The organism is Pseudomonas sp. FP2335 (assembly GCF_030687535.1).
In the GTDB taxonomy this organism is placed as follows: Bacteria; Pseudomonadota; Gammaproteobacteria; order Pseudomonadales; family Pseudomonadaceae; genus Aquipseudomonas.
This window is the reverse complement of sequence record NZ_CP117437.1, coordinates 2,137,554-2,194,192: the sequence shown is the minus strand read 5'-3', so window position 1 is coordinate 2,194,192 and position 56,639 is coordinate 2,137,554. Positions and strand designations below refer to the sequence as shown.

Genomic DNA, 56,639 nt, shown 5'->3' with positions numbered 1-56,639 from the left:
CACGCTGACCGTGACGCTGCCCGCCAATGAGTTCGCGCCCGGCCAGTCAATCCTGGTGCGCAGCTCCGGCCTGCAGGCGCCGCCCAACGGCAGCGTGGTGCACCTCACCACCGTGGGCTTGGCCCATGTCCTGAAAAAAACCGCGTCCCTCAGTCCCAGCTAAGTTTCGTGCCGTACCTTCTCCCCTGCGCCAACCACCGCGCAGTCAAGGAGAGGTCAGCCCGATGAATGCCACAGCAACCCGTTGGCTGAACAAAGTACCCGAGGTGACGCTGTCCTTCTGGGTGATCAAGATCCTGTCCACCACCGTGGGCGAAACCGGCGCGGATTAAGCTACCGTTGCCAGCCATGCGCGTACGTATCATCATCCACGCCGCAAATGGTTACCCCCCCCGTATTCCCCCTCATTGTTGAACCGCTTAGCCATTGAAGCTGTTGTCTTGCGTTATTGCAGAGCAGCACCACAAGGACACGCACATGCTCGGACGCAAACAGCCAGATGCCAAGCTGGCTGGCCCCACAAGCCCCACGCCCATCAGCGCCGGAGCCGCATTCCACCTGACGGTGAGCTTCATGCTCGCGGTGATCCTTGCGTTCCTGGCCGTGGAAGGCTGGCGCACCTGGCGGGACTACCATGCAGCGTTCGCCTCGGCACGCGACTCCGTCACCAACCTCGCGCGGGCCACTGCGCAGCATGCCGAGGATGCCATCCGCCAGGTGGATGTGTTGACCGCTGCGCTCAGTGAACGGGTGGAAGGCGACGGGTTGCACAATATCGATGTGCCGCGCATCCACAATTTGCTGGTGCAGCAGGCCAAGCTGATGCCGCAATTGCATGGCTTGTTTATCTACGGCCCGGAGGGTGACTGGATCGCGACGGACAAGGAGGTCCTGCCCGAGCCTGCGAACAATGCCGACCGTGATTACTTCCAATATCACCGTACCCACACCGATCCCAATGTGCGCATCGGCGCGGTGGTAAACAGCAAGTCCACGGGGGATTTGATCATCCCGGTTTCGCGTCGGTTGAATAACCCTGACGGCTCATTCGCGGGGGTATTGCTGGGGACGATCAAGGTCAGTTATTTCGTCGATTACTACGGCGATTTCAAAATCGATGACAAGGGCGCGCTGGTGCTGGCCTTGCGTGACGGGACCATCCTGGTGCGACGCCCGTTCATCGCCGCCGTGGTGGGCAAGAGCCTGACCGCGAGCGAGATTTTCAAGCGTTACCTGCCGATGTCCAACGAGGGTGTCGCCGAGGCCAGGGCGGTGGTCGACGACACTGAGCGCTTGTATGGCTACAGGGCCCTTGCCGCATATCCGTTGGTGGTTGAAGCGGGGCTTTCCCGCGAGTCCATCATCGCGCCGTGGCGGTGGGATCTGTTCAAGACCGGCTTTGTGCTGTTCTTCCTGATTGGCGCGTTCACCGTGTTCGGGCGGGTGGTGTTGAACCAACTGCGCCGGCGCATGGTAATGGAGGGCGAGCTGCGCCTGGCCCATCAGTCCATGCGCGACATGGCCTTGACCGACAGCCTGACCGGGCTGGGCAACCGTCGACGCCTGGACAGCGCGCTGCTGGACGAGATTCGCCAGGCCATCCGGCAGCGCTCGACGCTCTCGTTGATCATGCTCGATGTCGATTACTTCAAGCGCTACAACGATACCTATGGCCACGCGGCAGGCGACGATTGTCTGAGTGCAGTGGCTACCGCAATCTTGCAAGCGGTCAAGCGACCCGGGGACCTGGCGGTCAGGTATGGCGGGGAAGAATTTGCCGTGCTGCTGCCGAACACCGATAACCCTGGCGCCGCGACCGTCGCCCGCGACATCCTCGAGGCCATTCGCGCAATGGGCATCGAGCACAGCGCCCACCCACTCGGCCATGTCACGGCCAGCGCCGGGATCGCCAGCGTTCAGCCCACCGGGCAACACGTCACGCCGGCCAGCCTGATCACGGCGGCGGACAAGATGCTTTACGCGGCCAAGCAGAACGGCCGCGACCGCTGCTGCAGTGCTTCGGATGAGGAGGGGCAGCCGGTTTAGTGCGTTAGCACTCGCGGCGCACCGTGCCTGTTATCCTACGCATCAGGATTCCAAGCCAGAGTGTTTTCAAGGACGTAAATGACTGCGCAAAACACCGTGCGCTATTGGCACGCCGTCGAGTTGCTGCAACCCCAGGCCGCACCCAAGCTGAAAAAGCGCGACAGCGACTACCAGCCGTATTTCCAGGATGTGCCCTCCAACGCCCAGATCCTGCCGTGGATGCCAGCCAACGCGCTGAGCCGGCAACGGCTGCCGCCCAAACGCACCTGGAGCCACACCCTCTACGCCCACCTTTACGACAACCTGGATGTGGCTCGCCAACTGGAGCGGCTATTCGGTGCTGACCAGGGCTACAAGGAGCCGCAACGGCGCACTTCGGCGCTGTTCGCATTGAAGTTCAATGACCGAGGCATGATGCTGGCCGACAGCCTGGTGCTATCGAGCGAGGCCTGGTTCGTCGGCTGCGCCATCCACCGCAAGGATTGGACCCGCGGTTTCGACGAAGCCCAGCAATCCCTTCGCGAACAGGCCAGCCGTTTGCTCGGCGGCGTGGTCCTGGCCGCGGACCTGGAGCGCCTGACCACCTGCGTACGCCAAGCCTTGGGCCTCGATGCATTTTTCGGGGATAAACCACGTACCCACCGCTTTCGCTCGGCGCCAATCAACCCGGAAAAACCCGAACAGGAAGACGATCCGCTCAACAGTTTCCTGCTCAGCGACCTGGCCGACGTCGCCGACGCCCTGGCGCGCGGCGAAAACAGCCAACCACTCGCCCGCTATCTGAGCCAGCATGACGCCAGCCAACGACTGCATCTGGATCAGCCCGGCGCGGACCTGGCGCTGATCGACCGCTTGGCCCCGTCACGTTATGCCGCCGGCTGCTGGCCGGCCGAGCGCCATCTGGGCCTGGTGCACTCCCAGCAACTGGCGGTCAACAGCCTGCTGCAAAACCTGAGCAGCGACAGCGGCGTGATGGGCGTCAATGGCCCGCCAGGCACCGGAAAGACCACCTTGTTGCGCGACTTGATCGCCGCCGTGGTGACCCAGCGCGCCGATGTCCTGGCCTCGCTGGGCAAGGCATCGGACGCCTTCGTCAAGAATGGCCGGGAATCAGCCAATGATGGCGGTCGGGAGCGCTTCGCTTACGTGCTGGACCCGCGCTTGTTCGGCTTCGAAATGGTGGTGGCCTCGTCCAACAATGGCGCTGTCGAGAACGTTACCCTCGAACTGCCTCAGCGCGACAAAGTCGACCCTTCCTGGCTGCCCGACGCCGAGTACTTCAGCGAACTGGGCGAGCTGATCAGCGGCAAGCCGGCCTGGGGCTTGATCTCGGCAGCGCTGGGCAGCAAATCCAAACGTTCACAGTTCGTCGACCGTTTTTTCTATGGCAACGGCGGGTCCACGCCCGACACCCCCAGCCCAGAGGACGTACCACCGCCCAAGGGTATGCGCGAGTGGTTGAGTGAACAGGCACAGCAGATGAAGCTGCTCACATCCGCCGACAAGGCCAGCCACTGGCGTGCGGCCGTCAAACAGTACCAGGACGCCAAAGACGCAGAGCGCTCATTGCGCGCTCAAGCAGACGACATTCTGGAGCGAATCCAAGGCGTTATCAGTGCGAAGGCGCGCGTCAAACAACAGGAACATGAGCGCCAGGCACGACTGGCTCAACGGCGTAGCCTCGATGGCGAACACGCCGCGCTGGAATCACAGCAGCTCCCCCCCACCCGCGAACACTTGCAACGTGCCCTCCTGGCGCTCGAAGCGCACCTGGCAAAAAAACCCGGGCTGCTCGTCAACCTGCTCAGCCTATGGGGGGCACACCGTACCTGGACCGCCCACCAACGCGTGCTCGTTGGCACCCATATGCTGGCGAAGGATGCCTTCGACAGCGTGCAACGCCAGCTGGAACGACTGCGCCTGCAACTTGGCCAGCTCAATCAGCAGTTGGCGGCCGACGAACAGGCCATTGACGAAGCCATACGCCACGCCTCCTTGCAGATAGACAAGGCCCGCAGCGTTGCACAGGCGGGTCAAGCCGAGCATCTGCTGACCTGGCTGGAGCAAGGCCAACTGGGCAGGGGCACACACATCGAGCTGCGCGAACCCTGGATTCTCGAAGGATGGCGTCAAGCACGGGCAAACGTCTTCATCGAAGCGCTGAAGCTACACCGCACATTCTTGCAGATTGAAGCCTCACGCCTGGGCTATAACCTGAGCTTCATCACCAGCCTGCTGACCGGCGGCCGTTACCGTGGTGTATCCCAGGCCGTGATACGGTCGGCTTGGGCTTCGCTGTTCATGGTGGTGCCGGTCCTCAGCAGTACCTTCGCGTCGTTCGCGCGCTCGTTCGGCAGCCTGGGTTGCAGTGAGATTGGCTGGCTGCTGGTGGATGAAGCCGGCCAAGCAACCCCGCAGGCCGCGGTCGGCGCCCTGTGGCGCGCACGGCGGGCGGTACTGGTCGGCGATCCGCTGCAATTGGAACCTATCGTCACCGTCTCCGACGCGGTGCTCGAACATATGCGCACCCGCTATCACGTCGACGCGCATTGGCTGCCTAACCGACAGTCCGCACAGACCCTGGCCGACCACGCCACACCCTGGGGCCGAATGGCCGGCCCTCAGGGCCAGAAATGCTGGGTCGGCCTGCCACTGGTGGTACACCGTCGTTGCGATCGTCCGATGTTCGACCTGGCGAACCGTATTGCCTACGACGGCGCCATGGTCTACGGCACCATTGCCCCGTCTGCGGCCAAGGAAACCCCCGCTCGCCTGCTCACCGGGTGGGTGCATGCCAGCGGCCCGTCTTCAGGCAACTGGGTCGATAACGAAGGCCACGCCCTGGATCGCCTGCTCAGCGTGCTCGAGGCCGACGGCGTGCCGCCCGGCAGCATTGCAGTCATCACCCCTTTCCAGGATGTCCGTAATCAACTCAAGGACCGCGATCTCGGCAAGCGTGTGCACGGCACCATTCACACCATGCAAGGCAAGGAAGCTGCGGTGGTCATCCTGGTACTGGGCGGTAACAGTGAAAACGGCGGCGCACGCAATTGGGCCGTCTCACAACCCAACCTGCTCAACGTTGCCGTGACCCGAGCCAAGCGCCGCCTGTATGTGGTTGGCGACCGCAGCGACTGGCAACAGCGCAATCTGTTCTGTGACGTCATGGAGTTGTTACCTGCCCTTCACCCGGTGACTGCCGACACGGGCGCATAAAAGGCGAAAAGCGTTTTACAAACGTCACAATGGCTCTTCGTTTCGCAGTTGTTGGCGCATGTCATCACAGGCTTTCGACCAATCCGTAAGCCATTGCGGCATGCCTGGCGAATCCTCTGGCAACCCCAATTCGCGGCAGAAGGCAGAAGGTGAAATGGTGCCTTCTGCCGAGCGAAACAGACCGCGCATCACGACAACGGCAACCACGCGTTTGCGACTGATAAATCGATGCTCGAGGTAGCTCCACTTCGCGTCCCAGCCAAGCATCCTCGTATGGATTTCGAAAGACTCGAAAAGCTTCAGTTCACGGCGAAACTTACCCCAGGTGTCTCCAACGATAGGCAACGCCTTGGCACGCAACGCGACCCGAAATGCACCGCTGCGCAGCACATAGTCCATTCGGGCCACATCGGCCAGCGTGAAGTATCGACCGTTGGTAACGTGGCGATTGAAGTCCAGATCCAGAGGCCAGACCCGCAGGCGGGTTACGGTGGTTGCCAACCCATCGACAGGTCTACGCCAAGGTCTACGAAAAAGCAGGAATAAAAGCCGAAACCAGAGATTCATATGCGCCCGGATGTCTGAATGAGCAAAAAACTTTAGAGCAATGCGAGGCACTCAGATATGTCCGAAACTGACTGTTTTCATCCAAGGCGCACAATTGGGTTTGCACGGGTCAGAAGTACATCTACCGTGCCGGCCGGTTAGACAGTGGTCAAACAAGGCTGCTGGAAACGTTCATTGCCGCACCACAGCCGCACCGCTTCCACCGTGGCGCCCGCGCTGAGGGTGGGCAGCAGCCCCGCCAACGCCTGCGCAACCGCCTCGCGCTGCGCACCGAAAGCGTGGCGGGCGGCGGACAGTCTTGCATCGTTGAGTACGGCCTGCTGGTAAACCCCCATCAGGTCGCGCGCGGCACCTGTTCCTCGGCAAGCGCGGGAGTGCCGACGTACAACATCCAGCCAAACGCACAGCAAATCCTTGTGCAGACGCCCATGACACTCCACTTCCATTAGCCAGACACTTCAAACCGGCCCGGATTGTAGAGCGTCGATTGTGACGATTTAGAATCCGCTCGGTTGCGCCGGATCAAGCAGTGTGCGCCCCTGCTGCCCCGGCACACCGGCCGCACGTCCCGAAGTTCCCCCCTGCACCTGGAAGTAAGCGCCCTCTTCAAACAGCCAGATCCACTAGGCCGATTGCAACAGGTCAGGCCCGAAGAACGTCGCGCCGCCATTGACTTTCAGCACCGCTGGCGTGTGCGGATTGGCGGCAAGCACGTCCAAAATGCGCCCGGCAACGATCTGAATGCCGCTTCAGCCCCCCCAAAAACAGCCGGCACCGAACGTCGCCTGCTCAACAATCACGTCTTGGCGAAAATCAGTCATGCGCTGACCACCGCTTCGTTTGGCAGCAGATGCGCATGCAACTGCGCAATATGTTCAGGCCCGATACCGCAGCATCCACCGACAATACTGGCACCCGCCGCTACCCAGGTTCTGGACCAGTGCAGGTAGGATTCAGGGCCCAGGTCGCGGCGAATCTCCAGCAGCGTGCTGTTGGCCTTTGCCTCTGTGCTGACAGGCGGAAACGCGTTTGCGTAAACCCCCAGCTCGATGCTTTGATCGAGGCGCAGAAGGACATCCCCGGCCACCGCCAGCGCCGCTGCCATGACTTCCGGCTGGCTGCAATTGAACAGCACCGCCCTAGCCCCCAATTCGACCGCTACGTGTACCGCCTGGGCGACTGACTCCGAGGAACGCAATCGCGGTGGCTCGCCGGCTTCATCAAGCAGCGTGAACGACAGCCAAAGCGGTTTCGATTCTGCGCCAAGCGCCTCGACGACTGCCCGGACTTCAGCGATGGAACTCTGGGTTTCCGCCAGCCACACATCAACGTGCGCCTGCAATCCGGCGATGAGCTCGCGATGGATCACGACCGAACGTTGATGATCAAACAAGTCAGGTCGATAAGACCCTAGCGCCGGCGGCAACGATCCGGCCACCATGACCGGTTCGGTGCTGCCGGCCGCCGCCTGACGAGCCAGGCGTCCGGCCCGCTCGGCCAGCGCACGGCCCTGCTCGGCAAAGCGCTCATCACCGATGTGAAACGGCACCACCGCGTAGCTGTTAGTGGTGATGATTCGCGCACCGGCCTCAATAAATGCCTGATGAGCCTGCAGCACATAGTCAGGCGCCTCGATCAACGCGAGGGCCGACCATTCCGGCTGGCGAAACGGTGCCCCGATACGCTGCAATTCGCGGCCCATGCCACCATCGAGCAAACGCAAGGACGCCTGGCTCATTGGATCGCGCTCACTTTCGGCGCCGAGGCGGCGAGCCATTGATCAACCGTGGCACTGTTCGCCTGTACCCACGCCTTGGCCGCGACGTCCGCTGGCTGTTTTTCCTTTTCGATCTTCAGGATCAGCTCATTGAGTTGCGCAGGTTCGATCGCGACATTACGCAGGAACTCGGCAATTTTCGGTGCGCGTTTCTGCAAGGCAGCGGACGCCAGGATATGTACCTTGGCATCCGGGAAGGCGCAGGTGATCTGACTCTTGTTCAGCCAGTCCGGGTCGACGGTCGGACTGATGAATTTCCAGCAACCATCAGCCTTGTAAAGCGGGTCATCTTTTTTGTTGTCCTGGGCGTAACCGTCGAATGCCGGCTCTTCCAGGCGACGCAGGTCAAAGGCCGAAAAGATCCAGTCCGGGGTGTAGGCATAGAACACCACGCCACGTTGCGCCTTGTAAGCCGAGGCGAGTTTGGCGTAGGTCACCGAGGCTTCGGTGGACACCGACTCGAATTTATCGGCAAACCCGTAATCCTTGGCCTTGATCTGGCCGATGTAAGTCGACTCCCAGCCCGCCGGCCCCACCAGCAACTCAGCCTTACCGCCGCCCAGTGGCTCAAAGAGCTTGGCCACTTCAGGTTTTTTCAGGTCGTAGATGGATTTGACCCCGTACTTGTCCTGCAAATAACCGGGAATGTAAAACCCTTGTTCGCCCGCATACGGATGAGTGTTCGGCACCAAGGACCGGGTGCCGCCCGTGACGTATTTAGCCCAGGCTGCCGACTGGTTAGGCAGCCAGATATCGGTCAGTACGTCGACCGAACCGTCGCCTTTGGCGGCTGCGCTGAACAACACCGCGACATCCCCGGCCAGATACGACACATCGCCATCCAGTCGGCTTTTGATTACCTCACCAAGGATGTGTTGAATGGCGATAGCCCCCGTCCAGTTCTGCTCGCCAATGACAATTTTGTCCTTGGCGAAGACGGTGGCCGGGAGAATCAAGGATGCCAGCAATGCGGCCGCACCGAAGGTACGCGACAGATGTGTCTTCACGATAAATCTCTCAGTTAGTTGTGCCGGTGGTCTTGCTTGCGCAAGCTCGATTGAATGATTCGGTCAGGGATCAGTGCACACAGGACGATCGCCACGCCGGCGAGCACGCCTTCGCCGCCCTTGATGTTGCGCAGCGCCGTCATCACGTCATAACCCAGGCCGCCGGCGCCGATCAGGGCAGCGACCACCACCATCGACAAGCTCATGACGATGGTCTGGTTGATCCCCAATAACAGCGAGCGGCGAGCCAAGGGCAGTTGCACCTTGATCAGGGTCTGCCAAGGACTGGCACCGTGTGCCACCGCCGCTTCGACAGCATCCTTCGCAACTTCCTGGATACCCAGCGACGTCAGACGAATCATCGGCGCCAGGGCGAAAATCACGGTCGCGATCACGGCGGGGGTCTTGCCGACAGAAAAGAACGCCACGGCAGGAATCAGGTACACAAACGTCGGCAGGGTCTGCATGACGTCCAGCAGGGGCGTAATCACCCGCCGTAAAAGCGGACGCTTCGCCAGCAGGATGCCGGTGGGTACGCCAATGACCAGGGCAATCAGTACCGAAGAACCGACCAGCGCCAGCGTGGCAATGGTTCGCTCCCAAAAGCCAAACAGGCCGATGTACAACAAGGCTGCGCTGCTGGTCAGTGCCAGCGGCAAGCCAGCTGAACGCCACGCCAGAAACACCAGCGCCAGTGCCGAAACCGGCCATGGCAACCAACCTAGGAGGTTTTCAATGCCTTCGATGACGGTGCGAACGGCAACGATCACGCCGACGAATGCACCCTCGAACGTCACCTGCGACCAGCCAATGAATTCATCAATGCTCTGTGCCGCCAGCAGCAAGGCCTGGCGATTGGCCGGGAACTGCAGCAACACACCAGTGGCGTCAGGTGTGACGACGCGCCAGATCACCAGTGCCTGACTGACCACCAGCACAGCCAAAGGCAGCCCCCAACCCGATACGTTGCGCAGCACAGGCTGGCGGCTCAACGAGAGCGCTGTGAAACGACTGGCCGCGAACACCATCACCGCCGCCAGAATCGCCAGCCATGATGAACTGGCAATGCCCTGGGCCAGTGCCGCTAGCGCTGCGAGTTCAACGGCGAAGCCGAGCCAAAACAAACCGCCCTTGCCTCGCGCAGCAAGCGCAGCAGGTCCCAGCAACAATGCCTGCCACCCGCGCAAGCCGGGCTGGACGTGCGGCCCACGAGGAGCGGTTTCGGGGGGCTGAAGGCCAACGCTGTCGACGCTGTGAAGGGGTGTATGGGTTGAATTGAAGTCCCGGAAAAAGTCCGCAACTTCGGCGTCAACCGGATGCTCGAGCAACTGTTTGGGCGTGCCCAATTGCACCAGCCGTCCTCGGCGCAGCACTGCGATGCGGTCAGCAAGGCGTATGGCTTCGGCCGGGTCATGGGTGACCAGCAATGTGCTGATACCGCGCTCACGCACCAGTGCCAGGAAATGACTTTGCAGATCGCGTCGAATGGTCGGATCCAGCGCACTGAACGGCTCGTCCATCAGTAGAATGTCGGGATCAGTCACCAATGCGCGTGCCAGGCCAACCCGTTGCTGCATGCCACCGGACAACTCATGGGGATAATGTTCGCCCCACCCCTCCAGACCTACCGCCTGCAACTGCAGAATAGCCGCAGCATGACGAATCGACTCGGGTTCACCACGCAATTCGAGGGGCAGCGCGACGTTGTCCAGCACCGTACGATGGGGCAACAGGCCAAAATGCTGGAACACCATCCCGATGCGGCGCGATCTCAAGTCGCGCAAAGCTTTGTGGCTCAAACCGCTGATGGTCTGCCCTTCGATCAAGACATCGCCACTCGAGGGCTCAATCAAGCGATTGATATGCCGCAGCAGCGTGGATTTCCCGCTTCCTGATGTGCCCATCAGGCACAGAACTTCACCGCGCCGCACCTTCAAACTGACATTGCTGACGGCCGGCAGCACTGACGAACCTTTGCGCAGATAGGCTTTGGTGACGTCTCGCAACTCAAGCACAACGTCGGCCTCATTGGCGTGATCGCTGGAGGGTTGCGCACGCTGTTGAGATGAGTCGATCCGGGCAGTTGCCAAAGAGGTTTGAATAAGTGTCACAGGAGCTCCGGGCAAGCGACCCCTGGATGCGGGCAACGCGCTCGCCCCAGAGTAGAAAATTGGCTGAGCCTCAGGCCATGATCCGAACACCGTGTCCTGAAGCAAAAAAAGCGCCGCGCAGGGAGCGCAACGCTTTCCACAGACATAAAGCTAATCGATCTTAAAAAGAACAAATAAATATCTTTTTGGAATTAACTTAAGCCTTCTCGCGCCGGCTATCTGCGTCTGATTATTAAAATAACAATAACTAAAAGGTATCAATAAGTACAAAATATGAATTTATAGTTATAAACGTGTCGGAGACCGCCTTTCTCGAGCATTGGGCTTTCGAAGGCGTGGCCGTGTTGTCGGCGAGCCGGAGCAAACGCCTGGTCAGCGCCAACGGTGCATTTATCAGCTGCGCACTTTATCAACTGAAGCCAGCTCAACCGGACGAACCTGGACGCTGATCAAGTTTTTTCATCAGCCTCTGGAACGCCGCCAGCACCTGTGCAGGCCGCTCCAACATCAATTGATGACCACACCGCTCCAACACCTCAAAGCTACCCGTTGGCAGCTGTCGGGCGAGCGCTTCACCCCCACTGGAGGGCGTCAGCCCGTCGCTGTCTCCCGCTAACACATAAGTCGGCAACGTCAGTCGGGCCAGGGCATCGGCGTCGGGCCATTGGGCGTTTTGCAGTAGAGACTTGAACACATACAGACGATTGCGACGGGTCAGGTTTTCCTCGTAGGCCACCAGCCGGGGATCGGCTGCGCAGTGCCACGCACGCTGACGAAAGCCCTTGGCCAGCAACGGCCGCAGCAGCTCCAACACCCAGGCAGGCAGAGACATCAGACCACCACGGCTCAACGGGCGATGCAGTTGTGTGCCTAGCAACAGGGCGCCATCCATGGTCACCTGCGGCAACCTGCGTGGAAGCTCCAGCAAGGCACTCAACCCCAGTCCGGTACCAAAGGAATGTGCAACCAGGATATTCCGACGTGCAGCGTAGCGGCTCAGTATTTCCAGCTGATCTGCCACCAGTTCCGACCAGGCATAGGCCTGCGGCTGGCGCGGCTTTTCACTATCGCCGTGCCCCAACAGGTCCCACGCCACCAGGCTGTATCCCTGATCGGACAACGACTGCCATAACTCGCGCCATTGATCCTTGTGGCCACCACCACCATGCCCGAAGAACAAGACTGTATCTGCCTGATGCGTGCCTGGTTGATAAGCGATGCTCAGGTACCGTCCTGGACGGATTTCCACCCGCTCGCCCCGCACCAGAGGTAAATCAGAAAATGCGTGTAAATCAGTCATGAGTGGGACAAGCCTCTTTGAATTCAAGGTTTTGAGGAGTGACTGTCGAAGGGAGGACGGTTCTGGAGAAGCCACGCAATAAGGTCTGGGTATAAGCGTGTTGCGGATGGACCAGTAGCGTTGCCGCTTCCCCCTGCTCCACCACATGCCCGCCCTGCATCACGGCAATGCGATCACACAGTCTGGCGGCCACTCGCAAATCGTGGGTGATGAACACAATGCTCAGCTTGAGCCGACGTTGCAGGTCTTCAAGCAACTCGAGAATCTGTACCTGGATCAGCGCATCCAGAGCGGAAACGCATTCGTCCGCGATGAGTATTTTCGGCTCCACAGCCAAGGCACGGGCGATACCGATACGTTGGCGCTGGCCACCGGAGAACTCATGGGGATAGCGCTCGAACGCCGTGGCGGGTAGCCCAACCAACGCCAAAAATGAGCGCGTGCGCCGCTCGGCCTCGGCCTTTGAGTGCCCCTGTTCAGCAATTCACCCAGGTGCTGCTGCCGGCGGCGTTGCCGAGTATCGCCACCGGCGTGCTGCACGCGCTGGCATTCGCCTGGGTCACCGCGATAGGCAGTGAATTGTTCCTGTCCTCCGGGGCGGGCCTGGGCAATCTGATGATGAACGCAGAGGCCGGCTCGCGCATGGAAGTGATCGTGCTCAGCGTGCTGTGCATCGGCTTGCTCGGCTACCTGATGACCCTGTTATTCACCCTGCTGAGCCGCCACCTGTTGCGCTGGCGCAACCTCCGTTGAAAGGCCCTGATATGAACGCAATCGCTTCCCCGCTATACCTGCAAACCGGTGCGCTGCAGATTCGCGGCCTGAACAAGACATACCAGATCGAAGGCCGTTCACTGCCGGTGTTGCACGACATCCAGCTCGACGTGCGCCCTGGCGAGTTTGTCAGCATTGTCGGCGCCAGCGGCTGCGGAAAATCCACTTTGCTGCGACTGATTGTCGGCCTGGAAGCCGAATACGGAGGCGATATTTTGCTGGACGGCAAGCGTATCGCCGCCACCAGCCTGGAACGCGGCATCGTGTTCCAGGACCATCGCCTGTTCCCCTGGATGACCGTCAGCCAGAACATCGCCCTGGCCCTGAAAAACCACAAGCTGGCCCAGGTGGAGAAAGACCGTCAGGTAGCTGAACACATCACGCTGGTGAACCTTGAAGGATTTGAAAATGCCTACCCCCATCAGCTCTCCGGCGGCATGGCGCAGCGCGCCGCGATCGCCAGGGCGCTGATCAACAAGCCAAAGGTGTTGCTACTGGATGAACCGCTGGGCGCCCTCGATGCCTTGACCCGCGTGCACCTGCAACGCGAGCTGCAACGCATCTGGGTACAGCAGCGTTGCACGGTGATTATGGTCACCCACGATATTGAAGAGGCGTTATACCTGGGAGATCGAGTGATCGTGATGGACGCACATCCGGGCCGAATCAAGCATGAAATTCGGGTAGACCTGCCCCATCCGAGGGACCGGACATCATCAGTGCTACAGGGGTACAAGGAGCAGTTGCTGGAAGAATTGGTAGGGCATTGAACCTGCCGCTTACCGGGCAACTGGAGCAGGCCACCACCCGCTACCTGGCGTTTCATCATGGCGATTGCGGTGTGCGGGATCATCGGCGGGCCGCTGTCGACTTCGATCATGGCGCACTTCGCCGGTGACTTTCGCAGCCGTGGCAAGAACGTTGGGGTGATGCACGCTTGCGGTCACGACGCGCATATGGCGATGGCGCTAGAGGTTGCCGAGGTGTTGGGGGCCCATCGCGAGCAACTGCCAGACACGCTCAAGCTGATCTTCCAACCGGCCGAAGAAGGGCCGCCGCTCGGCGAACAAGGCGGTGCGCAATGGATGATCAAGGACGGCGCGCTGCAAAGACCGCCAGAGGCATGCGACCTTTCCGTGGACCGGCATCGACCCTGTACCCGTCGTGCCTGCAATCGGTCTGCTGATCGCGGATTAGTCCACAACGATGGGTGAGCGTCCTAATCAAGCTCACCCACCTGCATCAACGCATCGGCAGTCGCCTGAATATGCTCACGCATCCACACCTTGCCCAGCCAATCCCCCGGAATACCCTGCACACCATAATACGCACCGGCAACCTGCCCAGCGATTGCCGCCGTAGTGTCCGCATCATCCCCCAAATTCGCAGCCATCAACACAGCCTCAGCGAAGGTACTTGTCTGGTGAAAACACCAGAGTGCCGCTTCCAGCGAAGCGACTGCATAGCCAGAGCCCACAATGTCTGCGCGAGACTTTTCACGGTAGGTCCCTTCAGCGATTGCAATCACGTTTGGCTCGATCAAGCCGGAACTTTCTACCTGCAGCAGCTGCTCTTTTGCCTCGCCATTTAGCGCATTGGCAATCACCATCGAAAGTACCAGACAGCACTCCACCGCTTCCTGAGCGGCGTGTGTCGTACGGGAACTGTCGGCCGCAAAGGTGTGGATTCGATGGGTATCTGGGAAGTAAAACAGCACGATGGGGGCCAGACGCATCATTGAACCGTTGCCGGCCGAGTAGCGATCCGTGGATCCGGCAAAGGGATCGCCATTTCTTTGAAAGTCAGCCAATGCCTGGCGCACCGTCAGGCCGATATCGAAGCATTCGCCGGTAGAGCTCCAGTAACCCGACGTCCACCATTTCAGATAGCGTTCCATCTGATCTACGGGGTCGAAACCGTCTTTCTGCAACATGCTTTCCGCCAAGCAGAGCGCCATGGATGTGTCGTCGGTCCACTGCCCAGGCTGAAGATTAAAAGGCCCTCCGCCCGTCATGTTCGTGACCGGTGTAAAGGACCCGCGCGGCATAAACTCGACAGTTGTTCCCACAGCATCGCCACAGGCCAGGCCAAGTAGGCAGCCACGAAAACGATCCGATAGAGAGATAGGCATTTGTGATGAACTCATAGACAGATTCAGGTCACGCCACTATTCCAGTTCCGCCCCGCTCGGTCTGTAGGTCACGACTGGCTGAGTTGTGCGATGCGCGTAATCGCTGCGGCGCCATTGAGAAGTGGCTATCGCCACTACATTGACTTGACCGAAACCACTTCGGCAAAGCGGAACTTTTTTCTGGCTGCCTTGGTAGCTTCTTACTCGACAACGAGGGAGCTGAGGGTATCTGCCTCATGCACTATTTCGAGCATTTTACCTTCAAACTCATTCCCAACTCGTAGCGTCACTCTGAGCCTGGGCGTGAAGCCTTTTGATACCTTGTTTTTCTTCACCGCTTTTACTGGCGGCGTAACCGCCACTTCCGCGACGGTTTCCTGCATTAGGGAGGGATTTCACCGGCTGGATTATTGCGCTTGCGCATCTTGAGTTGGATGCTGTTTGACCACCTTGCGCGCTTCGTCGCGATATGCACGTGCTTGTTTCAGGCTGACTGCAAGGTAGCAGCCAAAAGACATTTTTACTTGCTGACCCGCTCAGTAAAAACGGAACAACCATCGTTTTTTGCCGTCGACAGGCACCATGAAGCACAGGCCGTCAAAGTTGCCAAGGGTGTAGGTTTTATCTGTAGGCTGGGCGTGCCGGATGGCCATATCTGATAGAGGCATGGTGAGCTCCTGTTAGAGAGCCAGCACCCGATGCTCGTCTGGCGACCTGAGAGGATCCAGCAACAATACGAATTTGAGCCTTTCCGAAAAAACCACTCAAAAAGGTACTGGATTACCCTGGTTTTCCGCAGAAACGAAAAAAGACGCCGAAGCGTCTATTTCGCTGACCTCCAGAATCCAGTGGATGTCTGTAGATCTATATTTGGAGCGGGAAACGAGACTCGAACTCGCGACCCCGACCTTGGCAAGGTCGTGCTCTACCAACTGAGCTATTCCCGCTTGGTGATGCGCATTCTATAGAATTCTTGAAGCCCGTCAACCTCTTGATTCAAAAAAGTTTTATTTCTTTTCAACGGTGGTGCGCAGATGAGGCCAGGCAGCGCGTAAATACTGGAGCATGGACCACAACGTCAGGCCCGCCGCGATCAGCAGCAGCGCGTAGCCAGTCAGCACCCAGAAGGAGAAGTCCGATGGGTTGGCCAGCAGGATGACCAGCGCGAGCATCTGCGCGGCGGTTTTCCACTTGCCCATGTTGGACACCGCGACGTGGGCGCGGGCGCCGATTTCGGCCATCCATTCGCGCAGGGCCGAGACGACGATCTCGCGGCCGATGATCACGGCGGCCGGCAGGGTCAGCCACAGGTTGCCATGTTCCTGCACCAGCAAGACCAGCGCCACCGCCACCATCAGTTTGTCGGCCACCGGATCGAGGAAGGCACCGAATGGCGTGCTTTGCTCCAGGCGGCGCGCCAGGTAGCCGTCGAGCCAGTCGGTGGCGGCCGCAAAGGCGAATACCGAACTGGATGCGGCATAGCTCCATTCGTACGGCAAATAGAACAACAGAATGAAAATCGGAATAAGCAGGACGCGTAGAACGGTAATCAGATTAGGGATATTCATCGGCACAACTGGCTACGAGGTGGAAAGGCATTCTATTCGCTATGCAGATTCGCATAAATCAACTCAGCGAGCTTTTTACTGATACCGGGAGCTTTGGCTATTTCGTCAATGCTGGCACGGGATAGCTCCTGCAAGCCACCAAAATGTTTAAGCAAGTCGCGACGTCGCGTCGGGCCGACCCCCGCCACCCCTTCCAGGGTTGAGGTTCGTCGGGTTTTACCACGGCGGGCACGGTGCCCGGTGATGGCGAAACGGTGGGCTTCGTCGCGGATTTGCTGGATCAGGTGCAACGCAGGTGAGTCGCCCTTCAAAGTGAACTCATGGGCGGCATCATTCAAGTACAACGTTTCGAAACCGGCCTTGCGTGTGGCGCCCTTGGCCACGCCGAGCAGGATCAGGTCAGGCACCGCCAACTCGTTGAGCACGTCACGGGCCATGGACAACTGGCCCTTGCCACCGTCCACCAGCAGGATGTCCGGCAGCTTGCCCTCGCCGTCCTTCAATTTGCTGAAGCGTCGCGTCAGGGCCTGGTGCATGGCGGCGTAGTCATCACCGGCGGTGACGCCTTCGATGTTGTAGCGCCGGTAGTCGGACTTGATCGGCCCTTCCGGCCCGAACACCACGCAGGACGCCACGGTGGCCTCGCCGCTGGAGTGGCTGATGTCGTAGCACTCCAGGCGCTGTGGTGGTTCGTCCAGGTTGAGGACTTCGGCCAGCGCATCGAAACGTGCGGCGACGTGCTGTCGATTGGCCAGGCGCGCGCCCAGGGCCTGTTCGGCATTGGTCACCGCCAACTGCTGCCAGCGCGCGCGGGTACCGCGTACACGGTGGCTGATGTCGAGCTCACGGCCGCGCAGCTCGTGGATCGCCTCGATCAGTGTCGGGAAGTCTTCGTGCACCACGTTGACGATCAGCTCGGACGGCAAGTCGCGTTCGGGGCTACTGACGTAATACTGGCCAAGGAACGCGGCCATGACTTCGGCCACTTCCTCATCGATACCGGTCTGCGGGAAGAAATTCTTGCTGCCCAGCACACGCCCACCGCGCACGCTGATCAGGTGCACACAGGCGCCACCGGGGTTGACGAAGGCAGCGATCACGTCGACGTCACCAGTGCCGCCTTCCATGCTTTGCTGGTCCTGCACGCGACGCAGCAGGGAGATCTGGTCACGCAACTCGGCGGCGCGCTCAAAATCCAGGGTGCTGGCGGCCTGCTCCATCGCGGCGGACAGCTCGTCGGTGAGCGCATTGCTGCGTCCTTCAAGGAACATCACCGAATGGCGTACATCTTCGGCGTACTCGGCCGGCTCCACCAAACCCACGCAAGGCGCCTTGCAGCGCTTGATCTGGTATTGCAGGCACGGCCGGGTGCGGTTCTTGTAGAAGCTGTCTTCGCACTGGCGCACAAAAAAGGTCTTTTGCAGCAAGCTCAGGCTTTCACGAATCGCCCCGGCGCTGGGGTACGGCCCGAAATACTTGCCCTTCTGCTTCTTCGCACCGCGGTGAATGCTCAGGCGTGGGAAGTTGCCGTCGGACAAAAACACGTAGGGGTAGGATTTGTCGTCACGCAGCAGGATGTTGTAGGGCGGCCGCCATTCCTTGATCAGCGTCTGCTCAAGCAACAGCGCTTCGGTTTCATTGGCGGTGATGGTGGTTTCGACCTGGGCGATGCGTGCGACCAACGCTGCTGTCTTGGGCGCAAGGCCGCTCTTGCGAAAATAGCTCGCCAGACGGTTCTTCAGGTTCTTGGCTTTACCGACGTAAAGCAGGCGCGCCTCGCTGTCGAACATGCGGTACACGCCGGGGCGGCCACTGCAGGTTGAGAGAAAGGCACTCGGATCGAACGGCGTGGTCATGTCAGGCGCTGGCGTCCACCATGCCGTGGCGCACTGCGAGCAGGGTCAGTTCAACATCACTGCTGATGGCGAGCTTCTCGAAAATGCGATAGCGGTAGGTGTTGACGGTCTTGGGCGACAGGCACAGCTTGTCGGAAATCGTCTGCACCTTCTGGCAACCGACGATCATCAAGGCGATCTGGATTTCCCGCTCAGACAGCGCATCGAACGGCGAATCGCTGACCGGCTGGAAGGATTTGATCGCCAACTGCTGGGCAATCTGCGGGCTGATGTAACGCTGGCCGGCAAACACCAGGCGAATGGCTTGCACCATCTCGGCCAGGCCGGCGCCCTTGGTCAGGTAACCCGCCGCCCCCGCCTGTAGCAAACGGGTCGGAAACGGATCTTCCTCACACACCGTCACCACCACGACCTTGATGTCCGGATGGCTGCGCAACAATTTGGTCGTGGCGCCAAGACCGCCGATGCCAGGCATCTTGACGTCCATCAACACCACATCGGGTTTCAACTCCCGAGCCTTGATCAGGGACTCTTCCCCGGACTCGGCCTGGCCGACTACTTGCAGGCCATCGATGTCAGCCAGCATTCGTGTAATGCCTGTACGAACGAGATCATGGTCATCGACTACTAGCACCCTAATCAAGCAGACACCTCGCGATATGGTCTTATAGGTTGCTGAACACCTTAGCAAAAAACCAAGGCGCAGACCTAGCTACACGCGTCATATATATAGAGTTTGGGTACACGGCAGTCGTCCGCCAAACAGCGAACGCCCGGGTTTGCGGGGGAAAGGCTCAGGAATCCCGGTGCTGCGGCTTGGCCTTGCCATTCAGCGAGGCTGAATGCTCAGCCAGGGTCGACGTCAGGCGGCGGATTGCATCCTGGTCTTCCTTGAGCATCGAGCGGTAATCGACCAACACTTTCTCTTCAACTTGACTCAATTGGTCCAATTGAATCGGCGTGGGACTGCCTGTCAACACGAACAAAATATCCACACCTCGCTCGGCAACCCTGGAGAGGTAGTCGGCTTTGGGCGCCCGCCCGCCACTTTCATACTTGCCTTGTGCGTTAGCTTCAACGCCTCCTATCTCACCAAAAACTTTTTGCGACAGGCCAAGTCGCTCTCTTTCTTGCCTCAAACGCGAACCGATTCCACTCATTTGGATGTATGATCCTATTTTGCACACCTCAAGAGGTGACACATCATCTCTTTATTAAACAAACTTGAACGGTTTTGAACTATGCCCGGAATCCGTACTGCTGCACAAGCCAAGGCCTGGCTAGAACATCAAGGAAAGTCAGTGCAAGCGTTCGCCCGAGAACATGGCGTTGATCCGGCAACCACCTATCAAGTGCTCGCTGGGCGCAAAAAGGGACGACGTGGAGAAGCCCACAAGGTAGCGGTCCTTCTGGGCATGAAAGAAGGGATCATCCTTTCTGAGGCTGATGGCCAAAACAACGATCAGGAAATCGTCTCCTGAAGCCAGTATGCGCTTATTAGGATTCAGTGCAGGGTTAGCTTGATCGACAGGTGCGCTCCATGCGCCAAAAGCAGTCTTCCTCACCGACGATACTCAGCCCCATGCGCTGATACAGCCCTCTTGCCGGGTTGGTCTTGAACACAGTCAAACGCAACAAACCCTGCCTGCATGCCTTGAGAGCCATCTGCTCCAGCACCCAACTCCCTGCACCCTGCCGGCGACAATCTTCGAGCAAATGCAGTTCGCGGATATACAGTGCCCGGCTGTCTCGGCTCAGGCTGATAAAACCCAGGACACTGTCGTCACGGCAGATCAGCCAGTTTTCCCGGCCGGCCCAAGCCGTATCAAACCCCTCGTTGGACCACAGCAAACCGTACTGCGTGTAATAGCGCCCCATGGCCTCATGGGTCAGCGTTCGTGCGAACGGCAGGTCGCGGTCTGTGGCTGCGCGCAGGTGGAATGCCATTTACACGACCACCACTTGGCCAGCCCACTCCCCGCCCTCACGCCGGGCAAGCACCAGCGCGTCACCGACGCCCGGCGCAGCAGCAAGCAAACGACCACCAGCGGCCCAGATCGCACTGCGACCGGCACACACATAGCCACCGGACGGGCCGCCATGATTGGCCATCAACACCAGCAAGCCATGTTTGGCGGCATAACCTTGCAACAACGTGCTGTCAGTTGCGTAGCCTGCTTCGCTGATCAATACACTGGCGGCGTAAACCGTCGCACCCGCTTCAGCGGCAGTATGCGGATGACTGGCGTGGGAGAAGTCTGCACAAACTGCCAACGCAATCCGGTCGTCCGCCCACTCCAAAACCGCACCGCCCTGCCCCGCAATAAACGCGGCTTCTTCGCCTGGGTGCAGATGCTGTTTGGTGTACACCGCCAGGGAACCGTCCGCCCCCAGTACCAATGCGCCGATCATCACCCCCGCTTCAGGTGCCAAGCGGATTGGCATCCCCACCACGGCGGTCAATCGCAGCTCCCGCGCCATCTCACGCAACGGCGTGAGCAACCTGTCCTCTGGTGTTATCGCCAGCTCGGCAGCCAAACACGGCTCATAGCCAGTCAACGACAACTCCGGAAACACCAACAGCTGCACGGCGTGCTCCGCCGCCACACGCATAAAGGTCAGGTGCCGCTGCAGATTGGCCCGCACGTCGCCCGCGATAGAGAGGGATTGAGCAGCAGCAAGGGTTAAGGCAGTCACGGTCGCGTCCCGGCAATCATTGTCAAAGTATGACAAGCATATCTCGACCGATAGCCGTGGGTAGCCCCGCGCCATAGAAATTACTGATTGAATCCTCCTGCATGCCTCGAGTAAGCTCCCCCCATCATTTGGAGACACACCATGTTGCAACTCACCCACACTCAGGTTTGCCTTGCTGCCAGCGCCCCGCGCCTGGTGTCGGCTACCCGCGTGAACGGTTCGAGCGCACCTGTCAGCTTTTATTTTGGGTATTGGTTTAGCCACTGACGCGCCTGATACCTGAAATCGGCGCCCACTACTCAAGGGGTCGCCTACCAGAGAAATCTAACCCCCGGTCGGCTCCCCGACCGGGGGTTTTGTTTTTCAGGCCCTTATAAATTCAGCAAGAACACTTAAAGGACACACGACATGAACTACGCCACCTATTACCGCTACGACACTTCCACTGCATGGCGATTTAGCAAGCTCCGTTCGGGACAGCCTGCCGCCTCCGATCGGTCACCTATTGGTGGCAAGCCAACACACGTAGCCGATACGGCCAATTGTCGAACACCCCAGTAGGGCCAAGCGTGCGGGAATAACCCGCCGCTTGCCCAGGAAGCCTTGAATATGAACTCTGCCACCGCCGCTTTGCCTGTCACCGATCTTTCCAGCGCCAATGAAGCCCTGACCCTGCGCCTGCCCAGCTCCCTTGAGCTCAAGCATCAGTTGCCCCTCAGTCCGTTCCTCAACGAACAAGTCCACAACCATCGCCAAGCCGTGCGCGCCATCCTCAATGGCGAAGACTCACGCTTGCTGGTGATTGTCGGCCCGTGCTCGATCCACGACCCCGAATCGGCCATGGAATACGCTCGCAACCTGAAGAAACTGGCCTTGGATGTCAGCGACCAGATGCTGCTGGTGATCCGTGCCTACGTCGAAAAACCGCGCACCACCATCGGCTGGAAAGGCCTGGCCTACGACCCGCATCTGGATGGCAGCGATGACATGGCCGCCGGCCTCACCCTGTCCCGCCAGCTGATGCGCGAAATGTTGCGCCTGGGCCTGCCGATTGCCACCGAACTGCTGCAACCCATGGCCGCCGGCTACTTTGATGACCTGCTCAGTTGGGTCGCGATTGGTGCGCGCACCACCGAATCGCAGATTCACCGTGAAATGGCCAGCGGCCTGGGCATGCCCGTGGGCTTCAAGAACGGCACCGACGGCGGCGTCGCGATTGCCTGTGATGCGATGCGCTCGGCGTCCCACCCGCACCGCCATTTCGGCGTCGACAGCCAGGGCCACCCGGCGATCATCCAGACCCCTGGCAACCCCGATACCCATCTGGTGCTGCGCGGCGGTCACCGTGGGCCGAACTACGATGTGCAAAGCGTCGCGCAGGTGAAGCACGACCTGGCCAAGTCCAAGGTGGCGGCGCGGATCATGGTCGATTGCAGCCACGCCAACAGCGGCAAAGACCCGCTACGCCAGCCGGCGGTGTTCAATGAGGTGCTGGAACAACGCCTGCAGGGCGATACCTCGCTGGTGGGCATGATGCTCGAAAGCCATCTGTTCGAAGGCTGCCAGCCGCTGAGCGCGTCGATGAAGTACGGCGTATCGGTGACCGATGGTTGCCTGGGTTGGGACGGCACCGAGCAACTGTTGCGCAGTGCGGCCGAGCGTTTGCGCATGCAAAACAGAACCGACTGAGAGATGACGGCCAACCGATGGGAGGGCGCCCCCTCCCACGGTCGGATTCGTGACCTGCGGTAAAGACTCCTTTTCAGATTCGACGGTTTTTCCGAAGGCGTGAGCAGCAGATACTCGACGCTACTGTTCACCCCCTTCAGGAGTTACTGATGTCTGTCCCTACCCAAACCGTTCCGGCCTTCGGCCTTGGCACCTTCCGCCTGCAAGGCAAGGTGGTGATCGACTCCGTGAGCACCTGCCTGGAGCTGGGCTACCGCGTGATCGACACCGCGCAGATCTACGAAAACGAAGCCGACGTCGGCCAGGCGATTGCCGACAGCGGTATCCCGCGTGATGAACTGTTCATCACCAGCAAGATCTGGATTGCCAATTTCGCTGAAGGCCAACTGATCCCAAGCCTGCGCGAAAGCCTGCGCAAACTGCAGACCGACCACCTGGACCTGACCCTGATCCACTGGCCGTCGCCGGAAGACCAAGTACCCGTCGCCGAATTCATGGGCCAGTTGCTGGAGGCCAAGCGCCTGGGGCTGACGCGCCATATCGGCATTTCCAACTTCACTGTCGACCTGATGAAACAGGCGATTGCCGCGGTCGGCGCCGAACACATCGCCACCAACCAGATCGAGCTGCACCCCTACCTGCAAAACCGCAAAGTGGTGGATTTCGCCAGCGCCAACGGCATTCAGATCACTTCGTACATGACCCTGGCCTATGGCGAAGTACTGAAAGACCCGGTCATCCAACAGATCGCCGAACGCCATCAAGCCACGGCAGCCCAAGTCACCCTGGCCTGGGCCATGCAGTTGGGTTACGCGGTGATCCCGTCGTCAACCAAGCGCGCCAACCTGGAAAGCAACCTCAAGGCCTTGGAGCTGACCTTGAGCGCCGCCGACATGGCACAGATTGCCGGCCTGGAGCGTGGCCATCGCTTGACCAGCCCCAAGGGTATCGCGCCGAAATGGGATTAAACCCCGGGCGCCGGCGTACGGGATAATTCCCGCAGCCACGGCAACACGCGCAAGCCACGGGCCGCCGTCGGGGGGTCGATGATGTCCATGAAGTGTTCAAGGTTGACGTGGTCCGGCACCCCCGGCAAACGCACGAGCACCGCTGGGGCGATACCAGCAGGTTGGCGAAGGTCCAGGTGGTCGTAGACCAGCACATGACGTACCTGAGGCTGCGGCCCGCTGGCCTGGGCCGCGAGCCCCGCGTTGATGATCAGCACATCAAACGGCTTCGCCGGGATGGCAGTGAGGATCTGGACTTCATCGAAGGTCTGCACCGGCACTATCCGGTGATACCCCAGTTGGTTGAGCATTTTTTCGATGTGCAGCCGCTGCAGGTGCTGTTCATCGGCAATCAGGATGGTTAGTGCTTTGTTCGGCATGGCAAACCCCTGGGCAGGCAGCGCTCGTCAGTGAGCGCCGCCCATTTTCCAGACATCTTCCGAAGACAAAATCAGGCTTGTTCCCCCTTCGCGTAGGAGTTCTCCCAAACCCACCGAACGGTACTCAAGGTTGATTGCAATAAACGCTCAATCTCTGCTGCAGATCAGCGCAAGCGTCACTCACCGCGTCAACCGCCGCCCCAAGGGCCGTCTTGTCCTTGGCTTCACACACCGCCTCCAGCGTTTCACAACAGCTGATCAGCGCCTGCGCCTTGACCATGCGCGCTCCGCCCTTGGCCCGATGCGCAACGTCGTGCAACCTGGCAAAGTCGGCCTCTTGTCGCAGCGTCGGCAATAACGCGCGATCCGCTTCCAGGCTGTCGAGCAGCGGCGTCAACAATTCCTTGAGAGCGCCGCGATCATTTTCCGTCAACGCGATCAGCGCGCTCAAGTCATACGCCTCGACGGCATTCGCCGCAGCGACGCTCGCCACCCGCGAGGCCAACGCCGCTCGCAAGTCATCCAGCCCGGTGGGTTTGAACAGGCAGCCATCCATTCCCGCTTGCCGGCAGCGCTCGGTTTCTTCCGGCTGCGCATTGGCCGTAAACCCCAGGAGTAAACACGGCACCAGCCCCCGTGCCTGCTCTTGAGCACGAATATCCTGCGCCAGCTGGTAGCCGTTCTTGAGCGGCATATTGCAATCGGTGATGACACCATCAAATCCCCCCGACTGCCAAAGCGCCAGCCCCTGAACACCGTCTTCGGCGGCGGTGATTCGGTGCCCCAGGAAGCTCAACTGTCGCGCCAACAACAAGCGGTTGGCCGGATAGTCATCCACTACCAGGATGTTCAATGCCCGGGCGGGTGGAGTGTGTGCAACCGCTGCTCCCGTCTCGAGCGCTGACGCCGCTGCCAGGTCCAGTTGCATTCGCACATCAATCCGCGTGCCCTGCCCCAGCACACTGCTCAACTGCAACTGCCCCCCCAGCATTTCGCACAAGTTGCGGCTGATCACCAAACCCAGGCCGGAACCGCTGCGCACCGACTGCTCGTTGTTGCTGCCCTGGATAAACGGGTTGAATAGCCGCTGCTGATCTTCAGCGCTGATGCCGATCCCGGTGTCCAGCACCCACAGCCGCAATATCAGTTGGTCAGCCGTCACCTCCCCTTGCGCACCGAGCAACACCTGGCCGCTGGCGGTGAACTTGATGGCATTACTCAGCAGGTTGGACACCACCTGCTTGAAACGCAGGGGATCGATCAGCACCGTGCGATCAATTGATGGGGCCAGTTCAACCTGCAGCGCCAGGCCCTTGGCCCGCGCCAAGCCCTCGAATACCCGCGCCACGGACATCAACAGGTCGCGCAGGTTGGCCGGCTCCAACGCCAGAGAAATATGCCCGGTCTCAATGCGGGCAATGTCGAGAATATCGCCGATCAACTCCAACATGCCGTGGGACGCCACCGAGGCAACCTCCAGCGCATCACGATCAGCCCGGCCCTGCTCGGCGTTTTTCAACGCCAACTCGATCATGCCGATCACGGCGTTCATTGGCGTGCGGATCTCATGGCTCATGGTCGCCAGAAAAGTCGTCTTGGCGCGGTTGGCAGCGTCGGCCTCGTCCTTGGCGTCCTGCAATTGGCCCAACAGGCGCTGGCGCTCGCTCACATCCACCCAGCCAGCGATCATGCCCACGACCTTATCGTTGCCATCGCGGTACGGCAGCATCCACTGGTAGATCGTCAGGACATCCCCCGAGGGCAACCGAAGTATCCGGTCATGAATCTGCGGCTCGCCCCGGGCCATCAACTGCAGGTAGTCCTCATGAAACGACTGGGCCTGCGGCGGGTTGCCGGTGTCGGTTTCCACGACAGTCTTGCCGATCACATCCTCGAGCTTGAAGCCGAACACATCGAGGTAGGCGTTGTTGCAGGCCATCAAGCGGCCCTGGCGATCACGCACATAAATCGGGTGCGGCGTGCCGTCGATCAGCACACTCATAAAGCGCATCTGATCACTCAGCGCCCGCTCCGCCTGGGCCCTTCGGCGAATCAGGTTACGCAGGTAGATCGCCCAGCCCAGGGTAATCAGCAACAACAGCGCCGCGAGGCCGAACCCTTGAAGAATTGCGTTGCGATGCCGCAGCCAATAGCTGTCCTGGATGATCACCTCACTGCGCCAGTGGTTGCTCAGTTCGTCCATTTCTTCGGGCGTGATGCTCAACAGTGCTTTATCCAGGATCGAGTACAACTCCAACTGGCTGCGGTTGACGCCAAACGTCACACGTGCCGGTTCCGTGCCGACAGTGCTGGTCACCCTCAAGCGATCGCGGTAATAGCGGGCAATCATGTAGCGCGCACTGAGGAGCGACAGCACGGTCGCGTCGACGTTGCCACTGGCCACCATCGCCATGGCTTGCTCAGGGCTTTCGGTATCAACAAAGACGATGCCGGGATAGTCGCGGGCAATTCGCTCGCCCAGGCTGTTGCCTCCGACAAAGGCCAGGCGCTTGCCGTGCATATCTTCCAGCGTGATCGGGCTATTACCCTCAATGCGGCTGACGAGTACATAGGGACTGCTCAGGTAGGGCCGGGTAAAACGGATCTTGTCAGCGCGTTCATTGCTGGGGGTGACGACCGCGAGCATATCGACACTGCCCGCACTGGCTTCGTCGATTTGACGAGGCAGTGAGTTGCCCTTTACCACGTCGAATTTCAGCCCCGTACGCAAGCTGATCCGCGACAGTACCTCGGCACTCAAACCCTCGAGCTGCCCCTGCTCGTTGAAAAATGACAGTGGCAGAAACTTATCCAGAGCGGCCACTTTCACCCGCGGGTGTTTCTCCAGCCAACGTTGCTCGCGTTCACTCAGGCGCAGCCGGTCAACTTCCATGGCCCCGCCGCCACCGGCGCTCCAACGGCGCAGGATTTCCATCTGCGTGGTCACCGGCACGGCCGCCAACGCGGCATTGAGGATACGTAGCAATCGATCATCACCCCGGGTGATCGCAAACGCGAAAGGGTTGACTTCCAGGGCGGAAAAATCCGCCATGCGCACGTTATTCAGGTAGTTTTTATTGATCAGGTAACGCGTGCTGATCGCGTCGCCCAGGTACACATCCGCCTGCTCGAACGCGACGGCCCCCAGCGCCTCAAAGGACGAGGCGTAGAGCAGCAAATGGGCGCGGGGGTAAAATTTCTGTACCGCCTCGGGCTGCATATAGTGATACAGCATGGCCACGCGCTTGCCGGCCAGGTCGGCACTCAAACCCTGGGCTTCTGCGCTGCGGGTCGCCAGCACCGGTTGGTCATTGGCATAGGAGCGCGACAGCGCCAGTTGCGGGTCTACCGCTTCAAAACCGTTGGCGGAGCCGAGAAAATCCACTGCGCCCTGCTTGAGCGCCTCGATGACTTCGTCGCGGGTGTCGTAGCGACGGACCTCTACCCGGATATTCAACGCCTGCGCCACCAGCGCCGCGTAATCGGCGGTGATGCCTTCGAAATCCTCACTGTTGCTCATGTCGAAGGGTGCGTAGTCGGGGGCCGATACGCCCATCGATAACACCCGCCGTTCGCGCAGCCAGCGCCAGTCGGCTTCGTCCAGCGCGACATTGGGGTTTTCGAGGCGAGAGTGGCCCAGCAACTGCAGCGAGTAAGGTTCGTCAAGGGCTTGCGCCGCCAGGGGCAACAGGCTCACCCAGAGCAGCGCGACCAACCCTCGCAGCGCGCGGGCGTTCATTTCAGATCAGCTGATTACGTTGCGCGAACTTGGACAAGTGCACCACCGACGACATGTGCAATTTCTCCTTGAGTCGCGTCTTGTAGGTGCTGATGGTCTTGTGGCTCAGCAACATGTCCTCGGCGATTTCCTTATTACCCAGGCCCAGGGCCAACTTCTGCAACACCGTCAATTCGCGATCAGACAGTGCTTCCACCAGTTCAATCTCGGACGCTTGCAAATCATCACGGCGCACTGAACTGGTGGGCAGGCTGGGGAAACAGCTGTAGTTGGACATCACTGCCTTGATTGCTTTTTGCAACTCGTGCAGCTCACCCGTCTTGGCAACAAAACCCATGGCTCCAGCGCGCATGCAGCGGGTGGAAAAAAACACTGCGAGGTACGAGGTCAACACCAGGATCTTGCATGGCAAGCCCAGCGCCTTGATGCGGCTGATCACTTCCAAACCGCCCAGCTTGGGCATCGCCAAGTCGAGGATAATCAGGTCGGGGCACTGTTCGCGAGCGATCTGCATGGCATCGGCGCCATTGCCCGCCTCGAAGATTTCATTGAAACCTTCCTGCTTTAGCAGAAAGCGAACCGTGGCACGGATGAACGGGTGGTCATCCACAATTAAAGCTTTGCTCATTAAGACTCCCCTGAAGGACAAATTAATCTGACACATCACACGGGACCCAGCTACCTGTGAGAATTGACAGTTCCGACGAGCGGTTCCGCACTTTTCCAGATGCCAGCCAGGCAGTGCCTGGTCCCTCCAATTGAACAACACCATTGATGCCTGAAGTTCTGCGCAGCCTCTTAGGTAGCAGCAAGCGCGCAACCTTAACAATGAAGTGATGTTTGAACTGAAGGGATAGTCCTGACTGCGTGTAGGATTTATCCGTAGGAAATCAGTCAGTCGTGCTCGGGCTCCAGAACGCCTGCACCACCAGGCTGGAGTTGGATATGCGTGTCACCAGTGCATCCAGCTCATCGCCATCGACCGACGTCGCAACCAAAGTGGCCTCGATCTCCACCTCTTCACTGCCGAACGGCCGCACATCCACGTCGCTGGCCGGGTAGTTGCACCGTGCGAGCTCGGCTTCCAGCAACACCATTACCGCCTGCTGCTGACTGCGCTGCGCGATCACATACAGAATGTTGGTGACCTCCGCCGACACCACATCCAGCGGCTGGCGGTTGATGTTATTGACGATCGGCCGCAGCAACGTGTTCGCTGCCAGCACAAACAACGTGCCCAGCAGCGCTTCGAGGATCAGGTCGGCACCGGCGCAAGCGCCGACGGCCGCCGACGCCCACAGGGTGGCCGCAGTATTCAGCCCGCGCACATTGCCCTCTTCGCGCATGATCACGCCGGCCCCCAGGAAACCGATGCCCGAGACCACGTATGCCACCACCCGCACCGCCCCTTCCGCGCCGCCCAGGCGGTTGGCCATATCGACAAAAATCGCCGCCCCCACCGCCACCAGCACGTTGGTGCGCAAACCAGCCGTGCGCTGGCGATACTGGCGCTCGAAGCCGATCAAGCCGCCGAGGATAAACGCCGCACTGAGACTGACCAGGGTGTCGACCAGCGAGTCGAGGTTGATGTTGTTGATTGCCTGCATAAGAAATCTCCTCAGTTCATTGCCAGCCACATTGATGGATGTGGCTGCTGCGCGAGAACACCGTCATGCAGGTACGACCCGCTGCGCCACGCCCATCGGGTAGGCGCAGTCAGCTTGGCCCGCCCGCCGTAAAAGGCAGGCGCGTCCGTAGCATCCCGAAATGGCTCGGGTGCTGGTCAGCGTCGATGAGAGGGAGTCCGGCAGGCGCCAGGACTGGCTGCTGCCGGGATGCCGCTTCTCGCGTGTATTGGCGAGACAACGGCATCGAAAGAATGCGCGTTACCTTGCCGAGTATCTGCCGGTAACCAGAACCGGCCGACGACTGTCGCTCGAACAAGTACCCACTGAGGGTCTCCGCTATTGATAAAACCGCGCCAAGGTTACGCCCCGACTACAGGCGAGTAAACCGTAGGAAAGTTACTACATGACGAATAAGACGCTTCTTCAGGAGCGGTTCAGCCTGCTTGCGTCAGAACACTTCAATCATCCCGCGTCAGCACTTCGAGCAATTCAATCTCAAAACGCAGGTTGCTGTTGGGCTGGATATGCGCGCCCATCGAGCGCTCGCCGTAGGCCAGGTGCGCCGGCACGAACAGCGTGCGCACACCACCGACTTGCATGCCCATCAGGCCTTGATCCCAGCCCTTGATCACACGGCCCGTGCCAATTACGCACTGGAACGGTTTGCCACGCGCCCACGAGGAGTCGAATACGGTGCCGTCTTCCAGGGTGCCCGTGTACTGGGTAGTGATCAGTGCACCTTTGACCACGGTTTTGCCATCGCCCAGGCGGATGTCAGTGATCTGGAGTTGGTCGTTGTTCATGGCAAATCCCGTTGAATGCGCAAAGGCTGGGGTTTTCCCAGAATTGGTTGGGTTTGGCAAGCGCTTCAGGGTGGCACACGCAAGCCCCTTGCCAGTGGTTTGACCGCGTACCTTGCACTATCGCGAACCACAACTGTCCTAATCTCATGCCCCCCTCGCCCGCTCGGAGCCCCCATGACCCAGGATGTCCTCGCCAAAGAAACCAACCGCCGCCAACTCCAGCAGATCATCTCCGGCCTGTCCGACGGGATCATCCTTGCCGAAGTCGACCAGACCCTCCTCTGGGCCAATGAGGCGGCGCTGAACATGCATGGCGTGGACGACGTGATGGCATTGGGCGCCAACACCCAGGAATACGCCGAGCGCTTCACCTTGCGCTATCGCAACAACCACCCCGTGCTGCTGGACAACTACCCACTGGCCCGTGTGGCGGCAGGCGAGGAGTTCAGCGACGTGGTGGTGGAAGTCACCCCCACTGCCGATCCGGACAGAACCTGGGTCCACCGCCTGCGCAGCCTGGTGATCAGCGATTCCCACGGCGCACCGGAGCTGCTGGTGCTGATCCTCAGCGATGCCACCGAGTGGGCCAGCGCCGAGCAACGCTTCGAAAAAACCTTCAACGCCAACCCGGCACCCGCCGTGATCTGCCGCTTGAGCGACCTGCGCTACATAAAGGTCAACCAGGGGTTTCTGGAGATGACCGGCTACAACCGCGATCAGGTCATCGGCAAATCCGTGTACGAGCTGGATGTGCTGGAACAGGCCGAACGCAAAGACCTGGCGATTGCGCGCCTGGGCGAAGGCGCGACGATCCCGCAGATGCAGGCCGAGCTGAAATTGCCCGGGGGCGGCAGCAAGCTGGTGATCGTCGCCGGGCAACCGCTGGACATGAACGAGGAAGACTGCATGTTGTTTTCCTTCACCGACCTGGAGCCGCGACGCAAGGCGGAAACCGCCCTGCGCCAGAGTGAAGAGCGCTTCGCCAAGTCGTTCCGCCTGACGCCGGTGCCGACATTGGTGTGCAACGCCGGCAACCGCCAGGTGGTGGATGTCAACGAAGCCTTCATGAGCATTACCGGCTATATCAGTGAGGAGCTGGTCGGCAAGGCCATCGAAGACATCGATTTCATCGACAGCCCCCAGGCGGGCACACAGTTGTTTGCCACCCTGGAAAAGTCCGGCAACCTCGACGGCCAGGACCTCAAGGTGCGTAAGAAAGGCAACGAGGTGATCGATTGCGTGGTGTCCGCCGACACCGTGATCATCGATGACGTGCCCTGCTACCTGCTGGTGATGATGAACATCACCGAACGCAAGCGCTCGGAGCTGGAGCTGGTGGCGGCCATCGAGGAGGTGATGCAGGACGCATCTTGGTTCAGCCAGACACTGATCGAAAAACTGGCCAACGCCAAGAGCGTCAACAGCCCCAACCAGCCTGCCATTGCCTTCACCGACCTCACGGCCCGTGAACGCGATGTACTGGGACTTATCTGCGAAGGCTTGGCCGACAAGGAAATCGCCGCGCGCCTGAAACTGGCGCCCAACACCGTGCGCAACCACGTGGCCACGGTGTACTCCAAGCTGGGGGTGCACAGCCGCAGTGCGGCCATCGTTTGGGCCCGTGAACGCGGGCTGTTTGCCGGTGAACTGCGCCTGAAAAAATAGGCCGGCCAAGTGCAAATGCACTAGTGCAGCTAGTGCGAATTCGCCTTATTGCGGCGCCAGGCAAGCCATAACCTTCAAGACATCGAACTTATGTCTTGAAGGAACCAGCATGTTTACCCTCGCCCAACTGCGCAACTGCATCGAAGAAGGCCTGTCGCCGCTGACATGCGAGTTCACCCTGTGCCGGGATGCCTCCTTGACCCTCAAGGTATTTGACGCTGATACCGGCCGGGTGGACCTGGTGGTGACAGGGATCAGCACCAACCGGCTGCAGACCCCGCACGAAGTGGAAAAGATGGTCGAAGAGTTGCGCTACGAATTGCAAAGCAACAATGTCGGCAAGCTCACGCTGAAGGACTGGCCTTCAACGACGAACCAATGAAATAGAACACCCCACCCGCGACGATAAACGCCCCGAGCATGTAGAACATGGCGTGGGCCGGCAGGTTGGCCAGCACCAGCCCACACAACACCGGCCCCAGGGCGGCGCCCAGGTTGGACAGGTTCTGCGCGCCGTAGTACATGCCGCGCAGGTGGTCCGGGGCGATGCGGTCGATAAACATATATTCGGCCGGAAACACGATGATCTCCCCCACCGTGAACACCGCCATCGCCAACACCCACCACAGCACGCTGGTGGACAGCGCAAAGCCGATCAGCCCCAGCATGAACATGCTCAAGCCGAAAATCAGCCACTGGCTCAGGTGGCGGTGGGAAATGCGCCGACCAATCACGTACTGCAAGGCAATCACCAGCACGGCGTTGGTAGTAAGGACGGCGCTGATCACGGTGTAGGTGTATTCGGCCGAGGTCGTGGTCACCAGGTATTGCGACAAGTAGGCCGTGAATTGTCCAAACACCACCGCGCTGAGCAAACCGCCGACGGTAAAGCACACCAGGCGATGATCCCTCAACAGCACACGCCCGACGGCAAGGAATGACACAGGCTTGTGTGTCGCGTCGACGGTGGTCAACGTGCGATCGCCCCAGCGCCAGTACAGCAGGAAGAACCCCGCCCCCAGCAGCGCCGACAGGATGAACGGCAGGCTGATGTCCAGCTTGGCCACCACCGCACCGAACGCCGGCCCGACGGCATAGCCGATGTTGGTCAGGGTGTACTTGATCGAGAACACCTCGCTGCGCGCGTCTTCAGGCAACAGGCTGGCGAAACCGGCCTTCACGGCGATGTCGATGACCGCGTAAGCGAGGTTGATCAGGATCAGGCAGCTATAGAACACCCAGATATTCTGCGCGAGGACCGTGCCGATAAAGCCCAGCACGAACAGTACGCTCAGGCAGAGCAACAGCCGGTAACTGTTGATGCGGTCGACGAGAAAACCACCGTACACGCTGAGCAATGAACCGACGATCAATGAACTGCCGATCACCAGGCCGACCTGGGTGATGTCCAGGGAGAAATGGCTGGTAAGGTAAATCACAAGGTAGGGAAAGGTAATTGCCTTGGCCAGCGTCAGCATCAATGTGGCGGACAACAACAGGTTCACGGTGCGGGGGTAGTTTCTTATTGTGGCAAGCATCCTGCTCTCTTTCCTTGAAGGTAACGCGGCCTTTTCAGCCGCCTACCTTAACGCAAGAATCGGGACAACAGGCAGGTCATTTTTTGACGGGCGTGATCTCAAGGATGGTGCCGTTGGTGGTCTTGAGCAGCACGAATTTATCCTTCACCCGCGCCCATTGGCTGTCGGCTTCAGGCTGCTTGAGGCCGCGCTTTTTCCAATCGCTGACAGCGGATTCCTTGCGCATCAGGATGTCTGGGGCTCGATCGCCTTCTTTCAGATCACGGGTGTTGATATTCGAAGGTTGCACGGTTTCCTGGGGGGTGTCTGCGGCTTGCACGACGAAGCTCGTGCCTGACAGGCTGGTTGCAACAAACAGGCAGGCGGCTAGGCATTTGGCTTTCATGGGTGCTCCTTCAATGAATGATGCGTACCCAGATTCCGACCGCTGCCACGCAGGATCATTCAACCCATATTTCATACCTGTGGTTTGCCTTTATAGCCCGCATGCATCTTTTGCAAAGGGTGCTCGGTGGGTGTCTTGGGGCTGCCGCGCAGCCCAGCGGGAGCAAGCTCCCTCGCCACAAGGTCCTCACCTTGGTCCCATCCGGCCATTGCCCTCGTGAAATAAATCCTGTAATTTTTCATGAAATTTATAGAAATAAATTTCATGACCCCACAAGAAGAACTTGCCACCCTCGCCGCGCTGATCCACGACCTGCGCAAGCACAAGAAACTCACCCTCGCCCAGCTCGCACAAAAAATCGAGCGCTCTGTGGGTTTCCTGTCCCAGGTCGAACGCGGCCTGTCGCGCCCCACCGTGGCCGACTTGACGGCCATCAGCCACGCCCTCGACGTGCCCACCACCTACTTCTACAGCCAGCCAAAACCCAAGGCGGTGGACTGGATCACTCGCCCCAACGAGCGGCGCACGGTGTATTACGCCAATGGCATCACCGACATCCTCGTTTCGCCGAGCATGAACGGTGCCTTTTCGATGCTCGACAGCCTACTGGCACCTGGTGCCAACAGCGGCGAACAAACCATGAGCGATCGCGCCGAACAGGCCGGTTTTGTACTGGAAGGCGAGCTTACGCTGTGGGTCGAAGGTGAAAACGACTGCGTCACTCTCGGCCCCGGCGACAGCTTCCACCTGGCCAGTTTCGCCCATTGCCGCTACGCCAACCTGACCGACCTGCCCGCCCGCGTGCTGTGGGTTTACAACTAGGAGCTGCACCCGTGAAAAGCCATTCCTCTGCGTTGCTGGCCGAAGTACGGAGCTTTCGTCAGAACCATCCCGATGTGCGTTACGTCGACCTGATTGCCCTGGACATTCCCGGGCATTTCTACGGCAAGCGCTACCCGGTGGAGATGCTGGAAAAAGTTGCCGCCGGCAGCCCATTGAAGCTGCCGCAGAACGCTGTGCTGCTGGGGGTCCAGGGTGGGCTGTTCAAGATTGGCGACTACTGCTTCAACGACGGCGACCCGGACGCCAACCGGCGCCTGGTGCCCGGCACGCTCAAGCCGGTGAGCTGGGAATCACAGCCCTTGGGGCAGATGCTGATCACCTCGGATGGCACCGATGCGCCCATCGAATTCGAACCCCGCGAGGTACTGGCCAAGGTATTGGAGCGTCTGCATCACAAGGGCATTCACCCGGTGGTGGCGTTCGAATTGGAGTTCTACCTGTTCGATAAAAAACTCGCCGACGGCCTGCCGCAATTCGCCCGCGACCCGCTGAGCGATGACGCCGACGACCAGCCCAACCTGCATATCGAACGGCTGTCGCGTTTCAGCGAGGTGCTCGACGACATGGCGCAAACCGCCAAGGACCAGGGCATCGACATCACCGTGATTACCGCCGAGCTGGGCCCCGGCCAGTTCGAGATCAACTTCGGCCACCTCGACGACGGCCTGCGCGCCGCCGACTGGGCCGCCCTGTTCAGCCGCAGCACCCGCGGGGTGGCGCTCAAACACGGGTACCGCGCCAGCTTCATGGCCAAGCCATACCTGCAATACCCCGGCAGCGGCATGCATGTGCACGTCAGCCTGTATGACGGCGCCGGCAATAACCTGCTGGCGGCGCACCAGCAACAACCGCTGCGCCACGCGGTGGCGGGCTGCCTGGAGTTGCTGCCGCACTGCATGCCGATCTTCTCGCCCAACCACAACGCCTTCCGCCGCCTGGGCGGCACAGTCAACGCGGCGACCCGTGCCAGCTGGGGTTTCGAAGACCGCGACGCGTGCGTGCGCATCCCCGACTCCGATCCACGCAACCTGCGCATCGAACACCGCCTGGCCAGCGCCGACGCCAACCCGTATCTGGTACTCGCGGCGATCCTGGCAGGTTTGGAACATGGCCTTGAAACCCAGCGCGAGCCCTTCGCCCCACTCAACGAAGACCGCAACAGCGGCGCCGACTTCCCCCTGGAAATGCTCGAGGCCGTACGCGCCATGAGGCACCAACCGGTATTGCGCGATAAGCTGGGCGCCGAATTTGTCGACGTGTACTGCGAGAACAAACGCCAGGACCACTTGGCTTTTCAGCAAGAGATCCATGCGCGGGAATACCGCTGGTTTCTCTAACCCCTCTGATGGAATCACCGATGACCGAGCAAAGCGCCCCAGCCCTCAAGGAAATCTTCAACGTCGAGCGCCTGCAACACATCGCCAGCGAAATGACGGCGGTGTACCCGGCATTCGACGCCAAGGGTTTCCTCACGCACGCCACGGCCGGGCTGGCCGAGTTGTCGGTGTTGCAACGCATGGCGCGGGTCAGCGAAAGCCTGCATGCGGTAATCCCACTGGCGTACCCGCAAACCCTTGAACTGCTCTACGCCCTGGCACCGCGCCTGAACAGCAGTTTCGTCAGCCTGTTCCTGCCGCACTTCGTGGCCAGCTACGGGCAGGATGACTTCAAGCGCTCCATGGCCGCACTCAAGTATTTCACTACCTTTGGCTCCTCCGAATTCGGTATCCGCCAGTTCCTGCTGCGCGACTTCCCGCGCACCCTCGCAGTGATGCAAACCTGGTCGCAGGACGCCAACGAGCACGTACGCCGCCTCGCCAGCGAAGGCTCGCGCCCGCGCCTGCCCTGGTCGTTCCGCCTGGCCGAAGTCCAGGCCAACCCTGAACGCTGCGCGTCGATCCTCGACAACCTCAAGGCCGACCCCAGCCTGTACGTGCGCAAATCGGTGGCCAACCACCTCAACGACATCACAAAAGACCACCCCGACTGGGTACTCACGCTGATCGAAGGCTGGTCGCTGGACAACCCCCACACCGCCTGGATCGCCCGCCACGCCCTGCGCAGCCTGATCAAACAAGGCAACACCCGTGCGCTGACGCTCATGGGCGCCGGGGCGAAAGCCGAGGTGAAGCTGCACCAACTGAGGTTGACCCCCGCGGTGATCAACCTGGGTGAGCGGATCAACCTGTCGTTCAGCCTGGAATCCACCGCCGACACCGCGCAGAAACTGGTGGTGGACTACGCCATCGACTACGTGAAAAGTGCGGGGCACAGCGCAAAAAAGGTGTTCAAGCTCAAGGCGTTCACCTTGGGCGCGGGTGAACAGCACAGCCTTCGGCGCGAGCAACATATCCGGGAGCTGACCACTCGCAAGCACTATCCCGGCAAACACGCAGTCCACATATTGGTCAATGGCGAGAAGCTCGCCAGTGCCGAGTTCGAATTGCTAAAACCCTGACGATGGTCAAACGCAAGGCTCTAGAACGGGCCTTTCAGCAACATTGGTTGTCGAACAATCCTGGCCTTCCCCGTTGCGATCCATTATCATCCGGCGCCTTCTCGCTACCTGCCAGGTAGCTGTTTCAATGTGTCACCCGAGGCGCCCATGTACCGTTTTTTGTTTCACCGCCCTTTGATTGCCATCAGTCTGGGGCTTGTTACCCCAGCCGTTTTTGCCGCATTGCAACCCTTGGCCGAAGCCCCGCTGTCCAGCGACACTGAGCTGCATTGCCACTTCAATCGTGACGCCAGCACCGACTGCACCACCACTTACCAGTACACCATTCTCAAGCCCAGCGGTCGCGAGATGCTCTCGCGGATCGACTTCGATTACTCCGAAGGCGATACCTTCGAAGTACTCGGCGCGCAATCCACCCAGCCCGGTGCCAAGCCGGTCGCCCTGGCGGACACGCAGATCGATACGCGCACCGCGCCCAACCCGGACCAGGGTTTCAGTCGCGACAAGCAGACCTCCCTGGCCTTCCCCAACCTGCGCGTTGGCACTCAGATTCGCTACACCGTGCGCGAGCATCACCCCGCCAAGCCGCTGATGACGCAGTTTCATTACGCCCTCAAGTTCGGCCCCAGCGCGGCCCGGCGCGACCACTTCAAGGCACGCTTTACTGCCGAGCGGCCGATCCAGTGGCGCAGTGAAGGGTTCGACGGTTTCCAGGTGACGCCATCAGCCAACGGCAAGACCCTGGACGTGGTGCAAAAAGCCCCGACTTTTCTGAACTACATCAACGAATCCCCCAACGCTGCGCTGCTGCACATCCCACGCATCGAGGTGGGCAGCGCCCTGGAACGCCAGGCGTATTTCGGCGATCTGGGCCAGCGCTACAACCAGATCCTCGGAGCCAACCTGCCGCCGCAAAGCGCCGCTGCCGTCGCCGCCGTGCGCAACCTGGCGCCGGCCGAGCAGGTTGCCCGGTTGATGCAGCACATCAACGATCACTATCGTTACCTCGGCGACTGGCGCGCCACGGAACGCGGTTATGTGCCGTTTAACCTGGCAGAAATCGAGCAGCATGGGTATGGCGACTGTAAAGACCTGGCGATCCTGTTGACCGCCCTGCTCAAGGCCAGCGGCATTCACGCCGAAACCGCCTGGGTCAGCCGCGGTGATCTGGCCGAGTCGTTGCTGATCCCCGGCACCCACGCGCCAAACCACGCCATCGTGCGCGCCCAGGTGGACGGCCAGGTCTGGTGGCTGGACCCGACCAACCCGGTGTTTGCCCCATGCCAGACCATGCCCGACCTCCAGGACCGCTGGGTGCTGGTCAATGACGCCCAGGGCCAGGTGCGCGAGGAACATATCCCGTTGGAACGTGCCGAAACCACCCTGCGCCTGAATAAACAGGTGCACTACGACCAGCAGGGCAACGCCACGATTCAAGCAACCCTCGCCTTCAGTCGCCTGCCGCTGATGCAACTGAGTGTCGCCGACCGCCAGCAAGGCGCCACCGCCACCGACCAGAACATCTGCGCCAACTTCGGCCACGAGATCAGCGACTGCCGCGTCTCCCGCGCAGCCACAGGTTTTGTCGTACACGACGGGTATAGCATCACGGCCAACATGAGCGACCAGCGTGCCCTGGAAAAACTGGGGAACGACTACGTCTACTCCGATGAGTCGCTCAAAGGCCGCTGGGATACCTTCATCGACTACCGCCGCCAGGGGCAGCAAGCCGACCTGGACCAGGGCAATCCGCAAACGAATGACTACACCATTACCCTGAGCGGCGGGCAGATGGAAAAGACCATTCCCGGCTGCCAGGTACGCTCGCCGTGGTACGACCTGGATCTGGAAGGCAAGCGCGAGGATGGCGTCTTGCGCTATCACTATCGCCTGAGCCAGAAAATGCGCTGGCTGACCCACGATGAAATTGTCAGCGCGGCGTTTGGGAAGATGGTCGACGATGCACGGGCCTGTGCGGAGCAGGTGCATCAGGTGGTGAAACTCTAAACCTTCCTGACACACCAAAATCAAACTGTGGGAGATTCTATGGTTGAGAGGCAGCATATCCGCCAACAGTGCCGCCGCCTTCGCAGCCTCGCTAAAGCTCGACACAGGGGATTGGCAGTGCCTGGGCGATCTCCAGCCGAGCGCTGACAGCCCAGCAACACCGATCACCTGTGGGAGCGGGCTTGCCCGCGAAAGCGGAGTGTCAGTCAGTAGATGTGTGACTGATTCACCGCATTCGCGAGCAAACCCGCCCCCACAGGTTTAATCCGGTTTCAGTCAGTTGGTTTCGCCGAGCAGCAACCCTTGCTCCCGCGCGCACAACTCCACCACGTAATCCCACAACACCCGCAGGCGCACCGACTTGTGCAGCTCCCGGCGCGAACTGATCCAGTAGCTGCGCTGGATGTTCTCTGCCGGCAACAACGGCACCAGGTCCGGGTCGCCAGCCGCCATGAAACACGGCAACACGGCGATCCCCAGCCCCGAACGCGCCGCCTGGTGCTGGGCGATCACACTGGTGCTGTGAAACACCACCTTGGGGTTGCGGCAGAAGCTGCTGAGGAATTTCAGCTCCTGGCTGAACAGCAAGTCGTCCACATAGTCGATCCACGCGTGCGCCGCGAGATCTTCACGCTTTTCAATCGGCGGACTGCGGTCCAGGTACGCGCGACTGGCGTAGAGGGCCAGGCGATAGTCGGTGAGTTTGCGCGTGACCAGTTGATCGACACTGGGGCGTTCCAGGTGGATGCTGATCTCCGCTTCACGGTTGAGGATGCTGACAAAGCGCGGCACGGCCACCAGCTCCACTTCCAATCCAGGGTAGCGATCAAACAACCCTCCCATGCGACTGGCGAGGAACATCACCCCCAGGCCTTCGGCGACGCCCAAGCGGATCTTGCCCAACGGCGCAGCGCTATGGGTGAGTTCGTCTTCGGCCAGCAGCGCGACGTTCTCCATGGCTTCGGCGTGCTTGAGCAGCGCTTCGCCGGCTGGCGTCAGCTCGTAGCCCTGGGCGTGTTGCACAAACAACGCGGTGCCGAGGCTCTTCTCGATGGCCTCGATATGCCGGGCGACGGTGGCGTGGGTGGTTTTCAGGCGCTGTGCAGCGGTGATCAGGCGGCCACTGCGTTGCAACTCGAGAAAATAGCGCAGGTCATTCCAGTCGAACATGACACCTCCATTGCATCAGCCTGGGCGGCGCTGTTTAAAAACGCACAGCAGCTGGGTAAAAACTAACATTTTTAAGACGAAAACTAACAACTAGGATGGGGGTAATAAGAAAAACAAGCGAGCCCTTCAGATGCCCACTGCAACTGCTGAATTCGACTACATCGTCGTCGGCGCCGGCCCCGCTGGCTGCCTGCTGGCCAATCGTCTGTCCGCCAACCCCGCCCACCGCGTGCTGTTGCTCGAAGCCGGTGGCCGCGACAACTATCCCTGGATCCACATCCCCGTCGGCTACCTGTTCTGCATCGGCAACCCGCGCACCGACTGGTGTTTCAAGACCGAAGTCCAGGAAGGCCTGCAAGGCCGTGCATTGAGTTATCCACGGGGCAAGGTGTTGGGTGGCTGCTCGTCGATCAATGGCATGATCTACATGCGTGGCCAGGCCCAGGATTACGACGGTTGGGCGGCGGCAGGCAACCCGGGCTGGGCGTGGGACGAGGTGTTGCCGCTGTTCAAGAAAAGCGAAAACCATTTTGCCGGCAGCTCGCCATTTCACAGCGATGGCGGTGAATGGCGTGTCGAACAACAGCGCTTGCACTGGCCGATCCTCGATGCGTTCCGCGATGCAGCGGCGCAAAGCGGCATCGCCAACACCAACGATTTCAACACGGGTGACAACGAAGGTTGCGGCTACTTCCAGGTCAACCAGAAGGCCGGTGTGCGCTGGAATGCGGCCAAGGCGTTTCTCAAGCCGATCCGCCAGCGGCCCAATCTCACGGTGCTGACCGGCGTGGAAGTCGATCGCGTGCTCCTGGAAAACGGCCGCGCCTCGCAAGTGGTCGGCCGCCAGCTGGGCCAGTCGTTGAACTGGAAGGCACGCAAGGAAATCGTGTTGTGCGCCGGCTCAGTCGGTTCGCCAGGCATTTTGCAGCGTTCGGGGATTGGTCCTTCCAACGTGCTCAAGCCGCTGGGCATCAACCTGCTGCATGAATTGCCCGGCGTCGGCGGCAACCTGCAGGATCACCTGCAACTGCGCCTGATCTACAAACTGGAAAACGCCCGCACCCTCAACCAGATCGCCGGTTCCGTGTGGGGCAAGATGGGCATGGGCCTGCGCTACCTGTATGACCGCAGCGGCCCACTGTCGATGGCGCCCAGCCAACTCGGCGCGTTTGCCCGCTCGAGCCCGGAGCAGACCTCGGCCAACCTTGAATACCATGTGCAACCGCTGTCCCTGGAGCGCTTTGGCGAACCGTTGCACGGGTTCCCGGCGTTTACCGCCTCGGTCTGCGACCTGCGTCCGCAAAGCCGTGGCCGTGTGGACATCCGCTCGGCCAACCCGGCAGATGCGCCGCTGATCCGGCCCAATTACCTCAGCCATCCGCAAGACCTGCGGGTGGCTGCCGATGCGATCCGCCTGACCCGCCGCATCGTCGCCGCGCCGGCCCTGCGCCCGTTCAAGCCGGTGGAATACCTGCCCGGCGACGCACTGCAAACCGAGGACGAACTGCACGAAGCCGCCGCGCGGATCGGCACCACCATCTTCCATCCGGTGGGCACCTGCCGCATGGGCAACGATCCGGATGCCGTGGTCGACGCCCAACTGCGCGTGCATGGCGTACCCGGCCTGCGCATCGCCGATGCCTCGATCATGCCGCGCATCACGTCCGGCAATACCTGTTCACCCACGCTGATGATCGCGGAAAAAGCCGCACAGCTGATCCTTTCGCCGAATACAAGGAGCCTTGCCCCGGAGAGAGAACTGGTCCATGCAATCTGAATAGCGGCGCCACACCTGGCGCCGACAGTGGAACAACAATAAATAATCACTGTGAGGGCTACCCGATGTCAGAACATGTTCAAACCCTGGGCTCGGCGGCAGACGCGAGCACCGGTAACGATTCCAAGAAGGTCATCTTCGCCTCGTCCCTGGGGACGGTGTTCGAGTGGTATGACTTTTTCCTTTACGGCGCCCTTGCGGCGGTGATCAGCAAGCAGTTCTTTGCCGGGGTCAACGACACCACGGCCTTCATCTTTGCCTTGATGGCCTTTGCGGCCGGCTTTGTGGTGCGGCCGTTCGGCGCACTGGTGTTCGGTCGCCTGGGCGACATGATCGGGCGCAAATACACGTTCCTGGTGACCATCATCTTGATGGGCGTGGCGACGTTCTGCGTGGGCTTGTTGCCGACCTATGCGAGCATCGGCATTGCGGCGCCGATCATCCTGATCGTGCTGCGCATGCTGCAAGGCCTGGCACTGGGCGGCGAATACGGCGGCGCGGCGACCTATGTGGCCGAGCATGCCCCGGCGGGCAAGCGCGGCTTTCATACCAGCTGGATTCAATCCACCGCGACCATCGGCCTGTTGCTGTCGCTGCTGGTGGTACTGGCCTGCCGTTACTTCACCGGCGACCAGTTCGAAGTGTGGGGCTGGCGTATTCCGTTCCTGTTTTCCATCGTACTGCTGGGCATTTCCACCTGGATTCGCATGAGCCTGCACGAGTCACCGGCGTTTCTGAAAATGAAAGAGGAAGGCAAGGCGAGCAAATCGCCGATCCGTGAGTCGTTCGGCAAGTGGGAAAACCTCAAGGTGGTGCTGATCGCACTGTTCAGTATCAACGGCGGCCAGGCGGTGACCTTCTACGCGGCGCAGTTCTATGTGCTGTTCTTCCTCACCCAGTTCCTGAAAATGGACCCGGCCCTGGCCAACATGTTGTTGATCATCAGCGTGGTGATTGGCGCACCGTTCTTTATCTTCTTCGGCTGGCTGTCGGACAAGGTGGGGCGCAAGCCCGTGCTGATGCTCGGCCTGCTGCTGGCGACCGCGCTGTACTTCCCGATCTTCAAGAGCCTGGCGCACTACACCAACCCGGCCATGGACCAGGCCAGCCAACAGGCACCAATCACCGTGCTGGCCGACCCGGCCACCTGCACCTTCCAGTTCGACCCGGTGGGCAAGGCCAAATTCGACAGCCCATGCGACAAGGTCAAGACCTTCCTCGTCAAGCAGGGCCTGCCCTACAGCAGCGCCGCCGCCCCGGCCGGCAGCCCGGTGCAGGTCAGCATCGGCGAAGTGCGCATCGACGGTTTTGACGAAGCGGCCCTGCGTGGCGCGGTGACCCTGGCGGGCTACCCGAGTTCGGCGGACGTGGCCCAGGTCAACAAAACCATGGTGGTGGTGCTGATCGTCGCGCTGATCCTGATCGCGGCCATGTGCTACGGCCCGCTGGCGGCGTTGATGGTGGAACTGTTCCCGACGCGCATCCGCTACACCTCGATGTCCCTGCCCTACCACATCGGCAACGGTTGGTTTGGCGGGTTCCTGCCGACCGTGTCGTTTGCGTTGGTGGTGTACACCGGGGATATTTTCTACGGCCTGTGGTATCCGGTGGTGGTGACCGGGGTGAGCCTAGTGGTGGGGATGATCTGCCTCAAGGAAACCCGGCACGTGGACATCGACAATAACTGAGGGCCCCCTGAACACGGGAGATTCCCCGTGGGAGCGGGCTTGTGTGGGAGCGGGCTTGCCCGCGAAAGCAGTGGATCAGTCAAACATGTATTGGCTGACACGCCGCCTTCGCGAGCAAGCCCGCTCCCACATTTGTTTTGCGGTGACCACACAAATTGCTGTACATCCATACAGATAATGGTTGATCAATGCCCGCTGACTGAGCATCCTGCACAGCATCAACCTGATCTGATGTGATGACCATGCGGCTGTACCTCTGTGAAAAACCCTCCCAGGCCAAGGACATCGCGGCCGTGCTCGGCGCCAGTCGTCGCGGCGACGGTTGCTGGCTGGGCAATGGGGTCACGGTCACCTGGTGCATCGGCCACCTGCTGGAAACCGCCCCACCCGATGCCTACGACGAAAAGTACAAGCGCTGGGTGCTGGCCGATCTGCCGATCGTTCCGGAAAAATGGAAGATGCGGGTCAAGCCCAAGACCGCCAGCCAGTTCAAGGCGGTCAAGCGCCTGCTGGGGGAAGCCCAGGAACTGGTGATCGCCACCGACGCCGACCGTGAAGGCGAGATGATCGCCCGTGAACTGGTGGAGCACTGCCGCTATCGCGGGCCGATCCAGCGCCTGTGGCTGTCGGCGCTGGACGACGCATCCATCCGCAAGGCCCTCGCCGCACTCAAGCCCGGTGCCGAGACCTTCAGCCTCTATCACTCGGCCCTTGGTCGTTCCCGCGCCGACTGGCTGATCGGCATGAACATGAGTCGCTTGTTTACCCTGCTCGGGCGTCAGTCCGGCTATCAAGGCGTATTGCCCGTGGGCCGCGTGCAGACTCCGACCTTGCGCCTGGTGGTGGACCGCGACCGCAGCATCGCCGACTTCGTGCCGGTGGCGTACTGGGCCATCGATGTCGACCTGCGACACGCACACATGACCTTTACCGCCCAATGGCGCGCCGCCGAAGATGCCTGTGATGACCAGGGCCGCTGCCTCAACCTGCCATTGGCACAGGAGGCCGCCGCTGGCATGCGCAACGCCGCCAGCGCACGACTGGTCAAGTTGCGCACCGAGCGCATGCGCGACGTGGCGCCCCTGCCCTTCGATCTGGGCACCCTGCAGGAAATCTGTTCGAAAAAACTCGGCCTCGGCGCCCAGGAAACCCTGGACATCGCCCAGTCGCTGTACGAAACCCACAAGGTCATCACCTACCCCCGCAGCGACTGCGGCTACCTGCCGCTGAGCCAGCACAGCGACGCGCCGAAAATTCTCGCGGCGCTGGGCCGTGCAGATGCGGCAGTGAATGAACTGATGCCCCATCTCGACCCGCAACGCCGCTCCCGGGCGTGGAACGACGCCAAGGTCAGCGCCCACCACGGCATCATTCCCACCGGCGCGGGCAAGGATGTCGGGCAACTCACCGGCAAGTACCGTGCGGTGTACACCTTGATTCGCGCACGTTACCTGGCGCAGTTCCTGCCCAACCATGAATACGATCGCACCCAGGCCGACTTCGACTGCGCAGGGCAAGCGTTGCGGGCGGTGGGCAAGGTTGTGATCGAACCGGGCTGGAAGCGCGCCCTGCCGGAAGCTCTGGCGCCGGCAAAGGGACGCGACGTTGCGACACCCCAAGCCTTGCCGCCATTGGTTCAGGGCCAGGATTACGCGGTGGACAAGGTCAACCTCAAGGACCTGTGGACCCAGCCCCCCAAACCCTTTACCGAAGGCGACCTGATCAAGGCGATGAAAAACGTCGCCAAGCTGGTGCAAGACCCGCTCCTCAAGCAAAAGCTCAAGGACACCACTGGCATCGGCACCGAAGCGACCCGTGCCGGGATTATCCAGGGCTTGCTGGACCGTGGTTACCTGGTGAAAAACGGCAAGGCCCTCTCGGCCACCCCGGCGGCATTCAGCCTGATCGACGCCGTGCCCCGCGCCATCGCCGACCCCGGCACCACCGCGATCTGGGAGCAGGCCCTGGACATGGTGCAAAGCGGCGAGATGAGCCTGGAAGAATTCGTCGCCAAACAAGCGGCCTGGATGAGCAAACAGGTGGCACGTTGCAACGGCCTGCGCATGACCATCAGCGGCCCGGCGAGCCCGGCAGGCCGAGGGGCTGCCCCCTGGAAAAAGAAGCGAAAGAGCGCTCCACGCAAGACCGCGGCGGGCCCCAAGCGCGGCAAAAAACCGACAAATGCCGGGTAAAACGGGAAAAAAACCGGTGAATGACGTTTTTCGACGGGTTTAACGCCGCTTTGGACCTTGCTCCAGCGTGAGCCGTCTAGGATTCTGTAGGGGACCCGCTGACTTCCAAACAACAACACCGGAGTGGCCGCCATGAAAACCGTTGCACAAGTGCTCAAAGCCAAGGACCAGAAAAACCAGGAAGTCCATGTCATCAAACACGACCACACCGTGTTTGAAGCGCTGGTCCGCATGTCGGAGAAAAACGTCGGGGCCTTGCCGGTCGTCAAGGATGGCGTAGTGGTAGGCATCATCAGCGAACGGGACTACGCGCGCAAAATCATGCTCAAGGGCCTGTCGTCGGTCACCACGAAGGTCCACGAGGTGATGAGCTCTCCGGTGATCACCGTCGACACCCATAAAAAGGTCGATGAGTGCATGAATATCATGACCGACAGTCACCTGCGCCACCTGCCCGTGGTCGAAGACGGCAAACTGCTTGGGCTGCTGTCCATCGGCGACCTGGTGAAAGAAGCCATTGCCGACCAGGCTGATCTGATCAAGCAGCTGGAGCAATACATCCGCGGCGAATAGGCGACCCCATGCTCGATAGCCTTGAACATCAGGAAGACCACCTAGAGACCCTGCACCGGGCCATGGCGCAACGGCGCTTTCTGGTACTGACCGGTGCAGGGATCAGCACGTCTTCGGGAATTCCCGATTATCGCGACAGCGAGGGTGTGCGCCGAGGCAGGGCGCCGATGATGTACCAGGAGTTCCTCGCCACCACGCAAGCCCGCCGCCGTTATTGGGCACGGGCGATGCTGGGTTGGCCGAAGGTGCGAATCGCCCAGCCGAACGCGGCCCATCGGGCGCTGGCAACTCTGCAACAACGCCAGCGCATCAGCGGGTTGGTCACACAAAACGTCGACACCCTGCATGACCAGGCCGGCAGTCATGACGTGATCGAACTGCACGGCAGCCTGCACCGCGTGCTATGCCTGGACTGCCAACAGCGCAGCGAGCGCGACGTGATCCAGCAATTGATGGAGACCGAGAACCCCTACCTGGCCGGCGTCGACGCCGTGCAAGCCCCCGATGGTGACACGCTGCTTGATCCGGCGTTCGAGGAGCGCTTCCAGTTACCCCGCTGCCCCCATTGCACCGGTCAACGCTTGAAACCGGATGTGGTGTTCTTCGGCGAGAACGTCGCCCAAACCACGGCCGCCAAGGCAATGGCGGCCGTGGTGGATGCCGAGGGCTTGCTGGTGGTGGGCTCATCGCTGATGGCGTACTCGGCGTTTCGTCTGTGCAAGGCGATGGTGGAGCAAGGCAAGCCGGTGATAGCGATCAACCTGGGCAAGACGCGTGGGGATGAGTTGTTGCAGGTAAAGATCGAGGCATCGTGCGAGCGGTTGTTGCCGTTGCTTGTTGAGCGCTTGAGATAGCAACACCACCACCTGTTTCAACTATGGAGCTGGCTTGTGTGGGAGCTGGCTTGCCTGGGATAGCGGTATTTCAGTTACAGATGTATCAACTGGCTGACCGCTTTCGCGGGCAAGCCCGCTCCCACAGGTGATTGGTGTTGATGGATAGTGAGTGTTCGGCTGGAGCTGTCGAGCTTTAGCGAAGCTGCGAAGGCGGCGGCACTGTTGGTAGAGGTGTTGCGCCGCAACCCTAGAATCTCCCACAGGGGGTTTGTGTCGAGTGGACCATCCTGGACCCAAGACCACCTACACCAAAAAATGACGCCCAAGTCACATTTCCACGCATCTCCCCGTGTCCACGATGATTTATGTAGTGATCAAAAATAATCACTACATAACCGTTGACGTAACCTTTTTGTCCTTGCATTATCGAGACGTCTCCCGGATCGGGAGCGTTGGCAACAGGTGTTTTGAAAGAGCTCGTCTGACCGCCGAGCTGTTTTTTCCGGATGTGCACTGCCCACAAGGCAGATTGATGAAGCTGACCGGCCCGCAAGGATCGGTACAAGGAGCTCAAACGCTGCTTGTCTTCGTTATGAAACCATTGCGTAGCAGTTCATCAGCAAAACTACATGCATCAGGTTCAAGACCCTGCCCGTATTCGGCAGACAGACGCTGACGCCCGGTTTTCGGAACCGGAGACAACTAACGACGTATCAATTGATAGATCGCCAACTGGTCAAGGGGCTTACACATGAATCTGAACAACCAACCAACTATCGATGAATTGGCTGAGATGTTCGCAGCGCAGAAAGACACTCTCGACGACCATGTCCTGTGGATTGGCAAGTCGGGCGAAGTGCAACTTGACTGCCTGGCGCCCAATACCCAAGAAGCCGATTTTGACCGTAATAACCGTGAGTTGGCAGCGCGCTTGAAGGTATACCGCCGCGGCCAGGGTTATGTCGGCAAGAAGGCTGCGGCTGATCGCAACTTTATCGAGCAAGTATTCGACACACTTAATAATGCTTGGGCGGCCGTCAAGGACAGCTCGCAAGTTAAAGTGATTGATCGCTACTACTAGAAAGTAACTCGCGCACTACTGTGGGAGCTGGTTTGCCTGCGATAACGGTTTAAACTTCAACACTGTTGTTGAATGTTAAATAGCTATCGCAGGCAAGCCAGCTCCCACACTTGTTTGCGGTGTATTCAGAAAGTTGGAAACCGCCCCTTCGCCGCTTCATCGCGAAAAATATCAAACAGCACTTGCGCCGCCGCCGACAGTTCATGCCCCGGCTTGGTCAGCACGCCAATCGGCCGTTCAATCACCGGATCGTTCAAGGTGATGCAATGGGCGCCCGCCTCCTCCATTTGCCGCGCACACAATGCAGGCACGGCGCTGACGCCCAAACCGCTCGCCACCATCTTGCCCACCGTCGCCAATTGATGGCTTTCCAGTGCTACCGGCAACTTCATCTGCAAGTCGCCCAGGTGTTCTTCCAGCATTACCCGAACCGTTGATGGCCGCTGCAATGTGATGAACGGCTGATCCAGCAGGGTTTTCCAGTCAATTTCGCTGCGCTTGGCCAACGGCGAATCGCCCGGCACCACCGCAATGAAGCGATCCAGATACAGCGGGGTAAACGCCAGTGACGAACCTTCAGCGGGCTCGAACGCCACGCCCAGTTCCACCTGGCGTTCGCGCACCATCTCCAGGACCTGTTCGTTGATCAAGTCATGCACCGTCACATTCACCTGAGGGTAACGCGCGCGGAATATCTTCAGGATCGGCGGCAGCAGGTTGCCGGCGAACGAAGGCATCGCGGCGACTGTCACGCGCCCGCGCTGCAGGGTAAAGCGCTGGCGCAGTTCGTCTTCGGCGTTGTCCCAGTCGGCAATCAACCGGCGAGCCAGGGGCAATAGGGATTCACCTTCAGGGGTCAGCGCGACGTTGCGGGTATTGCGGCTGAACAAGCGCCCACCCAGCCCTTCTTCGAGGCCCTTGATGGTCAGGCTCAGCGCCGATTGGGAAAGGTGCAGGCGCTCGCAGGCGGCGGCAAAACTCAGGCTCTGGGCCACGGCGAGAAAGGCCCGCATCTGTTTAACTGTCATAAGGCTACTCCGGACCACCGCTCGACTATGCAGTTTTTTAAATCAATCAACCTTAAAAAACAACTTAACAAATCAATCCAGCAGCGCAACACTCGGTTCATTGGCTGGCCCACAAACAATAAAAGAGGTGCATATGGCAGGTTTCGATAAACGCGTGGCGTCCTATGAAGAAGCGCTGGCAGGCTTGGAAGACGGCATGACCGTACTTGCCGGTGGTTTTGGCCTGTGTGGCATTCCGGAAAACCTCATCGCCGAAATCAAGCGCAAAGGCACCCGCGACCTGACTGTGGTTTCCAACAACTGCGGCGTCGACGGTTTTGGCCTGGGCGTACTGCTGGAACAAAAACAGATCCGCAAAGTGATCGCATCCTACGTCGGTGAAAACGCCCTGTTCGAAAAGCAGCTGCTCAGCGGCGAAATCGAAGTAGTGCTGACCCCCCAAGGCACCCTGGCGGAAAAAATGCGCGCAGGCGGCGCCGGCATCCCGGCCTTCTTTACCGCCACCGGCGTGGGCACTCCAGTCGCCGAAGGCAAGGAAACCCGCGAATTCAACGGCCGCCCGTACCTGATGGAAGAGTCCATCACCGGCGACTTCGCCATCGTCAAGGGCTGGAAAGCCGACCACTTCGGCAACGTCATCTATCGCCACACCGCCCAGAACTTCAACCCGCTGGCCGCCACCGCCGGCAAGATCACCGTGGTCGAAGTCGAAGAAATCGTCGAACCGGGCGAGTTGGACCCGGCGCAGATCCACACCCCTGGCATCTACGTCGACCGGATCATCTGCGGCACGTTCGAGAAACGCATCGAACAGCGCACCGTACGCAAATAATCCGCCTCCAGCCCGAACAATAAGGACTCATAAAATGGCTCTTACCCGCGAACAAATGGCTCAACGCGTCGCCCGCGAAATGCAGGACGGCTTCTACGTCAACCTCGGCATCGGCATCCCGACCCTGGTGGCCAACTACATCCCCGAAGGCATGGAAGTGATGCTGCAATCGGAAAACGGCCTGCTCGGCATGGGACCGTTTCCTACCGAAGACACCATCGATGCCGACATGATCAACGCCGGCAAACAGACCGTCACCGCACGCATCGGCGCGTCGATTTTCTCCTCTGCCGAATCCTTCGCGATGATCCGCGGCGGCCACGTCGACCTCACCGTGCTTGGCGCGTTTGAAGTGGACGTAGAGGGCAACATCGCCTCGTGGATGATCCCCGGCAAGATGGTCAAGGGCATGGGCGGCGCCATGGACCTGGTGGCCGGCGCAGAAAACATCATCGTGATCATGACCCATGCGTCCAAGGACGGTGAGTCCAAGCTGCTCAGCCGCTGCAGCCTGCCGCTGACCGGCGCGAACTGCATCAAGCGCGTACTGACGGACCTGGCGTACCTGGAAATCGAAAATGGCGCTTTTGTCCTCAAGGAACGCGCACCTGGCGTCAGCGTTGAAGAGATTGTGAGCAAGACCGCCGGTAAACTGATCGTCCCGGACCACGTTCCAGAAATGCAATTCCAGTGAGGACAGATCTCATGCAAGACGTCGTGATTGTTGCTGCCACCCGCACCGCCGTGGGCAGCTTCCAGGGTTCGCTGGCGAATATTCCGGCACCGGAACTGGGCGCCGCCGTGATCCGTCGCCTGCTGGAGCAGACCGGCCTCGACCCGGCCCTGGTCGATGAAGTGATCCTTGGCCAGGTGCTGACCGCAGGCTCAGGCCAGAACCCGGCGCGCCAGGCGTCGATCCTCGCCGGCCTGCCCCATGCGGTGCCGAGCCTGACCCTGAACAAGGTTTGCGGCTCCGGCCTCAAGGCCCTGCACCTGGGCGCGCAAGCCATTCGCTGCGGCGACGCCGAAGTGATCATCGCCGGCGGCATGGAGAACATGAGCCTGGCCCCCTACGTATTGCCCGCCGCGCGCACCGGCTTGCGCATGGGCCACGCGAAAATGGTCGACAGCATGATCAGCGACGGCCTGTGGGATGCGTTCAACGATTACCACATGGGCATCACTGCCGAGAACCTGGTGGACAAATACGGCATCAGCCGTGAAGCCCAGGACGCCTTCGCCGCAGCCTCCCAGCAAAAAGCCGTGGCGGCTATCGAGGCCGGACGTTTTGCCGACGAAATCACACCGATCCTGATCCCCCAGCGCAAGGGCGACCCGGTGGCCTTCGCCGTGGATGAACAGCCACGCGCCGGCACCACCGCCGAGTCCCTGGGCAAGCTCAAACCCGCGTTCAAGAAAGACGGCAGCGTCACCGCCGGCAACGCTTCGAGCCTCAACGACGGCGCTGCCGCGGTACTGCTGATGAGTGCCGACAAGGCCAAGGCCCTCGGCCTGCCGGTGTTGGCACGCATCGCCCGCTACGCCAATGCCGGCGTCGATCCGGCGATCATGGGTATCGGCCCGGTCTCGGCCACCCGCCGCTGCCTGGACAAAGCCGGCTGGAGCCTGGGCGACCTGGACCTGATCGAAGCCAACGAAGCCTTCGCTGCGCAAGCGCTGGCGGTGGGCAAAGAGCTGGAGTGGGATGCGGACAAGGTCAACGTCAACGGTGGCGCGATTGCCATCGGTCACCCGATTGGCGCTTCAGGTTGCCGTGTGCTGGTGACCCTGCTGCATGAAATGATCAAGCGCGATGCCAAGAAAGGTCTGGCGACGCTGTGCATCGGTGGTGGCCAAGGTGTGGCCCTGGCCCTCGAACGCAGCTGATTGGCAAGAGCAACATGGACAAGGCCCGGTTCCACGAAAACCGGGCCTTTTCTTTACCCGCTCTATCTGAATAAACACAGTCCCAGGGTGGAAGCTGTCGAGCCTTAGCGAGGCTGCGAAGGCGGCGGCACTGTTGGTAGAGGTTTTGGCTGAACCACCGCTTTCGCGGGCAAGCCCGCTCCCACAGGTGATCGGTGTTGGCGGGCTGTCAGTGTTCGGCTGGAGATCGCCCAGACACTGCCAATCCCCTGTGGGAGCTGTCGAGTTTCAGCGAGGCTGCGAAGACGGCGGCACTGTTGGTGGAGGTGTTGGCTGAACCACCGCCTTCGCGGGCAAGCCCGCTCCCACAGGTGATCGGTGTTGATGGATAGTGAGTGTTCGGCTGGAGATCGCCCAGGCACTGCCAATCCCCTGTGGGAGCTGTCGAGCTTTAGCGAGGCTGCGAAGGCGGCGGCACTGTTGGTAGCGGTGTTGCGCCGCACCCATAGAATCTCCCACATTTGATCTTTATTGCCTGTCGGATTGGGGCACCGCAAACACCGCATTCGCCCGCGCCACAACCTTGTCCCCCACCTGCAGGCTCACCGTGGCAAACGCCATCTGCCGCCCGCGCTTGTGATGCTCCAGCTTCACCACAATCCACTCTCCGACCTGCACCGCGCCCAGGTAATCCAAGGTCATGCTTGCGGTGATCAACGGTAACGGCGGCTCGCTGGAAAACGCCATCGCATAACCCATGCCGACATCCGCCAGAGTCGCCAGCACTCCGCCATGCACGGTGCCACGGCCATTGGCGTGACGATTATCGGCGCGCAGGCCGATCTCCAGTTGCAGGCCTTCGCCCCGGCAATACGCCGGCCCCAACAGATCGAGCAGCGGACTGCTGCGGGGCAGCGAGACAAAACCTTCGGGCACGGCGTGGGCGATCATGGCGATTCTTCCTTGGAGTCAGGCTTGAGGTGTACGCCAGACTCATGGCGACAGCCAGCACCATCAACGGTACAAATCCTCCACGATGCTTTGCGTTAATCCCCCAGACCCGCTTTAATCGCCGTCCAAATTTCCCCGCACCTCCCAAGGAACCGCAATGCGCCATCCGGACGGCAAAGCCACACCATTTTTCTTGATCTTGTTCGCAGGCTTGACCCTCGCCGGTTGCTCGCCCAAGGACCACTCCAGCGCCAGGACGATCAACGGTGAACAAAGCCAGGCCGGTGCACAACTGGCCTATGAACACGAGCTGACCCTGGCCCTGCCCGGCGCCCTGCTCGCGCCGCGCATGCAGGCCACGCGCGAGGCCTGCGAGACGGCACGTTTTGGCGCCTGCAATATCCTCGGCATCACCGAGGACGGTAACGGCGGCGAGATCATCCTGCGCATCGCGCCCACCGGCGTGGAGCCGATCGTCGCCATGGCTGCCGAAGGCGGCAAGCTCGGCCAACGCATCACCACCGCCGAAGACCTGGCCGATGCCGTCGCCGATGTACGCCGCCGCCAGGACCGCCTGCAAGCCCAGCAGCAGCGTCTCGACGAGTTGGCCAAGCGCAAGGACATCACCGTCAGTGACTTGATCGCCTTGAGCAAGGAACAGGCCTCCATCGAAAACGAGCTGCAGCAACTGGCGCAGATCGGCGCCAACCAGCAGCGCCGTCTCGACACCAACCGCGTGACCCTGAACTTCCGCTCCGCCGACGGCGCGAACCAGCCGTCACGCTTCAGTCGCATGTTCAGCAACCTCGGTGACAACCTGGTGAACGGCACCGCCGACGCCCTGGAACGCGCAAGCTATGTGCTGCCGTTTGTGATCCTGGCGTTCCCGGTGGTGTGGTTGTGGGTGTGGTTGTGGCGCCGGTTTATCAAGCGCCGCAGCTGATCAGCGCTGCATGCAACGCTGATAGCGCTCATCCACGCGCTTGGCGAACCACGCGGTGGTCAGGTTGCGGGTGATCTTCGGACTCTTGAGCACGATGCCCGGCAGGATCGCCCGTGGCATCGGCTTGCCGGCAGCCTTGTCGGCCAGCGCGAAAACGCGCTTGTAGAGGGTGGTGTCTTCAAAGTCCAACTGCTCACCCTGCTCCAACTGGCTGCGGATGCTCGGGTTACGCATGTCCAGCTTCGCGCCCAGTGAACGCACCGCCAGCTCGGTGGTGCCGGGCAGCAATGAGCCGTAGCGGATCAAATCCCCATCCAACGCCAGTTCGGTGCCAGAGACGCGGCTGACCGCCGCCTGGAATGCTGCGTTGCGGCTGGCGTACCACCCCGCGTTGAAGTCGGCGAAGCGGTACAGCGGCTGGTCGTAGTTCACCGGGTAGCCGAGCAGATGGGCAATGCCAAAGTACATGCCACCACGCCGGGTGAAGACTTCGCGTCGGATCGTACCGTCAACCGTGTAGGGATAACCCCGCGCCTGTTTCTGTGCAAAGTCGATGCTGACTTGCATGGGACCGGCGGTATGCACCGGGTTGAAGCCACCAAACAAGGTGTTGCCAAGGGGCACCATGCTGATGAAATCGTCAAAGATGCCGCTGAGGTCCTTCTCTGTGCGTGCGGCATTCAGGCGGTCGGCGTAGGACTTGCCGGTGGGCGAGCGCAACTGCAAGGCGCTGCGTACCACAAAGGCCGGCACATGGACTTTTCCGGCACGCCGCAGGATTTCATCCCCAGCGATCTTGCCCATGTTCGGCACAGGCGGGTCGACCTGATAGGTGGACTCCTGCTCGGTCACTGCCAGTACGGCGCAGATGTTCTCGGTGCTCGGGTAGATCTTCTGGGTGTCGAAGGCGGTGTAGATGTCCTGAGCCCAACCGTTGCGGTCCGCGAGTTGTGCAGGCAACAAGCGCACAATCTGCGCCTTCACCTCGGCTTCGCTGCGCGCCGGCTGTTGCGGGCCGCGCGAGGTGGAACAACCGGCCAGCACCAGCAATGGGGTGAGGCACAGGATCAGGCGGCGTAGGGACATGGGCGCTTCCTTGAATAACGGCGGGACCGGGTATATCGACCGGCAAGTGTAACCAGGGTTCGCGAACCTGACGCGCTCGCCAACCGGCGCCTATCGTGACAGGATCTGTCATCGACCATTCCTACAAGGAGTTTGAATGCCATGCTCAGCCTGAACTTCCTCGTCACGTGCCTGATTGTGGTGCTGATTCCCGGCACCGGGGTGATTTTTACCGTATCCACCGGCCTCACCGCCGGTAAACGCGCCAGCGTGTTCGCTGCGCTGGGCTGCACCGCCGGGATCATCCCGCACCTGCTGGCCTCGATTCTCGGCCTGTCCGCCCTGCTGCACACCAGTGCCCTGGCGTTCGACATGCTCAAGTATGCCGGCGTCGCCTACCTGCTGTATGTGGCCTATGCCACCTGGCGGGATCGCTCGGCGTTTGCCGTCAGTGACACGCCCACGGTCGCGAGTGCGCGCAGCCTGATGCTGCGCGCCTTCTTGATGAACATTCTGAATCCGAAGCTGACCATTTTCTTCCTGGCCTTTTTGCCGCAGTTCGTCGCGCCGGGCAGCACTTCACCTAGCGTGCAGCTGCTGGTACTGAGCGGCGTGTTCATGGCGATGACATTTGCGGTGTTCGTGGCGTATGGCCTGCTGGCCAATGTCTTTCGGCGCGCGGTGATCGAGTCGCCACGGGTGCAGAACTGGCTGCGTCGCAGTTTTGCGGCGGCCTTTGCGGGGTTGGGGTTGAATCTGGCGTTTGCGCAGCGCTGATAGGCAACACAAAACAATGTGGGAGCGGGCTTGCTCGCGAAAGCGGAGTGTCAGTCACTAGATCTTTTACTGAACCACTGCTTTCGCGAGCAAGCCCGCTCCCACATTTTTAGATCCCGGCCAGGGCCAGGTCCATCGCAAAGTAGGTGAAGATCAAATCCGCACCGGCCCGCTTGATCGAACCGAGGGTTTCGCGCACCACGCGAGCTTCATCAATCGCCCCCGCCTGGGCACCGAACTTGATCATCGCGTACTCACCACTCACCTGATACGCCGCCACCGGCAAGCGCGAGGCTTCGCGGATGTCGCGGATGATGTCGAGGTAGGCCCCGGCCGGCTTGACCATCAGCGCATCGGCGCCTTCCTGTTCATCCAGCAGCGATTCACGCACGGCTTCGCGGCGGTTCATCGGGTTCATCTGGTAGCTTTTGCGGTCGCCCTTGAGCGCACTGCCGCCGGCTTCGCGGAACGGGCCGTAGAGGGCCGAGGCGAATTTGGTCGAGTAGGCCATGATCGGGATGTGGGTGAAACCGGCGTCATCCAGGGCCCGGCGGATCGCCTGGACCTGCCCGTCCATCGCTGCCGACGGTGCGATCACATCGGCGCCAGCACGGGCGGCGGCTACGGCTTGTTTGCCGAGGTTGACCAGGGTCGCGTCGTTATCGACG

The 56,639-nt window shown here is 60.5% G+C and carries 51 protein-coding genes, 1 tRNA gene and 4 pseudogenes (2 of these 56 cut by a window edge); 27 read left to right on the top strand and 29 right to left on the bottom strand.

Annotation, left to right across the window (positions count from 1 at the left end; translation table 11 throughout):
- From PSH81_RS09925 to PSH81_RS09915, 3 genes are all read left to right on the top strand, one after another.
- Positions 1 to 163, top strand: partial view of an ABC transporter ATP-binding protein gene (locus tag PSH81_RS09925; protein ID WP_305392408.1) — the end only. 905 nt of this gene lie to the left of the window's left edge; 163 of the gene's 1,068 nt are visible here — the last part of the coding sequence; its start codon lies beyond the left edge, outside the window; the stop codon is at positions 161 to 163.
- A gap of 314 nt (positions 164 to 477) precedes the next feature.
- Entirely contained in the window at positions 478 to 2,046 is a 1,569-nt protein-coding gene (locus tag PSH81_RS09920; RefSeq protein WP_192300391.1) for a sensor domain-containing diguanylate cyclase, read from the top strand.
- A 78-nt stretch (positions 2,047 to 2,124) separates the two neighbouring features.
- The gene (locus tag PSH81_RS09915; protein ID WP_305392407.1) at positions 2,125 to 5,262 is read left to right on the top strand and encodes a DEAD/DEAH box helicase; all 3,138 of its coding nucleotides are present in this window, start codon (positions 2,125 to 2,127) and stop codon (positions 5,260 to 5,262) included.
- A gap of 24 nt (positions 5,263 to 5,286) precedes the next feature.
- Here the strand turns inward: PSH81_RS09915 and PSH81_RS09910 are convergent, their stop codons facing one another.
- From PSH81_RS09910 to PSH81_RS09890, 5 genes are all read right to left on the bottom strand, one after another.
- On the bottom strand, positions 5,287 to 5,829 hold the full coding sequence (locus PSH81_RS09910; RefSeq protein WP_305392761.1) for a thioesterase family protein: 543 nt from the start codon (positions 5,827 to 5,829) through the stop codon (positions 5,287 to 5,289).
- Between the two features lie 137 nt (positions 5,830 to 5,966).
- Positions 5,967 to 6,275 (bottom strand): hypothetical protein, encoded by a 309-nt coding sequence (locus PSH81_RS27500; protein WP_370694891.1) that lies wholly within the window; start codon positions 6,273 to 6,275, stop codon positions 5,967 to 5,969.
- A 371-nt stretch (positions 6,276 to 6,646) separates the two neighbouring features.
- Positions 6,647 to 7,567 (bottom strand): homocysteine S-methyltransferase family protein, encoded by a 921-nt coding sequence (locus tag PSH81_RS09900; RefSeq protein ID WP_305392406.1) that lies wholly within the window; start codon positions 7,565 to 7,567, stop codon positions 6,647 to 6,649.
- Positions 7,564 to 8,613 (bottom strand): glycine betaine ABC transporter substrate-binding protein, encoded by a 1,050-nt coding sequence (locus tag PSH81_RS09895; protein WP_053139792.1) that lies wholly within the window; start codon positions 8,611 to 8,613, stop codon positions 7,564 to 7,566. The genes PSH81_RS09900 and PSH81_RS09895 overlap by 4 nt, the downstream gene beginning before the upstream one ends.
- 14 nt (positions 8,614 to 8,627) lie before the next feature.
- The gene (locus PSH81_RS09890; protein ID WP_305392760.1) at positions 8,628 to 10,688 is read right to left on the bottom strand and encodes an ATP-binding cassette domain-containing protein; all 2,061 of its coding nucleotides are present in this window, start codon (positions 10,686 to 10,688) and stop codon (positions 8,628 to 8,630) included.
- Between the two features lie 323 nt (positions 10,689 to 11,011).
- On the opposite strand from PSH81_RS09890, the pseudogene PSH81_RS09885 reads away from it, so the two are divergent.
- Positions 11,012 to 11,161, top strand: a pseudogene (locus tag PSH81_RS09885) (XRE family transcriptional regulator); the annotation flags it as partial.
- On the opposite strand, the gene PSH81_RS09880 reads toward PSH81_RS09885, so the two are convergent.
- Positions 11,149 to 12,024 (bottom strand): alpha/beta fold hydrolase, encoded by an 876-nt coding sequence (locus PSH81_RS09880; RefSeq protein ID WP_226456046.1) that lies wholly within the window; start codon positions 12,022 to 12,024, stop codon positions 11,149 to 11,151. The pseudogene PSH81_RS09885 and the gene PSH81_RS09880 sit on opposite strands and share 13 nt — an antisense overlap.
- Positions 12,017 to 12,499 (bottom strand): annotated as a pseudogene (locus PSH81_RS09875) (ATP-binding cassette domain-containing protein); the annotation flags it as partial. The pseudogene PSH81_RS09875 and the gene PSH81_RS09880, both read right to left, overlap by 8 nt.
- A 2-nt stretch (positions 12,500 to 12,501) precedes the next feature.
- On the opposite strand from PSH81_RS09875, the pseudogene PSH81_RS09870 reads away from it, so the two are divergent.
- From PSH81_RS09870 to PSH81_RS09860, 3 genes and pseudogenes are all read left to right on the top strand, one after another.
- Positions 12,502 to 12,777, top strand: a pseudogene (locus tag PSH81_RS09870) (ABC transporter permease); the annotation flags it as partial.
- 11 nt (positions 12,778 to 12,788) lie between these two features.
- The gene (locus PSH81_RS09865) at positions 12,789 to 13,568 is read left to right on the top strand and encodes an ABC transporter ATP-binding protein (RefSeq protein ID WP_305392405.1); all 780 of its coding nucleotides are present in this window, start codon (positions 12,789 to 12,791) and stop codon (positions 13,566 to 13,568) included.
- A gap of 57 nt (positions 13,569 to 13,625) precedes the next feature.
- Positions 13,626 to 14,012, top strand: a complete 387-nt coding sequence (locus tag PSH81_RS09860; protein ID WP_305392404.1) for a M20/M25/M40 family metallo-hydrolase — start codon at positions 13,626 to 13,628, stop codon at positions 14,010 to 14,012.
- Positions 14,013 to 14,017: 5 nt separating this feature from the next.
- On the opposite strand, the gene PSH81_RS09855 is transcribed toward PSH81_RS09860, so the two are convergent.
- The 8 genes and pseudogenes from PSH81_RS09855 to PSH81_RS09820 form a co-directional block, all read right to left on the bottom strand.
- Entirely contained in the window at positions 14,018 to 14,929 is a 912-nt protein-coding gene (locus PSH81_RS09855) for an ADP-ribosylglycohydrolase family protein (RefSeq protein WP_226456048.1), read from the bottom strand.
- Positions 14,930 to 15,063: 134 nt separating this feature from the next.
- Positions 15,064 to 15,282 (bottom strand): annotated as a pseudogene (locus tag PSH81_RS09850) (hypothetical protein); the annotation flags it as partial.
- 183 nt (positions 15,283 to 15,465) lie between these two features.
- Entirely contained in the window at positions 15,466 to 15,597 is a 132-nt protein-coding gene (locus PSH81_RS09845) for a hypothetical protein (RefSeq protein ID WP_268945288.1), read from the bottom strand.
- 203 nt (positions 15,598 to 15,800) lie between these two features.
- Positions 15,801 to 15,876, bottom strand: a tRNA-Gly gene (locus PSH81_RS09840).
- A gap of 60 nt (positions 15,877 to 15,936) precedes the next feature.
- On the bottom strand, positions 15,937 to 16,497 hold the full coding sequence (gene pgsA, locus PSH81_RS09835) for a CDP-diacylglycerol--glycerol-3-phosphate 3-phosphatidyltransferase (RefSeq protein WP_003232771.1): 561 nt from the start codon (positions 16,495 to 16,497) through the stop codon (positions 15,937 to 15,939).
- 32 nt (positions 16,498 to 16,529) lie between these two features.
- Positions 16,530 to 18,353: an excinuclease ABC subunit UvrC gene (gene uvrC, locus PSH81_RS09830; protein WP_192300387.1), complete on the bottom strand. Its 1,824-nt coding sequence runs from the start codon at positions 18,351 to 18,353 to the stop codon at positions 16,530 to 16,532.
- Position 18,354: 1 nt separating this feature from the next.
- Positions 18,355 to 18,996, bottom strand: coding sequence for a UvrY/SirA/GacA family response regulator transcription factor (uvrY, locus tag PSH81_RS09825; RefSeq protein ID WP_032886613.1), 642 nt, complete (start codon positions 18,994 to 18,996; stop codon positions 18,355 to 18,357).
- A gap of 151 nt (positions 18,997 to 19,147) precedes the next feature.
- On the bottom strand, positions 19,148 to 19,513 hold the full coding sequence (locus tag PSH81_RS09820; RefSeq protein ID WP_192300386.1) for a helix-turn-helix domain-containing protein: 366 nt from the start codon (positions 19,511 to 19,513) through the stop codon (positions 19,148 to 19,150).
- Positions 19,514 to 19,594: 81 nt separating this feature from the next.
- Between PSH81_RS09820 and PSH81_RS09815 the strand changes: the two genes are divergently transcribed.
- Positions 19,595 to 19,834 (top strand): DNA-binding protein, encoded by a 240-nt coding sequence (locus PSH81_RS09815; RefSeq protein WP_192300385.1) that lies wholly within the window; start codon positions 19,595 to 19,597, stop codon positions 19,832 to 19,834.
- A 34-nt stretch (positions 19,835 to 19,868) separates the two neighbouring features.
- Here PSH81_RS09815 and PSH81_RS09810 read toward each other — a convergent pair whose 3' ends face one another.
- Both PSH81_RS09810 and PSH81_RS09805 read right to left on the bottom strand, forming a co-directional pair.
- Complete coding sequence (locus PSH81_RS09810; protein WP_305392403.1) at positions 19,869 to 20,300, bottom strand: GNAT family N-acetyltransferase; 432 nt, start codon at positions 20,298 to 20,300, stop codon at positions 19,869 to 19,871.
- Complete coding sequence (locus tag PSH81_RS09805; RefSeq protein ID WP_305392402.1) at positions 20,301 to 21,050, bottom strand: carbon-nitrogen hydrolase family protein; 750 nt, start codon at positions 21,048 to 21,050, stop codon at positions 20,301 to 20,303.
- Between the two features lie 609 nt (positions 21,051 to 21,659).
- On the opposite strand from PSH81_RS09805, the gene PSH81_RS09800 reads away from it, so the two are divergent.
- On the top strand, positions 21,660 to 22,739 hold the full coding sequence (locus PSH81_RS09800) for a 3-deoxy-7-phosphoheptulonate synthase (protein WP_305392401.1): 1,080 nt from the start codon (positions 21,660 to 21,662) through the stop codon (positions 22,737 to 22,739).
- Positions 22,740 to 22,888: 149 nt separating this feature from the next.
- On the top strand, positions 22,889 to 23,707 hold the full coding sequence (gene dkgB / locus PSH81_RS09795) for a 2,5-didehydrogluconate reductase DkgB (protein WP_305392400.1): 819 nt from the start codon (positions 22,889 to 22,891) through the stop codon (positions 23,705 to 23,707).
- On the opposite strand, the gene PSH81_RS09790 is transcribed toward dkgB, so the two are convergent.
- The 5 genes from PSH81_RS09790 to PSH81_RS09770 form a co-directional block, all read right to left on the bottom strand.
- Positions 23,704 to 24,126: a chemotaxis protein CheY gene (locus PSH81_RS09790; protein ID WP_305392399.1), complete on the bottom strand. Its 423-nt coding sequence runs from the start codon at positions 24,124 to 24,126 to the stop codon at positions 23,704 to 23,706. The genes dkgB and PSH81_RS09790 overlap by 4 nt on opposite strands.
- 124 nt (positions 24,127 to 24,250) lie before the next feature.
- Positions 24,251 to 27,865, bottom strand: a complete 3,615-nt coding sequence (locus PSH81_RS09785) for a transporter substrate-binding domain-containing protein (RefSeq protein ID WP_305392398.1) — start codon at positions 27,863 to 27,865, stop codon at positions 24,251 to 24,253.
- Between the two features lies 1 nt (position 27,866).
- Positions 27,867 to 28,493, bottom strand: coding sequence for a response regulator transcription factor (locus PSH81_RS09780; protein ID WP_192300378.1), 627 nt, complete (start codon positions 28,491 to 28,493; stop codon positions 27,867 to 27,869).
- Between the two features lie 262 nt (positions 28,494 to 28,755).
- The gene (locus PSH81_RS09775) at positions 28,756 to 29,472 is read right to left on the bottom strand and encodes an MgtC/SapB family protein (RefSeq protein WP_192300377.1); all 717 of its coding nucleotides are present in this window, start codon (positions 29,470 to 29,472) and stop codon (positions 28,756 to 28,758) included.
- Between the two features lie 479 nt (positions 29,473 to 29,951).
- Entirely contained in the window at positions 29,952 to 30,296 is a 345-nt protein-coding gene (locus PSH81_RS09770; protein WP_192300376.1) for an FKBP-type peptidyl-prolyl cis-trans isomerase, read from the bottom strand.
- A gap of 174 nt (positions 30,297 to 30,470) precedes the next feature.
- Between PSH81_RS09770 and PSH81_RS09765 the strand changes: the two genes are divergently transcribed.
- Both PSH81_RS09765 and PSH81_RS09760 read left to right on the top strand, forming a co-directional pair.
- The gene (locus tag PSH81_RS09765) at positions 30,471 to 31,961 is read left to right on the top strand and encodes a PAS domain S-box protein (RefSeq protein WP_226456055.1); all 1,491 of its coding nucleotides are present in this window, start codon (positions 30,471 to 30,473) and stop codon (positions 31,959 to 31,961) included.
- A gap of 109 nt (positions 31,962 to 32,070) precedes the next feature.
- Positions 32,071 to 32,343: a DUF1652 domain-containing protein gene (locus tag PSH81_RS09760; RefSeq protein ID WP_226456056.1), complete on the top strand. Its 273-nt coding sequence runs from the start codon at positions 32,071 to 32,073 to the stop codon at positions 32,341 to 32,343.
- Here the strand turns inward: PSH81_RS09760 and PSH81_RS09755 are convergent.
- Positions 32,306 to 33,499, bottom strand: coding sequence for an MFS transporter (locus tag PSH81_RS09755; protein ID WP_305392397.1), 1,194 nt, complete (start codon positions 33,497 to 33,499; stop codon positions 32,306 to 32,308). The genes PSH81_RS09760 and PSH81_RS09755 overlap by 38 nt on opposite strands.
- Before the next feature lie 76 nt (positions 33,500 to 33,575).
- Positions 33,576 to 33,884: an RcnB family protein gene (locus PSH81_RS09750; RefSeq protein ID WP_305392396.1), complete on the bottom strand. Its 309-nt coding sequence runs from the start codon at positions 33,882 to 33,884 to the stop codon at positions 33,576 to 33,578.
- Between the two features lie 264 nt (positions 33,885 to 34,148).
- Between PSH81_RS09750 and PSH81_RS09745 the strand changes: the two genes are divergently transcribed.
- The 4 genes from PSH81_RS09745 (at position 34,149) to PSH81_RS09730 (ending at position 39,192) form a co-directional block, all read left to right on the top strand.
- The gene (locus PSH81_RS09745; protein WP_192300370.1) at positions 34,149 to 34,706 is read left to right on the top strand and encodes a helix-turn-helix domain-containing protein; all 558 of its coding nucleotides are present in this window, start codon (positions 34,149 to 34,151) and stop codon (positions 34,704 to 34,706) included.
- 11 nt (positions 34,707 to 34,717) lie between these two features.
- Positions 34,718 to 36,064: a glutamine synthetase family protein gene (locus PSH81_RS09740; RefSeq protein ID WP_305392395.1), complete on the top strand. Its 1,347-nt coding sequence runs from the start codon at positions 34,718 to 34,720 to the stop codon at positions 36,062 to 36,064.
- Between the two features lie 20 nt (positions 36,065 to 36,084).
- Positions 36,085 to 37,185 (top strand): DNA alkylation repair protein, encoded by a 1,101-nt coding sequence (locus PSH81_RS09735; RefSeq protein ID WP_305392394.1) that lies wholly within the window; start codon positions 36,085 to 36,087, stop codon positions 37,183 to 37,185.
- 147 nt (positions 37,186 to 37,332) lie between these two features.
- Positions 37,333 to 39,192, top strand: a complete 1,860-nt coding sequence (locus PSH81_RS09730; protein ID WP_305392393.1) for a DUF3857 domain-containing transglutaminase family protein — start codon at positions 37,333 to 37,335, stop codon at positions 39,190 to 39,192.
- Positions 39,193 to 39,468: 276 nt separating this feature from the next.
- Here PSH81_RS09730 and PSH81_RS09725 read toward each other — a convergent pair whose 3' ends face one another.
- A complete protein-coding gene (locus PSH81_RS09725; protein WP_226456065.1) occupies positions 39,469 to 40,362 on the bottom strand; it encodes a LysR family transcriptional regulator in 894 nt (297 codons plus the stop codon).
- A 130-nt stretch (positions 40,363 to 40,492) separates the two neighbouring features.
- Between PSH81_RS09725 and PSH81_RS09720 the strand changes: the two genes are divergently transcribed.
- The 6 genes from PSH81_RS09720 (at position 40,493) to PSH81_RS09695 (ending at position 48,509) form a co-directional block, all read left to right on the top strand.
- Complete coding sequence (locus tag PSH81_RS09720; protein WP_305392392.1) at positions 40,493 to 42,139, top strand: GMC family oxidoreductase; 1,647 nt, start codon at positions 40,493 to 40,495, stop codon at positions 42,137 to 42,139.
- Positions 42,140 to 42,204: 65 nt separating this feature from the next.
- Positions 42,205 to 43,827, top strand: coding sequence for an MFS transporter (locus PSH81_RS09715; protein WP_226456067.1), 1,623 nt, complete (start codon positions 42,205 to 42,207; stop codon positions 43,825 to 43,827).
- A 242-nt stretch (positions 43,828 to 44,069) separates the two neighbouring features.
- Positions 44,070 to 46,019: a DNA topoisomerase III gene (locus tag PSH81_RS09710; protein WP_226456068.1), complete on the top strand. Its 1,950-nt coding sequence runs from the start codon at positions 44,070 to 44,072 to the stop codon at positions 46,017 to 46,019.
- 132 nt (positions 46,020 to 46,151) lie between these two features.
- Positions 46,152 to 46,592 carry a CBS domain-containing protein gene (locus tag PSH81_RS09705; RefSeq protein WP_024074507.1) on the top strand — a complete coding sequence of 147 codons (441 nt, stop codon included), beginning with the start codon at positions 46,152 to 46,154 and terminating at the stop codon, positions 46,590 to 46,592.
- 8 nt (positions 46,593 to 46,600) lie between these two features.
- A complete protein-coding gene (locus tag PSH81_RS09700; RefSeq protein WP_305392391.1) occupies positions 46,601 to 47,446 on the top strand; it encodes an NAD-dependent protein deacetylase in 846 nt (281 codons plus the stop codon).
- 733 nt (positions 47,447 to 48,179) lie between these two features.
- A complete protein-coding gene (locus PSH81_RS09695; RefSeq protein ID WP_226456070.1) occupies positions 48,180 to 48,509 on the top strand; it encodes a hypothetical protein in 330 nt (109 codons plus the stop codon).
- Positions 48,510 to 48,634: 125 nt separating this feature from the next.
- Here the strand turns inward: PSH81_RS09695 and PSH81_RS09690 are convergent, their stop codons facing one another.
- Positions 48,635 to 49,537, bottom strand: coding sequence for a LysR family transcriptional regulator (locus PSH81_RS09690; protein ID WP_192300357.1), 903 nt, complete (start codon positions 49,535 to 49,537; stop codon positions 48,635 to 48,637).
- A gap of 133 nt (positions 49,538 to 49,670) precedes the next feature.
- On the opposite strand from PSH81_RS09690, the gene PSH81_RS09685 reads away from it, so the two are divergent.
- Genes PSH81_RS09685 through PSH81_RS09675 form a run of 3 tightly spaced genes read left to right on the top strand, consistent with a single transcriptional unit; the run spans position 49,671 to position 52,256 of the window.
- Positions 49,671 to 50,369 (top strand): CoA transferase subunit A, encoded by a 699-nt coding sequence (locus PSH81_RS09685; RefSeq protein ID WP_192300356.1) that lies wholly within the window; start codon positions 49,671 to 49,673, stop codon positions 50,367 to 50,369.
- Positions 50,370 to 50,403: 34 nt separating this feature from the next.
- Positions 50,404 to 51,063: a CoA transferase subunit B gene (locus PSH81_RS09680; RefSeq protein ID WP_305392390.1), complete on the top strand. Its 660-nt coding sequence runs from the start codon at positions 50,404 to 50,406 to the stop codon at positions 51,061 to 51,063.
- 11 nt (positions 51,064 to 51,074) lie between these two features.
- Complete coding sequence (locus tag PSH81_RS09675) at positions 51,075 to 52,256, top strand: acetyl-CoA C-acetyltransferase (protein WP_305392389.1); 1,182 nt, start codon at positions 51,075 to 51,077, stop codon at positions 52,254 to 52,256.
- A gap of 507 nt (positions 52,257 to 52,763) precedes the next feature.
- Here the strand turns inward: PSH81_RS09675 and PSH81_RS09670 are convergent.
- Positions 52,764 to 53,186: a PaaI family thioesterase gene (locus tag PSH81_RS09670; protein WP_192300353.1), complete on the bottom strand. Its 423-nt coding sequence runs from the start codon at positions 53,184 to 53,186 to the stop codon at positions 52,764 to 52,766.
- 157 nt (positions 53,187 to 53,343) lie between these two features.
- On the opposite strand from PSH81_RS09670, the gene PSH81_RS09665 reads away from it, so the two are divergent.
- Positions 53,344 to 54,129 carry a DUF4349 domain-containing protein gene (locus PSH81_RS09665; RefSeq protein ID WP_226456071.1) on the top strand — a complete coding sequence of 262 codons (786 nt, stop codon included), beginning with the start codon at positions 53,344 to 53,346 and terminating at the stop codon, positions 54,127 to 54,129.
- Here PSH81_RS09665 and PSH81_RS09660 read toward each other — a convergent pair whose 3' ends face one another.
- Positions 54,130 to 55,215: a DUF1615 domain-containing protein gene (locus tag PSH81_RS09660; protein ID WP_226456072.1), complete on the bottom strand. Its 1,086-nt coding sequence runs from the start codon at positions 55,213 to 55,215 to the stop codon at positions 54,130 to 54,132. It abuts the gene before it with no gap.
- Positions 55,216 to 55,356: 141 nt separating this feature from the next.
- Here PSH81_RS09660 and PSH81_RS09655 point away from each other — a divergent pair, with 141 nt between their 5' ends.
- A complete protein-coding gene (locus tag PSH81_RS09655) occupies positions 55,357 to 55,971 on the top strand; it encodes a LysE family translocator (protein ID WP_226456073.1) in 615 nt (204 codons plus the stop codon).
- 109 nt (positions 55,972 to 56,080) lie between these two features.
- Here the strand turns inward: PSH81_RS09655 and hemB are convergent, their stop codons facing one another.
- Positions 56,081 to 56,639: the 3' portion of a porphobilinogen synthase gene (hemB, locus tag PSH81_RS09650; protein WP_192300349.1), read on the bottom strand. Its footprint extends 416 nt past the window's final position; 559 of the gene's 975 nt are visible here — the last part of the coding sequence; the start codon falls outside the window, past its right edge — the gene reads right to left on this strand; its stop codon occupies positions 56,081 to 56,083.

What these genes read in the sequence shown, in the direction of transcription:
- PSH81_RS09920 (WP_192300391.1), top strand. Translation starts at nt 478, where the DNA reads ATGCTCGGACGCAAACAGCCAGATGCCAAGCTGGCTGGCCCCACAAGC.
- PSH81_RS09915 (WP_305392407.1), top strand. Translation starts at nt 2,125, where the DNA reads ATGACTGCGCAAAACACCGTGCGCTATTGGCACGCCGTCGAGTTGCTG.
- PSH81_RS09910 (WP_305392761.1), bottom strand. Translation starts at nt 5,829, where the DNA reads ATGAATCTCTGGTTTCGGCTTTTATTCCTGCTTTTTCGTAGACCTTGG.
- PSH81_RS27500 (WP_370694891.1), bottom strand. Translation starts at nt 6,275, where the DNA reads ATGGAAGTGGAGTGTCATGGGCGTCTGCACAAGGATTTGCTGTGCGTT.
- PSH81_RS09900 (WP_305392406.1), bottom strand. Translation starts at nt 7,567, where the DNA reads ATGAGCCAGGCGTCCTTGCGTTTGCTCGATGGTGGCATGGGCCGCGAA.
- PSH81_RS09880 (WP_226456046.1), bottom strand. Translation starts at nt 12,024, where the DNA reads ATGACTGATTTACACGCATTTTCTGATTTACCTCTGGTGCGGGGCGAG.
- PSH81_RS09865 (WP_305392405.1), top strand. Translation starts at nt 12,789, where the DNA reads ATGAACGCAATCGCTTCCCCGCTATACCTGCAAACCGGTGCGCTGCAG.
- PSH81_RS09860 (WP_305392404.1), top strand. Translation starts at nt 13,626, where the DNA reads ATGGCGATTGCGGTGTGCGGGATCATCGGCGGGCCGCTGTCGACTTCG.
- PSH81_RS09855 (WP_226456048.1), bottom strand. Translation starts at nt 14,929, where the DNA reads ATGCCTATCTCTCTATCGGATCGTTTTCGTGGCTGCCTACTTGGCCTG.
- PSH81_RS09845 (WP_268945288.1), bottom strand. Translation starts at nt 15,597, where the DNA reads ATGCCTCTATCAGATATGGCCATCCGGCACGCCCAGCCTACAGATAAA.
- pgsA (WP_003232771.1), bottom strand. Translation starts at nt 16,497, where the DNA reads ATGAATATCCCTAATCTGATTACCGTTCTACGCGTCCTGCTTATTCCG.
- uvrC (WP_192300387.1), bottom strand. Translation starts at nt 18,353, where the DNA reads ATGACCACGCCGTTCGATCCGAGTGCCTTTCTCTCAACCTGCAGTGGC.
- PSH81_RS09820 (WP_192300386.1), bottom strand. Translation starts at nt 19,513, where the DNA reads ATGAGTGGAATCGGTTCGCGTTTGAGGCAAGAAAGAGAGCGACTTGGC.
- PSH81_RS09815 (WP_192300385.1), top strand. Translation starts at nt 19,595, where the DNA reads ATGCCCGGAATCCGTACTGCTGCACAAGCCAAGGCCTGGCTAGAACAT.
- PSH81_RS09810 (WP_305392403.1), bottom strand. Translation starts at nt 20,300, where the DNA reads ATGGCATTCCACCTGCGCGCAGCCACAGACCGCGACCTGCCGTTCGCA.
- PSH81_RS09800 (WP_305392401.1), top strand. Translation starts at nt 21,660, where the DNA reads ATGAACTCTGCCACCGCCGCTTTGCCTGTCACCGATCTTTCCAGCGCC.
- dkgB (WP_305392400.1), top strand. Translation starts at nt 22,889, where the DNA reads ATGTCTGTCCCTACCCAAACCGTTCCGGCCTTCGGCCTTGGCACCTTC.
- PSH81_RS09790 (WP_305392399.1), bottom strand. Translation starts at nt 24,126, where the DNA reads ATGCCGAACAAAGCACTAACCATCCTGATTGCCGATGAACAGCACCTG.
- PSH81_RS09785 (WP_305392398.1), bottom strand. Translation starts at nt 27,865, where the DNA reads ATGAACGCCCGCGCGCTGCGAGGGTTGGTCGCGCTGCTCTGGGTGAGC.
- PSH81_RS09780 (WP_192300378.1), bottom strand. Translation starts at nt 28,493, where the DNA reads ATGAGCAAAGCTTTAATTGTGGATGACCACCCGTTCATCCGTGCCACG.
- PSH81_RS09775 (WP_192300377.1), bottom strand. Translation starts at nt 29,472, where the DNA reads ATGCAGGCAATCAACAACATCAACCTCGACTCGCTGGTCGACACCCTG.
- PSH81_RS09770 (WP_192300376.1), bottom strand. Translation starts at nt 30,296, where the DNA reads ATGAACAACGACCAACTCCAGATCACTGACATCCGCCTGGGCGATGGC.
- PSH81_RS09765 (WP_226456055.1), top strand. Translation starts at nt 30,471, where the DNA reads ATGACCCAGGATGTCCTCGCCAAAGAAACCAACCGCCGCCAACTCCAG.
- PSH81_RS09760 (WP_226456056.1), top strand. Translation starts at nt 32,071, where the DNA reads ATGTTTACCCTCGCCCAACTGCGCAACTGCATCGAAGAAGGCCTGTCG.
- PSH81_RS09755 (WP_305392397.1), bottom strand. Translation starts at nt 33,499, where the DNA reads ATGCTTGCCACAATAAGAAACTACCCCCGCACCGTGAACCTGTTGTTG.
- PSH81_RS09750 (WP_305392396.1), bottom strand. Translation starts at nt 33,884, where the DNA reads ATGAAAGCCAAATGCCTAGCCGCCTGCCTGTTTGTTGCAACCAGCCTG.
- PSH81_RS09745 (WP_192300370.1), top strand. Translation starts at nt 34,149, where the DNA reads ATGACCCCACAAGAAGAACTTGCCACCCTCGCCGCGCTGATCCACGAC.
- PSH81_RS09735 (WP_305392394.1), top strand. Translation starts at nt 36,085, where the DNA reads ATGACCGAGCAAAGCGCCCCAGCCCTCAAGGAAATCTTCAACGTCGAG.
- PSH81_RS09730 (WP_305392393.1), top strand. Translation starts at nt 37,333, where the DNA reads ATGTACCGTTTTTTGTTTCACCGCCCTTTGATTGCCATCAGTCTGGGG.
- PSH81_RS09725 (WP_226456065.1), bottom strand. Translation starts at nt 40,362, where the DNA reads ATGTTCGACTGGAATGACCTGCGCTATTTTCTCGAGTTGCAACGCAGT.
- PSH81_RS09720 (WP_305392392.1), top strand. Translation starts at nt 40,493, where the DNA reads ATGCCCACTGCAACTGCTGAATTCGACTACATCGTCGTCGGCGCCGGC.
- PSH81_RS09715 (WP_226456067.1), top strand. Translation starts at nt 42,205, where the DNA reads ATGTCAGAACATGTTCAAACCCTGGGCTCGGCGGCAGACGCGAGCACC.
- PSH81_RS09710 (WP_226456068.1), top strand. Translation starts at nt 44,070, where the DNA reads ATGCGGCTGTACCTCTGTGAAAAACCCTCCCAGGCCAAGGACATCGCG.
- PSH81_RS09705 (WP_024074507.1), top strand. Translation starts at nt 46,152, where the DNA reads ATGAAAACCGTTGCACAAGTGCTCAAAGCCAAGGACCAGAAAAACCAG.
- PSH81_RS09700 (WP_305392391.1), top strand. Translation starts at nt 46,601, where the DNA reads ATGCTCGATAGCCTTGAACATCAGGAAGACCACCTAGAGACCCTGCAC.
- PSH81_RS09695 (WP_226456070.1), top strand. Translation starts at nt 48,180, where the DNA reads ATGAATCTGAACAACCAACCAACTATCGATGAATTGGCTGAGATGTTC.
- PSH81_RS09690 (WP_192300357.1), bottom strand. Translation starts at nt 49,537, where the DNA reads ATGACAGTTAAACAGATGCGGGCCTTTCTCGCCGTGGCCCAGAGCCTG.
- PSH81_RS09685 (WP_192300356.1), top strand. Translation starts at nt 49,671, where the DNA reads ATGGCAGGTTTCGATAAACGCGTGGCGTCCTATGAAGAAGCGCTGGCA.
- PSH81_RS09680 (WP_305392390.1), top strand. Translation starts at nt 50,404, where the DNA reads ATGGCTCTTACCCGCGAACAAATGGCTCAACGCGTCGCCCGCGAAATG.
- PSH81_RS09675 (WP_305392389.1), top strand. Translation starts at nt 51,075, where the DNA reads ATGCAAGACGTCGTGATTGTTGCTGCCACCCGCACCGCCGTGGGCAGC.
- PSH81_RS09670 (WP_192300353.1), bottom strand. Translation starts at nt 53,186, where the DNA reads ATGATCGCCCACGCCGTGCCCGAAGGTTTTGTCTCGCTGCCCCGCAGC.
- PSH81_RS09665 (WP_226456071.1), top strand. Translation starts at nt 53,344, where the DNA reads ATGCGCCATCCGGACGGCAAAGCCACACCATTTTTCTTGATCTTGTTC.
- PSH81_RS09660 (WP_226456072.1), bottom strand. Translation starts at nt 55,215, where the DNA reads ATGTCCCTACGCCGCCTGATCCTGTGCCTCACCCCATTGCTGGTGCTG.
- PSH81_RS09655 (WP_226456073.1), top strand. Translation starts at nt 55,357, where the DNA reads ATGCTCAGCCTGAACTTCCTCGTCACGTGCCTGATTGTGGTGCTGATT.